We start from the raw sequence: 57,089 nt of genomic DNA on the forward strand, positions 1-57,089 counted from the left end.
CTGCCAATTTTACCGCTAAATTAGCTAATCAATAAAACTATGTAAACTTGAAAGGAGGTGAAAACATGATCAGTGTCTTAGGCAATTTGCAAGTTTTATTAACAAATCCGCAACAAAATCATGACCCGCTAGTTAGACAAGAGGGACAAGTCGGCAGTTTTGAACAGTTACTGGCTTTGTTTGCAAATCATTTACTTGAGGAAAATGCCAATCAAGGAAAGAATGTTAACCAAGGAAAGATGGTTTCATTTGAAGGACTTGGCCAGAGGGAAGCAAGTGAAGATACGTCGATGAACTTGGAAGAGCTACTGGAATTTACTGGTATTGATGCAGATGATTTATTGACTTCAATCCTGAATATCCTCGGTTTATTACTTAAAGAAACGAAGGATAATGGAACAGAAGACGAACAGATTCAAGAACAAATTCAACAACTTTTGGAAGAGGTAAAAAAAGATCAAGGAAATCCTCAAGGTTTTGTGAATCTCTTACAATTAATGAACCAATTTGAGTTTTCTCAAGTTATCAGCTCGGAACAAAGTCAAGATTTTACAAATGTTGTTAAGACTGCCGTTGTTTTATATCGATTGTTAAATGATAATAAAAAACCGGGTTTCCTTACACAAGAGCAGGAAAAAATTATAAAAACCTTTTATCAAAATTTACAAGCAAATATGAAAAAATCGGATGTTATGCAATCGGCTTTTGCCAAGTTGGATACGGATAAAGGGGTTGAAGATCTTTCTGTGTTTAGAAGTAAGCAGCCCTATCTAATGATTCGGACCGTTGATATGAAGAGTTTCGGCGAAGCACCATCATCGCATATGATCAATAACAATGAAGTGATTGATGTCAGTGAACTGCCAAAAATTGGATCAGATGAAACCGGTCAAAATCAACAATTATCAGGAAAGCCAATAGAAGCGGGGACTGTCCAAACTCCTAACACAGGTGGTTCGCTTCAATTATTGGAAGGGAACAAGCCGGTCACGATGGAACGTTTTATAAAAGATTTTGAAACGATTTTAGCCAAAAGTAAATTTTACCAAAACGGTCAAGTACAAAAGTTGACTATCCAGTTAAAGCCGGAACATTTAGGCACATTAAAAATTGAACTCATTCAACAGCATAATGAACTTGTTGCAAAAATTATTTCGTCAACGACAAGTGCTAGAGAGTTATTAGAGTCGCAATCTCAAGCATTAAAACAAGCACTCGTGCAGCAAAATATCCCAATTAATCGGATTGATTTTCTTGATGAAACCCAGCAGGAAGGATTCAATCATCAACAACCTAACCAAAACAACGATCATCCTGGATATGATCAGCATGAAGAAAAAGAAAATGAACATAATAATGAAAATTTCATGGAAACTTTTAAGGCGACACTATTAAACTATGAAATTTAGGTGATTTCATGACGAATACAATAGATTCAAGTTATTATTTATCAAATGCCAAACAGAGTTCTACTAATAATAATACATTGGGAAAAGATGCTTTTTTAAAGTTATTAGTAACCCAATTGCAAAACCAGGACCCGCTAAATCCAATGCAAGACCGTGAATTTATTGCCCAGATGGCAACCTTTTCCCAGCTCGAACAAATGATAACAATGAATCAGTCGATGGAAGAGTTAATTTCCGTTCAAAAGGAACAGCAAATGCTTTCTTACCAATCTTTACTGGGAATGGAAGTTAAGTGGGATAAAATCACTTACCCTAGCGATGAAAAGGCTGAGCCAATTATCGAAAACGGGACAGGAATCATTACTTCAATAAAGTTTACCGAGGATGGTGTGAAATTATACTTGGAAGACGGTACAGAATTAACACCTAGTAATATTTCAGGGGTGTCGGTTCAAGAAAAGGGGAATCAACTTGCCAATGCAAGCAATCTCATAGGAAAAAAGGTTTCTTGGGAAGAAAAAGGTGAACTGCAATATGCCATCGTTCAAGCAGTAAGTCAAAAAGACGGGCAAATTTTTTATCAAGTAAATGATCAAACAGGAACGAAATTGACGATCGACCAAATTCTTTCAATCATGGTTGCTTAGGCGATCTTGAAAAATGATTCTCTGGAAATTAATCTGGAGTCAGGGGTTGATGAAATGCAAATAAGAAATACATTTATTCCACCAATTGGTATCCAAAAATTGAATACAGAAAACAAAAGTAGAACGACAAATACGAATTTTGCCGACCATTTGCAAGAGGCGATAAAAAATGATACCAATTTAACCATTAGCAAACATGCGAAAACACGCATCGAACAAAGAAATATAGAAATTAGCTCGGAAGATTGGAAGAAAATTAGTGAAAAAGTAACCGAGGCGAAACAAATGGGTGTCAATGAATCATTAGTTCTTTTAGACCATGCGGCTTTAATTGTCAGTGCAAAAAATCAAACGGTTATTACTGCAATGGACCGTAGTGAGACCAACTCACAAATTTTCACTAATATTAATGGAACCATTATTATCTAGACCGGCTGGACCTTCAAAAGGAAAGCCGAGCCTTGCTGATTGACTGAAGCAGGCAATTTGAAAATTGAAGGGAGAATTTATTTATGCTTAGATCAATGTACTCAGGAATATCCGGTATGAAAAACATGCAAATCAAATTGGACGTAATCGGAAATAATATTGCGAATGTAAACACTTTTGGATTCAAAAAAGGTCGGATTACTTTCAAAGATGCAATGTATCAAACAATCGGTTCAGCTTCCGGGGGTACTGCTACCCGAGGGGGAATTAACGCGAAACAAGTTGGTTTAGGTTCAGAAATTGCTTCGATCGATACGATTCATACGGAAAGCAGTATGCAAAACACAAGTCGTCCACTAGATTTGGCGATTACCAAGGGAGATGGCTATTTTGTCGTCAATGATGGCGGACAAGATTACTTTACCCGTGCAGGAAACTTTTATATCGATGAAACCGGCTTATTAGTAAATTCGGACGGCTTCAGAGTACAAGGGTTTAATCCTGAGACAAATGCAAGAGGAGATATTACAATCCCAAAACAAATTGATGAAGGAGGTAACTCCGTTGGGCTGCAAAGTATCAGCATTTCCCAAACCGGTGAAATTATTGCCCAGTATGAAAATGGAACAGTAAATACAATTAGTAATATCGCATTAGCAAGATTCAGCAATGCGGAAGGTCTCGACAAAGCCGGAGGAAACTTATATCAAAGTTCACCGAATTCCGGTGATCCTCAATTTGGAATTGGCGGTGGCGCATACGGTACAGTTGTTTCAGGTAAACTGGAAATGTCTAACGTTGATCTTTCCGAGGAGTTTACAGAAATGATTGTTGCCCAACGTGGTTTTCAAGCCAATTCCCGGATCATTACGACTTCAGATGAAATTCTTCAAGAATTGGTTAACTTAAAACGTTAATCAGTAACGGAAAGATGTTAATAATTTAATCAGGGGGGATAAGCCGGAGAAAATTTGGTTTCCCGGCAACCTCCTTGATAACCATAAATAGATTTTAGAAAAGAAAAGTTTGGTGAGTAATTTTGATAAAGTTAACGAGATTAAACGGGAATACATTTTATTTAAATGCTTTCTTAATTGAAACGGTCGAGTCATTTCCTGATACTACCATCCTTTTGACAAATGGAAAAAGGTATGTTGTAAGTGAAGATGCTGAGACGCTCGTTTCTTTGACAAAACAATTTTATCGGGATATCCGGATGATTACAATAGATCAACGGAAGGAGGAAACCGGTCTTGAAAAAAACAGTTAGACTGCTCCTGATATTTATGTCGGTTGTAATCATTGCTCTTGCTGTTGGTCTTTACTATTTTTTTATGAAAGGAACTGAGGCTGCGGGTGGCAAGCCGACAGCAGATGAAATAGTAGAGAATTCAGTAGAAATCCCTGAAATTACCACAAATTTGTTAAACGGTGATTATATTCGTATCTCTTTTACGATTCAAACGGATGGTAAAAAAGCGAAAGAAGAATTAGAAAAGCGAAACTTTCAAGTGGAAAATGTAATTATAAAAAAATTATCCGGTTTAGAAGCGAAAGATTTGGAAGGGACGGAAGGGAAAGTAAAATTGGAAAACGACTTAAAAGAAAGTTTAAGTGAATCTATGGAGGAAGGTAAAATCATCCAAGTTTACATTACCTCGACAATCATCCAATGAATCTATTAATATCCTATAGCAAAATTTATAACTTCATTGAAAAATATCTGATGGCTGGAGGTGACAAACTTGCCATCCGGTGAGATACTTTCCCAAAGTGAAATCGATGCGTTACTTTCTGCTTTATCTACTGGTGAAGTAAATGCAGAAGAAATCAAAAAAGAAGAAGAAGAAAAAAAGATTCGTACTTACGATTTCAAACGGGCGCTCCGTTTTTCAAAAGAACAAATTCGCAGTTTAACGAGAATTCATGATAATTTAGCCCGACTTTTAACCACTCATTTCTCGGCAAAACTGCGGACGTATGTTCATGTTGAAGTCGCAAGTGCCGATCAAATTCCATACGAAGAGTTTGTTCGGTCCATTCCGAAAATGACCGTTTTATATTTATATGAAGTTCCTCCACTAGAGGGAAGATTATTGATAGAGATTAATCCAAATATTGCTTATGCCATGCTTGACCGGATTTTAGGCGGAATGGGAACAAGTATAAATAAAATTGATCAATTAACCGATATTGAAACGAAAATTATGACGAATTTATTTGAAGTTGCATTTGAACAATTACAGGAAGCATGGGAAACCGTTACACATATTAATCCTGTCTTACAAAGCTTTGAAGTAAATCCGCAATTTTTACAAATGGTTTCTCCTAATGAGACGGTTGTTGTCATTTCTTTAAATACAGTAATTGGAGAAACGAGCGGGATGATTAATATTTGTATTCCTCATATTGTGTTGGAACCAATTATCTCAAAATTATCGGTTTCTTATTGGATGCAAACAGAAAAAAAACAAGCAGAGCCGGAAAAACTTCTTGCCCTAAAAAGACATTTAAAACATACTCAATTACCGGTTATTGCTGAATTAGGTCAGTCGGAAATAACGATTGAGGAATTTTTAAATTTAACGGAAGGTGACTGTATTGAATTGAATAGAAAAATAGACCAACCGATAATCATAAAGGTGGAAGGAAAACCGAAATTTTTAGCACAGCCCGGAAAAATAAATAATAAATTGGCTGTCCAAATACTTGAAGAATTGAAGGAGGGAGATGAGAATGATGAATGATGGAATGCTCTCCCAGGAAGAAATCGATGCTTTATTAAATGGAACAAAAGATACAGAAGAAGATACCCAATCACATTCGTCAGATGAAGAGAAAATTTTATCTCCCGTGGAAAAAGATGCCTTAGGGGAGATCGGTAATATATCATTCGGGAGTTCTGCAACAGCCCTTTCAACCTTGTTAAATCAAAAGGTGGAAATCACAACTCCTCATGTTTCCGTAATAAGGAAAAATCAGTTGGTTGAAGAATTTCCAAAACCTTATGTTGCCATCGCCGTCGATTACACAACCGGATTTCTCGGTTCAAATGTGTTGGTGATTAATCAATATGATGCCAGTGTCATCGCAGACTTAATGTTAGGCGGAACCGGACGGGATGTTGATTCGGAAATTGGTGAATTGCAACTGAGTGCCGTTCAAGAAGCAATGAACCAAATGATGGGAAGTGCCGCAACGAGCATGTCGACCATTTTTCATAAACGGGTCGAAATTTCACCGCCAATTGTTGATTTATTAAATATCCCGGAAGGAAAAGGAACAGATAGTTTACCCACGGATGACTACTTGGTTAAAGTTTCTTTTCGCTTAATTGTGGGGGATTTAATCAATTCTTCTATTATGCAACTATTACCGCTCCCATTTGCAAAAAGCTTAGTTTCTGATTTAATGCATAGTTCAGCAGAAGAAGCATCAGCGACGGTAATGGTTGATGATGTCACGGACTTAGAACAAAAAGAAGAAATGTCTCAGCAGGTACCTAATCCGATGTACGGAAATACAGGGGGAGAAACTCCATTGCATTCTTACCAAGAGGAGTCACACTTGCAAAGGGACCCGGTAACATTTGGACATGCCGGACATTTGGAAACGGACGAGCGGAAAAAACATGTACAACCGGCAGTGTTTTCCGATTTTTCGCCAGTTCATACAACCGAAGAAGAAAGCAGAAATTTACAAATGTTGTTTGATATTCCTTTACAAGTGACTGTTGAATTGGGAAGAACAACAAAAGTAGTGAAAGAGATACTGGAAATGTCATCAGGTTCAATAATTGAATTGGATAAATTAGCCGGGGAGCCGGTAGATATACTTGTTAACGGTAAATTAATTGCCAAAGGTGAAGTAGTAGTCATTGAGGAAAATTTTGGTGTTCGGATCACTGATATTATTAGCCAATCCGACAGAATCAAAAACATGAAATAGTATCAGGGGAGGATTCTTATGTCAAAGAGAATACTGATTGTTGATGATGCAGCATTTATGAGAATGATGATTAAAGATATTTTGGTAAAAAACGGTTATGAAGTTGTAGGTGAAGCTAGCGATGGTGCACAAGCCGTTGAAAAATTTAAGGAACTTAATCCGGATCTTGTGACATTGGATATTACAATGCCTGAGGTGGATGGAATTGCTGCATTAAAACAAATTCGCGCAATTGATCCAAATGCAAAAGTCATTATGTGCTCAGCAATGGGGCAACAAGCTATGGTGATTGATGCCATTCAAGCCGGTGCAAAAGATTTCATCGTTAAACCTTTCCAAGCTGACCGTGTCTTGGAAGCTATTAAAAAGACATTATCTTAAATTGGAAAATAAAACCGTTATTCTCGATTCCAATAATGGTTATTTGAATATTTCATTGTTTCATTTTCTGAAAGTAGGTGGCAGCTCGAAAATTATGAATCGGATGAAAAGCGCCCTTTTAATCATTTTAATTATGACTTCATCCCTCTTCAATGTGGATGAAATGACTGTTCAAGCAGAAAGAAATGTCAATGACAGTGTTTATGAATATTTTCAGCAGCAGGATGAAGGAGCAGATCAAGAAAAGACCGAGAATAAATCGCTGCCCCCAAAAAATGAAACAGCTGAAGCTCCTTCGCAAAAAGTTGGTGTAACGGCATGGGATATCGTGAAGACCATTTTTATGTTGGTCATTGTTATTGGCATGTTATTTGGATTGTTGAAATGGCTGCAAAAGAAAAACAATGTATCCCCTTCTGTACAAACAATGAAAAATTTAGGCGGAACCAATTTAGGCGGGAATCGGTCTGTTCAAATGATTAAAGTGGGGAATTCAATTTTGGTGGTTGGTATCGGTGAAAATGTAGAGCTTTTAAAGGAGATCAATGATGAACAAGAAGTAAACATGATTATTGACCAATTTCATAACCGTATGGAGCAAATGGTCAAGCCCCAAGACATGATTTCAAAATTGACAGCTCATTTAAAGACAAAAAAAGAAAATGCCGAGGAAAATCAATCATTTAAAAAAGAATTGGAAAAGCAATTGCATGGTATCGCCGAAAAGAGAAGGAAAGCATATGAAGAGAATGTGGAGAAAGGGTTTAAAGATAAATGAATGAGTTTATGTCTTTATTTAATAATAGTGACCCGGAAACAGTATCAACATCAGTAAAGCTGTTACTTCTCTTAACGGTTTTAACAATTGCACCAAGCATTTTAATCATGGTGACTTCTTTTACGAGAATTGTTATTGTATTATCATTTGTCAGAACGGGTCTCGGTACGCAACAAACTCCGCCAAACCAAGTGATTATCGGGTTAAGTTTATTTATGACATTTTTTATTATGGCTCCGACATTCAGTCAAGTAAATGATGAAGCACTAAAGCCTTTATTTAATAATGAAATCAATTTAGAAGAAGCCTATAGTAAAGCGGTAGTACCATTTAAAGAATTTATGAGTAAATATACGAGACAGGAAGATCTTGCGTTATTTTTAGAATATACCGGAGCGGAACCTCCCGAGTCGGTTGAGGACATTCCGTTATCAGCATTAGTTCCGGCATTTACCATCAGTGAATTAAAAACCGCATTTCAGATTGGTTTCATGATCTTTATTCCATTTCTCGTCATTGATATGGTGGTTGCAAGTGTCCTGATGTCGATGGGGATGATGATGTTACCGCCGGTTATGATTTCACTGCCTTTTAAAATATTATTATTTGTTTTGGTAGATGGTTGGCATTTGGTTGTTAAATCATTGTTGCAAACTTTTTAAGAAGGTGAACATAGTTGACTAGTGAATCAGTAATTACATTGGCAGAACAAGGAATTTATTCAATTTTAATTGTTTCGGGGCCGCTTCTCCTTATTGCATTGGTTGTCGGTTTAATTATTAGTATTTTCCAAGCGACCACGCAAATACAAGAACAAACATTAGCATTTGTTCCTAAAATCTTGGCGGTATTATTGGGAATGATTGTATTTGGACCCTGGATGGTCAGTCACATGGTTCAATATGCGGAAAATATCTTTTCAAATTTAACTAGATTTGTAGGTTGATTCAATGGAAGTGTTGCTTACTTCTATCCCTGTTTTTTTATTAGTCTTTATCCGAGTATTATCATTTTTTCTCGTTATACCGATTTTTTCATATCGAACCATCCCTGCTCGAGTGAAAATTGGTCTGGCTCTTTATCTTGCTTATGTTATCGTCTTTACAATTGATACCGATCCGATTGAGTTCGATATGGTATATATTCTGTTAGTTATAAAGGAAGCAATTGCCGGTATTGCACTGGGACTTATTGGTTACATTATTTTATCAGCTGTCCAAATTGCAGGTGGGTTTATCGACTTTCAAATGGGTTTTGCCATTGCCAATGTGATTGATCCGCAAACCGGGGCTCAAAGTCCGATTTTAGGACAATATTTATATATTTTTGCATTCCTATTCTTATTATCGGTTAACGGTCATCATTTATTAATAGATGGAATATATCAAAGTTATCAATTTATCCCGATTGATCAACCATTTTTACATTTTGGCGATGAAAACACAGTCAAATTGATTGGAAAAGTTTTCTCAGCGATGTTTATCATCGGTTTTCAAATGTCGGTTCCTGTTGTAGCCAGTCTGTTCTTGATTGATGTCGCTTTAGGTATCGTAGCGAGAACTGTTCCGCAAATGAATATTTTTGTCGTTGGCTTTCCTGTAAAAATTTTAGCAGGCATTATCATTCTTTTCATTGTTATGGGGACAATGATTTTTTCAGTCAAAAGTCTATTTGAACTATTGCTTTATTCATTGCGAGACTTGATGTCACTGCTTGGCGGCTAGCAAATAACTAATAGGAAACGGGCACAGTTTTTCACTTGTGTTTGGTCTGCTTGTTTTCATCAAAGGAAGATATCGAATGTTAAAAGTGGATTTGCAATTTTTTGCGGAAGAAAAAACGGAAAAAGCGACCCCGAAAAAGCGTCAAGATGTACGAAAAAAGGGTCAGACCGCGAAAAGTCAAGATGTCAATACAGCTATTATTTTACTGGCAGTCTTTTTTGTTCTTTTATTTACAGGTTCAAATATGCTGGAAGGTTTGAATCGCATTTTTTATCAAACTTTTGAAGAATATGTGTTTCAAGAAGTGACAACGAATACGATTGAAACAATAACGCTGGATTTGTTTCAGGAAATTTTCATGCTGGTAGGTCCGGTTATGTTGGCCGGATTTATAGCCGCATTACTGGCCAATTATATTCAAGTTGGGTTTATTAGTACAACAGAACCTTTGAAAATGAAGTTGGAAAAAATCGATCCGATCAAAGGATTTAAAAGAATTATTTCATTACGGGCTTTGGTTGAATTATTGAAATCAATTTTAAAAGTAGTCGTCATCGGTGCAATTGCTTTTGCTTTTTTATGGACTCATTTGAAGGAAATTCTTGGCCTTATTTTTAAATCGGCAGGAGCAAGTTTATCGGTTGTCGGTTCCATTACGGTAAAAATGGGTTTGTTTGCAACAGGGGGCCTGTTATTTTTGGCATTGCTGGATTATATGTATCAAAAATATGATTTCGAAAAAAGTATCCGTATGTCAAAACAAGATATTAAAGAAGAGTTTAAGAATACAGAAGGGGATCCGTTAATTAAGTCAAAAAGAAGACAGCGGCAAAGAGAAATTGCCTTTCACCGAATGATGCAGGAAATTCCGACCGCCGATGTCGTCATCACGAATCCTACCCACTATGCTGTTGCACTGAAATATGATGAGAGTAAAATGGATGCACCTTTTGTAGTTGCCAAAGGTGTGGACTATTTGGCACAAAAAATAAAATATGTTGCAAAAGAAAACGGGGTCGTCATGATTGAAAACCGGCCATTAGCCAGAAGTCTTTATCACCAAACTGAAATTGGTCAGGCGATACCGGAAGAGTTTTTTAAAGCAGTTGCTGAAGTATTAGCATATGTATACCGGTTAAAAAAGAAAGTATAAAGAAATAGAACATGGTCGTTTTTTACTTATTTAGATAGGGGAGTAAGGAATGAAACTAAAAGATTTATCTGTTGTTTTTGGTGTCATACTTATTATTGTAATGCTTATTATTCCATTGCCGCCGGGAATGCTGAGCTTTTTAATTATCGTGAATATTTCCTTGGCTTTGCTTGTTCTTTTAGTGACGATGAACATGCGAGAGGCGCTGGATTTTTCAATTTTTCCTTCTCTCTTATTGATATTAACTTTGTTTCGACTTGGTTTAAATGTTTCCACAACACGTTCAATTCTTTCAAAAGGTGATGCCGGGGGTGTTGTTGAAACATTTGGAACCTTTGTCGTCGGTGGAAATGTCTTAGTTGGTCTTGTTGTTTTTTTCATTCTGGTTATTATAAATTTTCTCGTCATTACCAAGGGTGCTGAACGGGTGGCAGAAGTAGCTGCTCGGTTTACATTAGATGCGATGCCCGGGAAACAAATGGCCATTGATGCTGATTTAAATGCCGGGATGATTTCCGAACAGGAAGCCCGAAAACGAAGAGAAAAGGTTTCACGTGAGGCGGATTTTTACGGGGCAATGGATGGGGCAAGTAAGTTTGTCAAAGGTGATGCCATTGCCGGGATTATCATTGTCTTTATTAACCTTATTTTTGGGATTATTATTGGAATGGTTCAAAATGGAATGCCGTTTGGAGAGGCTTCATCCCATTATTCACTTTTGACTGTAGGTGACGGGATTGTCAGTCAGTTGCCGGCGTTATTAATTTCAACAGCAACGGCAATCATTGTAACAAGAGCTGCATCTGAAGAAAATTTAGGATCCGATGTCATCGCTCAATTATTTGCTTATCCGAAAATGTTGTATGTCGCCGGTGGAACCATTATTTTACTCGGTTTGTTTACCCCAATCCAGGATTTTGTAACATTACCAATTGGCGGTATGCTGATTATCGGCGGATACCGATTATCAAATGTAGGAAATCGTGAAAAAATGGAATTAGTTGAGTCAGAAGAACAAGTTGCAACAGATGATATGAAGAAACCGGAAAACATTGTCAATTTATTAACGATTGACCCGATAGAGTTCGAATTCGGTTATGGACTAATCCCGCTTGCTGACACGAATCAAGGCGGGGACCTATTGGACCGGGTCGTCATGATTCGAAGACAATTAGCATTGGAACTTGGTCTTGTTATTCCGGTTGTCCGCATTCGCGATAATATTCAACTTGCTCCGAATGAATACCGAATCAAAATTAAAGGTAATGAAGTCGGAAAAGGTGAAATCTATCTGGAACACTATTTAGCAATTAGTTCCGGAGTTGATGATCCGAAAATTACAGGAATTGATACCGTTGAACCGGCTTTCGGTATCCCGGCAAAATGGATTACAGAAGATATGAAAACAAATGCGGAAATGGCCGGTTATACGGTCGTTGATCCACCGTCTGTGATTAGTACGCATTTAACAGAAGTGCTAAGAAATTATGCTCATGAGCTTTTGGGAAGACAAGAAACAAAACAATTAATCGATCATCTACAAGAAAATTATCCGATTCTTGTTGAGGAAGTTACACCAAATCCTTTATCTGTTGGTGATATTCAAAAAGTATTAGCAAAATTGTTAAAAGAGCGTGTGTCCATTCGAAATTTACCGGTCATTTTTGAAACATTGGCTGATTTTTGTAAAGTGACAACAGATCCTGATATTTTAGCTGAATACGTGCGGCAAGCATTGGCCAAGCAAATAACAAACCAATATATTCAAGACAATAATCTGCTAAAGGTGATTACGTTAAGTGGTCAAGTTGAAAAATTGATTGCTGATCATGTCCAACAAACAGAACATGGTAATTATTTGGCTTTGGATCCGTCAACTTCGCAAGCTATTCTTGAAAATATTCGAAAGCAAATTGAACAAATGCAATTGTATAATCAAACTCCGATTATTCTTTGTTCACCGGCTATCCGGATGTACGTTCGAGAATTAACAGAAAGATATTTTCCGCAAGTACCGATTCTATCCTATAACGAATTAGATGCAAATATTGAAATCCAAAGTGTAGGCGTGGTGAATATCAGTTGAAAGTAAAAAAATACATAGCTCCGAACATGCCGGAAGCAATGAAAAAAATCCGTAAAGATCTTGGAAAAGAGGCTGTCATATTAAATTCAAAAATTATTTACACAGGTGGGTTTTTCGGGTTATTTCGCAAAAAAAATATCGAAGTGATTGCCGCACTGGATAATGATATGGTCCAACCATCTCAAATAGAGAAAATCGATTTTTCCAGGGTGGAAACGAACAGTGAAATGAAGCAAAAAGATATGCAATCACCGCAACCTGTCCAAAATAAAACGGGGGAAAACAAAGAAATGATTTTAAAAGAAATCCACGATGTAAAACAATTGATTAAGCAAATAACGAGTCAGGGGCATTCATCGAGTGTTCATATCCCGTCCCCGTATAGGGAAATTTATCAAAAATTGCTCAGTCAAAACATTAGTGAGACGATCTTGCAACAATTAACGGAAGATATATATGAGCATTATTACAGTAAAAAGGAACAGGTGGATAAAGATAACGCATATGATTTTATTGTTCAATCTCTGGTGGAGTATATAAAGCCGCTGGAATTTGGCGCTGCACTTCAAAAAAAATATATTGCCTTAATTGGTCCTACAGGTGTAGGGAAAACAACAACTTTAGCGAAAATAGCTTCAATAAAATCGATTGAGCAAAAGAAAAAAGTAGCCTTTATCACAACAGACACTTACCGAATTGCTGCAGTTGAACAATTAAAAACCTATGCAAAAATTTTGAATGTCCCAATTGAAGTTTGCTACAACTTGAATGATTTTAAACAAGCAGTTGAAAAATTTACCGCTTTTGATCATGTTTTCATAGATACAGCGGGGAGAAATTTCCGTAATAAAAAGCATATTGAAGATCTAAAAAAGACCATTGATTTTCATACAGAAATGGAGACATATTTAGTCTTTTCCTTAACTGCGAAAGAGGAAGATTTAGAAATGATTTATCAGCAATTTTCTAACATACCGATTGATAAACTTATTTTTACAAAGTTGGATGAAACAAGTTGCTGTGGTTCTTTGCTTAATCTTTCTTATAAATATCATAAACCAATTGCCTTTATTACAACAGGTCAGGATGTACCGGACGATATCATTGTTGCTACGCAACATACTATTATTAATCAAATTGTTGGAGAGACAAAGAATGACTGATCAAGCAGAAAAATTGCGTGCTCGGATAAAGCGACAGTTAGAAGGGAAAAGTGCAAAAACGATTGCCGTTATCAGTGGTAAAGGAGGGGTCGGAAAGTCGAATTTTGCATTAAACTTTTCTATTTCTCTATCAAAATATAGGAAAAAAGTGCTATTATTTGATTTAGATGTAGGTATGGGGAATATTGATCTTCTCCTGGGCAAAACGGCAGAAAAAACCATTGCTCATTTTCTAACAGAAGAATATTCATTAGATGATATTATTCAAAAAAACTATGATATCCATTATATTGCCGGTGGCACCGGTCTGAACTCTGCGTTCAAACTTGAAAGGGATCGAGTTGAACACCTGCTGCAGGAATTGAAACATGTTTTATATGATTATAATTATGTAATTTTTGATATTGGTGCCGGGATGAATGATGAACTTGTCCGGTTGCTCTCCGGCATCGAAACGATTATCGTTGTTGTTACACCGGAACCTACATCGATTTTGGATGCTTATTCCGCTATGAAAATCATTCATTTACAAGTACCGAAAGCAAAATTTTACCTACTGGGAAACCGAATGAAAAATGAGAAGGAAAACAGTATAGTTATGCAACGCTTGCAAACGGTCATGAATTCATTTCTTCAAAAGGATTGTGAAATTCTTGGATTCTTACCTGAAGATTCTACGATTATTTCGGCTGTAAAGAATCAGATTCCTTTTCTTTTGTTCAAACCGAAATCAAATGCAGCCAAGCAAATGAGGATAGTAACGAAAAACTATTTGATGAAAAATGATAGTTTGGAGCAAACGCAGAAAGAGGATCATTTTATTGAAAGGTTACAACATTTCTTATTAAGAAAGTAGGTTATTATATGATGAATCCGATCAAAGTATTGGTTGTTGATGATTCTGCATTTATGCGTGCGCTTATTAAAGATTTATTGTCAAATAATAAGAGAATCCAAGTTATTGGAACAGCCAGAAATGGATTAGATGCATTGGATAAAATTAAAAGATTGAATCCCGATGTTGTTACACTAGATGTTGAGATGCCTGTGATGGACGGGATTGATGCATTAAAAAAAATCATGAGTGAATCCCCCTTGCCGGTTATTATGGTTTCAAGTACAACGACAGAAGGAGCAAAAAATACGATTCTGGCCATGCAATATGGTGCCTTTGATTTTATTGCAAAACCTAGTGGATCCATCTCTCTTGATTTATATAAAGTGAAAGATGAATTGATTAATAGAATTTTAGAAACAAAGCGTGTGAATTTAAAACAGCTAATCCAGGCAGACCCAATTGAACCAAAACCACTAACGACCATTGATGATAATTGGAAACAATGTTCTGTACTTAAAACAAATTCGTATCGGCAGGGAAAAAAACTTGTTTTAATTGGTACATCAACCGGTGGACCAAGGGCACTTGAAAAAGTATTAACCCGTTTACCCGGAAATTTACAAGCTCCGATTCTTGTTGTTCAACACATGCCTAAAGGATTTACAAGATCTTTGGCAGAACGGTTGGATGCGATTAGTGAGATTCACGTCAAGGAAGCGGAAAACGGTGAAATTATACAAAATGGTGTTGCTTATATCGCTCCCGGGGGAATGCATCTAATCATCAGAAAAGTAGGGAAAACTCTTGTCACAGAACTTAGCACGGAACCACCGCTTAAGGGACACCGCCCAAGCGTTGATAAATTGTTTTCATCAGCCAGTCAACTTCAAGAATATCACAAATTAGCCGTTATCATGACGGGAATGGGTTCGGATGGAACAGAAGGCTTAAAACAGTTAAAGCAATCAAAGAACATTTACGCCATTGCCGAATCCGAAAAGACTGCAATCATATTTGGAATGCCAAAATCTGCGATAAATTCCGGGTACATTGATTGTGTTACTGATTTGGAAAAGATTGCCGACCAAATTACAAAAATTATTAATGAGGGATGAGTGTTATGGAAATGAGCCAATATTTAGAAGTCTTTATTGAAGAAAGCAGGGAACATATTCAAAGTTGTAATGAGAACCTTCTGAAGCTCGAAAATGATCCGGACAATTTGGAACTTATTAATGAAGTTTTCCGTTCAGCTCATACGTTGAAAGGAATGTCAGCAACAATGGGCTTTGAAGATATGGCAAATTTGACTCATCAAATGGAAAATGTTCTTGATGGGGTCAGAAACGGTAAATATAAATTTTCCTCAGAATTATTGGATATTATTTTTATGGCCATCGACCATTTAGAAAGCATGGTAAACTCAATTGCTGCCGGCGGTGAAGGCAAGGAAGATGTGTCGGATGCAATCAATAAATTAAAGATGATTGAATCCGGAAAGATAGTAAACCAATCGGACACAACACAAACTGCTGAAATCGATCAAGCAAATATTTCAAAAACCAATTTGAATTATGACCAATTTGAAATAACGGTATTGGAACAGGCGAATGAGCAAGGTTACAAGGTTTATGAAGTTTCCATATTTATCCGCCCTGACTGTTTATTAAAGGCTGCGAGAGTATACATGGTTTTTGATGTTTTGGAAAAAATTGGGGACATTATTAAATCCGTGCCGAACGTTGAACAGTTAGAAGAAGAGCAATTTGATAATGAGTTTGTTGTTACGATTGTTACGCATGATTCAATTGAAGATATAGAGAAAAAAGTCATGAAAGTATCTGAAATTGAAAAAGTAACTGTGGTACCACTGAAAATTTCTGATTTAAAGAAAGTTAACAATGAAGACAGTTCAGACGAACAAAAAAATGTTTCACAAAATGTCGAAGGACAAAAGAAAAAAGAAGCTTCCTCTGCTAAGAAAACAACCGATAAAAAAATTACATTATCAAATAAGACGATCCGTGTAAATATTGAGCGGTTGGATGCGCTTATGAATCTTTTTGAGGAATTAGTCATTGATCGTGGAAGGCTTGACCAGATTGCGAAAGAACTGAATCATCAACAATTAAGTGAAACTGTTGAAAAGATGTCGCGTGTGACAAATGATCTTCAATCAGTTGTATTAACAATGCGAATGGTGCCTGTAGAAGCTGTTTTTAATCGCTTTCCGAAAATGGTTCGCAGCCTGTCCCGGGAATTAGGGAAAAAGATTCATTTACAAATTATCGGACAAGAGACTGAATTAGACCGTACCGTTATTGATGAAATTGGTGATCCTTTAGTCCATTTACTAAGAAATTCAGTCGATCATGGGATTGAAATGCCTGAAGAACGGTTACGAAAAGGAAAACCGGAAGAGGGTACTATCCAATTGAAGGCATATCATAGCGGTAACCATGTCTTCATCGAAATTACCGATGACGGTGCAGGAATTAATCGCGAAAAAGTGGCACGAAAAGCGGTTGAAAAGGGAATTATTACGGAAGAACAAATGAATCAATTGACCGACAAAGAAATTTTTAATTTGATTTTAACATCCGGTTTTTCTACAGCCGATAAAATTTCTGATATTTCCGGTCGCGGAGTTGGTCTCGATGTCGTAAAAAACACAATTGAATCATTAGGCGGCACGATATCTGTCCATTCGGAGGAAAATGTCGGGACAACCTTTTTAATTCAATTACCGCTGACATTATCGATCATTTCCGTTATGTTGGTGGAAGTTCAAAGAGAAAAATATGCCATTCCGTTGACATCCATAATTGAAACAGCCATTTTTAAAAAATCGGAAATTTACTATGCCCATGAGCAACCGGTTATTGATTTCCGAGGGAAGGTAGTACCGATACTATCTTTACAAGAAATTTTTCAAGTTCCTAAAGTTATCGAAGGAAATGATTATATTTCAACTGTGATCATTCGCAAAGGGGACAAGTTGGCGGGTTTGGTTGTTGATTCCTTTATTGGACAAGAGGAAATAGTATTAAAATCGTTGGGAAACTACTTAACAAATGTCTTTGCCATCTCCGGTGCAACCATTTTAGGCGATGGACAAGTCGCATTGATTATTGACTGCAATGCTTTAATTAAATAATTCTTTATCATTGAATTCTTGACTGTCAAAATGTTTCTTATTCGTTAACTCCAGCAGTTGATCTAATTGGAAAGGAAGAGGATGTCATGCCTGTTCAAACAGAAGCGAAGGAACAAAAAGTTGTCGTTTTTTCCTTAAATCAAAAAGAGTATGCTTTAGATGTTCAACATGTTGTATCAATTGAAAAAATGCAACATTTTACCAGAGTCCCTCATGTACCAAATTATATTAAAGGGGTCATTAATTTGCGTGGGGTGATTATTCCCATTATTGATTTGCGAACCCGTTTTCAAGTAGAGGCGGCTGAATATAATCAAAATACGAGAATCATCATTGTTTCCATGGCAGATAAAGAGGTCGGTCTTATTGTCGATGAAGCAAATGATGTGATGAATATTGATATGGATACCATTGAATCTCAACCTGACGTAATCGGCACGGAAAGGCAAAATTATATCGCCGGTGTTGTAAAAATTCAGGATCGACTGCTCATCTTGTTAAAACTGGAAAAAATATTAAATTTTCAAGAGGATTGAGTGATGCGTGTTGAATAATAATTTCTTAAATTCCTTTCAATTAGATATTTTGAAAGAAATCGGTAATATTGGAGCCGGAAATGCTGCCACCGCTCTTTCCGGCTTACTAAATAAAAAAATCGAAATGAATGTACCCAGTGTTCAGGTTGTATCATTTGAAGAAATGATGGAACTGGTTGGCGGAGCGGATATGGTTGTGGCAGCCGTTTTTCTACAAATTGATGGGGACTTAACAGGAAATATGTTCTTTTTATTGCCGATTAAACAAGCGACGATATTTATTCAGCAGTTGACGGGAATGTCGGATTTTTCTTTTGATGAGCCGTCCGTTCCTGAACTCGCTTTATCCGCATTTCAGGAAATGGGGAACATCTTGGCCGGTTCTTATTTATCTGCTCTTTCCGATTTTTTGCAAATGCATATCGTTCCATCGGTTCCTGCAGTAGGAATTGATATGTTTGGCGCCATTATCAGCTATGGACTGATTGAAATATCCCAGGTAAGTGATTTTGCAATTGTCATCGATACTGAAATAAAAGACCCGGACACAATGAATGAATCTGACCTTTATAAAGGCCATTTTTTCTTACTACCTGATCCCGATTCATTTGTAAAACTTTTTACGAAACTTGGGGTTGACATGGAATGATACAAGAATCCATCGTTATAAAAGTCGGAATCGCCGATATGAAAATTGTTACTGCTCCAAATACAATTCGAACATCTGGTCTTGGTTCTTGTGTCGGTGTTGTTTTATATGACTTGCAGAAAAAAATTGCCGGATTGGCTCATATTATGCTTCCTGATTCTTCTTTGGCCAGAGGGGAAACCATTCATAAAGCCAAATATGCGGATACTGCCGTCGAATGTCTTATTCAGCTGTTGGAAAAAGAAGGGGTAAATAAAAAGCAATTGAAAGCAAAAATTGCCGGTGGTGCAGAAATGTTTAAATTTATGACAAAAACTGACATCATGCGGATCGGTCCAAGAAATGTCGATGCAGTAAAACAAGAGCTAAAGAAATTTTCTATTCCACTTGTTGCAGAAGATGTCGGTGGCTCTAGTGGAAGAACGATTGAATTTTCCCCCGAATCAGGGAAATTAATGGTCAGAACGGTAAATCAACCGAGTAAAGAAATATGATGATTCATTGTTTTGTTTCCTTTCAATTTATAAAGGCTAAAACAATTGATTTCACAGCGAATGTATTAAAGGAGGGGGTCATTTTGCCTTATACAGTTAAGTCTGATCAAAACGACCAAACAAAAGAGAGTATGGCAGAAGATTCTCTATTTTATCAATGGTTGAAGCATCGTGATGAGAAAATAGGAAATCAACTTATTGAAAAATATACACCACTGGTTCACCTAATCGTGGAAAAAATATATAAAAATGTTCCAAAATCAGTCATGAAGGACGAATTAATAAGTTTAGGATTTTCCGGTTTGTTTGAAGCAATGCAAAAGTATGACCCCAGCCGGGAATTAAAATTTGAGACGTATGCAACATTTCGGATTCGTGGCGCTATTTTGGATGGACTAAGAAAAGAAGATTGGTTACCGCGAAAAACACGAGAAAAAATGAAAAAGTTGGAAACAACCATTGCCAGATTGGAACAAAAATATTTACGCAATGTTACTCCTGAAGAAATTGCCAAAGAGACGGAATTGTCAGTAGAAGAAGTGCATTCGTTATTAGGTGACAATTTTTTTTCAAACATCCTCTCTATCGATGACCATACGAATCAAAAGGGCGACGAGAAAGAGTCCCAATCCTTTGTTATTCGTGATGAAAAAGTGAAGACACCTGAAGAAAGCTTATTATTTGCAGAAAAAATTAATGAGTTAAAGAAGGCTATCGAAAAATTATCACAGAATGAGCAACTTGTGTTAAACTTATTTTATAAAGAAGAATTAACATTTACTGAAATCGGTCAAATACTAGAGCTTTCTACATCAAGAATCTCACAAATTCATACGAAATCCATTCAAAAGTTAAAAGCATACTTAAATACGTAATATAAACGATGCAAATAAAGGCAGGCGGTTTCTATGAGTTTGAAAGCTGTTGAAATGCAAATTGCCTTACCGAGGACTCAAGATGCGGGAAAATTGCAAAGTGAATGGAATAATCGGGCACTACTCATGAATTTGCAGGCACATGTAGCGGTTCAAAAAGAAGCTGATAAAAAGCGAAAAACGGTTTCTGAAAACGAGGAAGCTTATTTGGCAGAGTGGAAAGACAATACGTCCGGTCGGGATCATGACCTTCCACCTACACAATTAAAAGAGATTGATCATCATTCTCAAGAACAAGTTCAACACCCTTTTAAAGGACATCATATCGATTATCTTGGGTAAGGAGTAAGAAATGGTCTACTTAATTGTTCTTACACTCATCATATCATTGTTAGCATTATTCGCTGTAATCATATTATATATCCGTCAAAACCGGCTTTTTCATATTGAAAAGAGATATAAACAATTAAATGATGAGTTGGAAGCAAGTGTTTCTGCATTTATAATTGAAATGAAGGAAGAGAATGAGGCATTTATTAACAAAATAAAACAGCTGCAATCCTCTGATAAAAAGAATGAAACGATTGAGCCTGTAAATTTAAATATCGAACGAAACGGTAAAGATACAGTTGAATATGGAACGGATTATCAAGTTCTTACTGTGTCACCGCCACTATTTGCAGGAATCAAAGAATATCAAAAAGCGGTAAAGCAAACAACGGATATACCCGAAAAGGAAACCAATGTTCGCAAGGAAGATCAGTCGGAGGCGCAATCAGCAGCTGATTCAGACCTGCACAAAATAAAACAATTATTGAATGCCGGATATTCGATTGATGAAATAGCCAAAACTTTACATAAAGGAAAAACAGAAATTGAACTGTTAATTAAGTTTTCTCCGGATTTTTTTAATTAAAAAGCAATAAAGAAAAAGAAATGAAAGGATTCCAAAGTCGAGTCCTTTTTTTTATAATAACTTGATTGTCATTAACGGTTATGTTATATTATTTACTGGTGTGAATACACACGTTCATGGATTTAAGCAGAGGTGCTGTTTGTCAAAGTCTAATGACATGACAGTCCTGTTTAAAGAAGAAGTGAACGGAGGAAAAGAAAACCATTTAGGAGGAAAATTTTTATGTCAGTACTTTCTATGAAGCAATTGCTTGAAGCCGGTGTACATTTTGGACACCAAACGCGCCGTTGGAACCCGAAAATGAAAAAATACATTTTCCAAGAGCGAAACGGTATTTATATCATTGACCTGCAAAAAACGGTGAAAAAAGTTGAAGAAGCATACAACTTTATTAAAGAAGTTGCGGCTGACGGCGGGAAAATTTTGTTTGTCGGGACAAAGAAACAAGCCCAAGAATCGGTAAAAGAAGAAGCCGAACGTGTTGGGATGTACTATGTCAACCATCGCTGGTTAGGTGGTACATTAACGAACTTTGAAACGATCCAAAAACGGATTCAACGTTTGAAAGATCTTGAAAGAATGGCTGAAGACGGTACTTTTGACGTGCTGCCGAAAAAAGAAGTAGGCCAATTGAAAAAAGAACAAGAAAAATTGGAAAAGTTCCTTGGTGGAATTAAAGATATGAAAGAATTGCCTGATGCATTATTTGTCATTGATCCACGCAAAGAACGCATTGCAGTTCAAGAAGCACGTAAATTAAACATTCCGATTGTCGGTATTGTTGATACAAACTGCGATCCGGATGAAATTGATTATGTGATTCCGGCAAACGATGATGCGATTCGTGCCGTGAAATTATTAACCGGTAAAATGGCTGATGCAATTATGGAAGCAAGACAAGGTGAAGAAGAAGCAGTTGTAGAAGTTGAACCTGCTGCTGAGTAAAGGGATGAAGGTGATAAGAGGGAAAGCCCTTATCACCTTTTTTTCGAAACAATCATAGAAAATAATAAATCTGATGAATACTATTATTGTACATAACAAATGAAGATATTTAGGAGGAAAGGTACATGGCTATTACAGCACAGATGGTAAAAGAGTTACGTGAAAAAACTGGTGCAGGAATGATGGATTGCAAAAAAGCTTTGACTGAAACGGATGGTGATATGGAAAAAGCCATTGATCTTCTTCGTGAAAAAGGAATTGCAAAAGCTGCGAAAAAAGCCGACCGCATTGCTGCTGAAGGGATTACTTACATTTTGACTGAGGGTAATAATGCCGTTATTTTAGAAGTAAATGCGGAAACGGATTTTGTTGCTAAAAACGAACAATTCTTAACGCTAGTAAAAGAAATTGCTGCACATTTATTAGCCAAAAAACCGCAAACCGTCGAAGAAGCACTTGAACAAAAGATGGAAAACGGTGCAACTTTAAATGAACATATCAATTCCGCCATTGCAAAAATCGGTGAAAAAATTACTTTACGTCGTTTTGCCGTTCTTACAAAAGGTGCAGAAGATGCATTTGGCGCTTACCAACATTTAGGCGGCCGCATTTCTGTGCTTACCGTACTAGAAGGAACGACAGATGAAGCAGTAGCGAAAGATGTGGCAATGCACGCAGCAGCGTTAAATCCAAAATATGTCAGCCGTGAACAAGTACCTACAGATGAAGTTGAACGCGAAAAAGAAGTACTGAAACAACAAGCATTAAATGAAGGGAAACCGGAAAACATCGTTGAAAAAATGGTCATTGGCCGTCTAAATAAATTTTATGAAGAAATTTGCCTGTTAGAACAACTGTTTGTAAAAAATCCGGATGAAAAAGTTAGTCAATATGTAAAATCCAAAAATGCCACAATAAGAGAATTTATTCGTTATGAAGTCGGTGAAGGATTAGAAAAACGCCAAGAAAACTTTGCAGAAGAAGTTATGAATCAAGTGAAAAAATAATCATGTCATAAGGTTGACCTGTGAGAGGCTTTCAATGCTTATTCTTCTACACAAGTCAACCTTTTTACAGACAAGAAATTATACATATCGGGGGTTTTTTATGGAAAATCCAAAATATAAGCGTATCGTCCTAAAGTTAAGTGGTGAGGCATTAGCCGGTGACACAGGTTTCGGAATCAACCCAAAAGTAATTAAATCAATTGCTACCCAAGTAAAAGAAGTTGCCCAAATGGGTGTAGAAGTAGCAGTTGTTGTCGGGGGCGGTAATATTTGGCGCGGAAAAATCGGCAGTGAAATGGGTATGGATCGTGCAACCGCAGATTATATGGGAATGCTTGCAACAGTCATGAATTCCTTGGCATTACAAGACAGTCTGGAACAACTCGGTATTGAAACGCGGGTACAAACATCAATCGAGATGCGGCAAGTAGCTGAACCATATATTCGTCGCAGAGCGATTCGTCATCTCGAAAAAAAACGGGTAGTTATTTTTGCTGGAGGTACCGGAAATCCATATTTTTCAACCGATACAACGGCCGCTTTACGGGCAGCTGAAATTGAAGCAGAAGTTATTTTAATGGCTAAAAATAATGTGGATGGTGTGTATTCTGCTGATCCTTTAAAGGATAAAAGTGCAAAAAAATATGCACAGCTTTCCTATTTAGATGTCATTAAGAACGGATTACAAGTTATGGATTCGACAGCCTCATCCCTATGTATGGACAATGATATTCCACTTATTGTATTCTCAATTATGGAAGAAGGTAATATTAGGAAAGTTGTCCTTGGTGAAAATATTGGAACGATAGTAAGGGGGAAATAAACGTGGCAAAACAAGTAATGGCCGATGCTAAAGAACGTATGACAAAAGCCGTACAAGCTTATACCCGGGAACTCGCTTCAATTCGTGCCGGGCGAGCAAGTGCCTCATTGTTGGATAAGATCGCCGTTGAATATTACGGAGTTCCAACGCCAATCAATCAATTGGCATCTATCTCCACACCGGAAGCGAGATTGCTTATGATTCAACCTTATGACAAATCGATTGTCAGTGATGTTGAAAAAGCAATTATGAAATCAGACTTAGGTTTGAATCCAACGAGTGACGGATCCGTTATTCGGATTGCAATCCCTCCTCTGACAGAAGAACGTCGGAAAGAACTGGTGAAACTGGTGAAAAAGGAGTCAGAGGAAGCGAAAGTTGCTATTCGTAATATTCGTCGTGATGCAAATGATGATTTGAAAAAGTTAGAAAAAAATGGTGAATTGACGGAAGATGACCTGAGAGGTTATACCGATGATGTGCAAAAATTAACGGATGAATTTATCGCCAAAATTGATCAGATTACGAAAGAGAAAGAAAAAGAAATTTTAGAAGTATAAGCTTCCTTTCGTTTAATATTTAATTTTCAAAAAACCCCTGCTTTCGGGGTTTTTTCTTTATCTCTTTTCCTTTATAATTAATTAAGCATAAAAACAAATCAACTTTTCCAAGATCGGACAAGTTTTGTTCCTTTCATTTTTTAAAGATGGAGTCAGGCACTATTGACCGCTAATAAAGTTTTAGAGGATTCTTGTATGGATTGGATAGACCGAGATTCAAACAACAAAATATTGCATTTTGAGCGTAAATTTTCGTTGTTAGAATGTTAACTTGAATGATTAATGATAAAATTTGTGAGCGATTTTTCTTTTGTTTTGGTATGATATAAGAAGTTATAAAATACATATGAGCATAATCAGGAATAATCAACGTAAATAGGACCTTTAGAAAATTTATATATACTAAAAACGTATAACCACAAAAGGAAAATCGCACGCAAGTTTGAATTCTTCTGCTGACGAAAATTGGAGGATGAAATATGTTTTATAAAAAACTTTTTAATAAACAAAGTTCCATACCGGAAAGTATAAAGGAACGGATGGAATTGGTGAAAAGTCAAGCTGTACCCGATCATGTAGCAATTATTATGGATGGAAATGGCAGATGGGCAAAAAGTCGTGCTTTACCTAGAATTGCCGGGCACCATGAAGGGATGAAGGTCGTACGAAAAATAGCCATTTTAGCAAATAATATTGGTATTCAAACATTGACCTTATTTGCTTTCTCTACGGAAAATTGGAAAAGGCCAAAGTCGGAAGTGGATTATCTGATGAAATTACCTGCCGAGTTTTTGGATATTTATTTACCTGAACTAATCGATAATAATGTGAAAGTTCAAGTAATCGGTGAGAAAGAAAAAATTCCGAGTCATACATTACTGGTGGTAGAAAAAGCGATAGAAAGAACAAAAAACAACAATGGATTATTGCTGAATTTTGCGCTAAATTATGGAAGTCGTTCCGAAATCATTATGGCAATCAAAAATATTGTCAAAGATATTAAATGTGGAAATATCAATGAAAGAGATATAAATGAAGATATTTTTTCGCAATATTTAATGACAAAAGACTTAGCTGACCCCGACTTATTGATTCGGACAAGCGGAGAAATTCGGTTAAGTAATTTTATGTTATGGCAATCAGCTTATACGGAATTATGGTTCACAGATTGTTTATGGCCGGATTTTGATGAGGGACATTTTTTAGATGCTATTGAACAATATCAAAAACGTTCACGTCGTTTTGGCGGAATATAAAGGTGAGGTTTATAAATGACTCAAAGAATTATTACAGCTATCATCGCAGCACTAATCTTTTTACCAATTGTATTTATTGGCGGTATTCCGTTTGTTATATTAATATATATTATGGCTTCAATATGTTTATTTGAAATTCTTCGCATGAAAAAAATCAACTTGATGACAGTTCCTGGTATTTTGTCGCTGTTCCTTTTATGGATATTTCTTTTACCAATTAATTATTTGAATTTTGTTCAGCGAATAGGTTTGGAAGGAAAAACCGCTCTTTTCTTTTTGGGTGTTCTTATCTTTTTATGTTATTCATTCATTAGTAAAAATACGTTTTCTTTTGAACATATTGGTTATTGTCTGTTATCCGTTTTATATATAGGAATCGGCTTCTATTATATAATAGAAACGAGAGCTGTTGGGGTTTTGTTTATTTTCTTTGCATTGTTTTTAATATGGGCCACCGACTCGGGAGCCTATTTTGTCGGTCGGGCATTAGGAAAAAGAAAATTAGCCCCACATATTAGCCCGAACAAAACGGTAGAAGGATCAATTGGCGGGATCATTACTGCGATCATCGTTGCGCTTCTTTTTTACTTCTTTACGGATATTAACCTAGAATTCCAATTGTTTGAACTGATGATTGTTACAGTAATATTATCTATTTTCGGTCAATGTGGTGATTTGGTGGAATCCGCTTTAAAACGGTACTACCATGTTAAGGACTCCGGAACAATATTACCGGGTCACGGCGGTATGCTCGACAGGGTTGATAGCTGGTTGTTTGTTATGCCACTGCTCATTTTATTGCGAATGTTATAATGTAGGGTCATTTTTCTTATAATCCCGACCATACGGGTATGTCTTGTAAGCCCGACACGATATGCACAAGTGAGGAAGATAGGTGAGAGTAGGGGCGACCGCTTACGTATTTTTTTATAAAAGGTATGATTTCGAGGTGAATTTGTTTGAAAGGAATTAGTTTATTAGGTGCAACAGGATCAATCGGAACACAAACAATAGATATTATTCGGTCCAATCGAGATCAGTTTGAACTTGTTGCCATTGCAGTTGGTAAAAATTTGGAATTAACCAGGGAAATTATCAATGAATTCCACCCCAAACTTGTTTCCGTTCAAAATCAAGCGGATGCAGCGATATTACAACGGGAATTTGCGGGTATCAGTAAAATTTTATCTGGTGATGAAGGCTTAATTGACGTGGCTGTTCATCCTGATGCAAATCTATTCGTCAATGCCATTTTAGGCAGTGTTGGATTAGTTCCGACTTTGAATGCGATAGAGGCAGGGAAAACCATTGCCCTTGCGAATAAGGAAACATTAGTAACTGCCGGGCATATTGTGATGGCGCGGGCACGTGATCGGAAAGTTCCCGTTTTACCTGTAGATAGTGAGCACTCGGCTATTTTCCAGTGTTTACAAGGAGAACGACAGAAAAATATTGAAAGATTAATTATTACTGCATCAGGCGGAAGTTTTCGGGACAACACAAGAGAACAATTATTGGATGTGACCATTGAAGAAGCCTTACATCATCCAAACTGGTCGATGGGCGCAAAAATTACGATCGATTCAGCCACGATGATGAATAAAGGATTGGAAGTGATTGAAGCCCATTGGTTATTCGATCAACCCTATGATAAAATTGATGTACTTCTCCATCGAGAAAGTACAGTACATTCGATGGTGGAGTTTCATGATGGTAGTATCATTGCCCAACTGGGTTCACCTGATATGCGAATCCCGATACAATACGCGTTAACTTATCCGGAACGAACACCGACTAATGCAGCTCGTTTGGATTTGACCGAATTGGGGACACTACATTTTCAAAAAATGGATTTTAATCGATATCGTTGTCTTCGTTTCGCATATGAAGCAGGCAGGAGGGGCGGTACCTTACCGGTTGTATTAAACGCAGCGAACGAGGTTTGTGTTCAGGCTTTTCTGAACGGAAAAATAAAGTTTCTTGAAATAGAAGATGTAATTGAATGGGCGCTGGAAAATCATGTTCCAACAGCAAATCCCGATTTAGATACAATTCTTTCCGTTGATCAGGAAACAAGGGAGATCGTTACGAAACATCTGGTCAGTCGTTTTCATTAAAGGCGTTGTTCAAAAAGTCACGGAAAAAGTTTTTGTTTTTCAACCGCTTTAAGGATAGTGTTTTCTCACTGATTGCAATTCTTTCTTTTTGAACACGTACATAAAAAATTTTTCTATAACAAAGGTGGTATGATAAGTGAGTACACTTTCGACCGTACTAGCTTTTATTTTATTGTTTGGCGCTTTAGTGTTTTTTCATGAGCTAGGTCATTTTATATTTGCAAAGCGTTCGGGAATTTTGTGTCGTGAGTTTGCGATCGGTTTTGGACCAAAAATATTGGCTTTCAATAAGAATGAAACAACCTATACGATCCGGTTACTGCCCTTAGGCGGATATGTCAGAATGGCAGGGGAAGATCCGGAACTTATTGAATTGAAACCGGGTTTGCGGGTCGGTTTAATTTTAGATAAAAATGAGGTTGTAAAAAAAATTATTATCAATCGGAAAGAAAAATACCCGGATGCTCGAATTATTGAAATTGAACAAGCTGATATCGAAAAAGATTTATTTATCACCGGTTTTGAAGAAGAGGAAGAAGAAAGGATTAAATCCTATAAAATTGATGAAAAAGCGGTCTTAGTTGAAAACGGCATCGAATCACAAATAGCTCCAATAGACCGTCAATTTTCTTCTAAATCGTTATTGGCCAGGACATTAACCATTTTTGCCGGTCCGTTGTTTAATTTTATTTTAGCAATCGTTGTGTTTATTTTACTTGGTTTCATTCAAGGTGTGCCATCAAATGAGCCAATGTTGGGGGGAATTACTAAGGATGGTTCTGCAATGAAAGCCGGCCTGAAACAAGGAGATATTGTCCATTCTATTGATGATGCGGAAGTTTCAACTTGGCTAGATATTGTTGAAATTATTCAGGAGAATCCAGGGGATCCGCTCACTTTCCACATCGAGAGAGATGACAAACTGATGGACATCCAAGTAACCCCGCAAAATATAGAGGGGGAAGGGAAAATTGGTGTTTATCAGCCGATGAATAAATCTTTTGGTCAAGCCTTTGTCTACGGTTTTACGGAAACTTGGTTTTGGACGAAACAGATTTTTATCATTCTTGGCGATTTAGTAACGGGCGGTTTTACCATTGATGCTTTCTCGGGACCGGTCGGGATTTATGCCTCGACTGAAGCTGTCGCCCAATCCGGTATATTTAATTTATTCCGCTGGGGTGCGCTATTAAGCATTAACCTCGGTATCATGAACTTATTACCAATACCGGCACTTGACGGAGGAAGATTATTGTTTTTTGGAATCGAAGCATTACGAGGGAAACCGATCGATAAAAACAAAGAAGGTTTCGTCCACTTTATCGGTTTTGCTTTATTAATGTTATTGATGATTGTTGTTACATGGAATGATATTCGAAGATTTTTTCTTTAATATAAAATAGAAATTTGATTATTGGGGTGCAAGAGATGAAGCAAAGTAACACATTTATACCAACTTTAAGAGAACTGCCGGCCGATGCTGAAATAAAAAGTCATCAATTATTGTTACGGGCGGGATTTATTCGTCAAGTAGCCAGTGGTATATACTCGTATTTACCGTTAGGAAAAAAAGTCTTACAAAAAATAGAAAACATTGTACGTGAAGAAATGGAACAAATTGGTGCTGTGGAATTGTTAATGCCTGCTCTTCAACCGGCTGAGTTATGGCAAGAATCCGGCAGATGGTTTTCCTATGGACCGGATTTAATGAGGATGAATGATCGTCATGATCGTCCGTTTGCACTTGGACCGACCCATGAAGAGGTGATAACAAGTCTGATTCGTGATGAAATAAAATCCTATAAACGTTTACCATTAACTTTATTTCAAATTCAGACTAAATTTCGGGATGAAAAACGTCCCCGCTACGGTTTATTACGGGGTCGTGAATTTGTCATGAAAGATGCCTATTCCTTTCATACAAGCAAAGAAAGTCTTGATGAAACGTATGAAAAAATGGTTCAAGCATATACGAATATTTTTACACGATTAGGGCTCAATTTCCGAGCGGTTATTGCTGACTCCGGCTCAATCGGCGGTAAGGATACCCATGAATTTATGGTTCTATCGGAAATTGGCGAGGATACGATTGCCTATTCCGATGCATCAGATTATGCAGCGAATATTGAAATGGCAGAAGTTGTTACGCAATACGAAAAAAGGGATGAGACACTGAAGGATCTCCAAAAAGTAAATACCGGTGAACACAAAACCATTGAAGAGGTGGTGAACTTTCTGCAAATTTCACCTGAAGATACGATTAAATCACTCTTATTTAATGTTGATGGAGAAAATGTTCTCGTTCTCGTTCGCGGCGATCATGAAGTCAATGATGTAAAAGTGAAAAACTTGCTCAACGCCTCGATTGTTGAACTTGCCAGCCCGGAACAAACAGAAGAAGTGTTCGGCTGTAAAATTGGCAATATTGGTCCGGTTGGTGTAAATCATGTAAAAATAATTGCCGATCATGCTGTGAAATATGTGGTCAATGGTGTTTGCGGGGCAAATGAGGCAGAGCAACATTACGTGAATGTCAATCCTGACCGTGATTTTACCGTGGAACAATATGCGGATCTACGTTTTATCAAAGAGGGAGACCCTTCACCGGATGGGAAAGGAAAAATTGTTTTTGCAAAAGGGATTGAAGTCGGTCATGTCTTTAAGCTTGGTACCCGTTATAGTGAAGCAATGAATGCTGTATTTTTAGATGAAAACGGCCGCTCACAAACAATGATCATGGGCTGTTACGGTATTGGAATTTCCCGATTAATTACGGCTGTCGCGGAACAAATGGCTGATGAGAAAGGGCTTGTTTGGCCAATGTCCATTGCACCTTATCATGTGCATGTAATCATTGTCAATACGAAAGATGAAACTCAGTGGAAACAAGGAAATATGATTTACGAAACATTGAAAAAACAAAGATACGAAGTCTTATTAGATGATCGTCATGAACGCGCTGGTGTAAAATTTGCCGATAGTGATTTATTTGGTATTCCGGTCCGAATTGTTGTCGGTAAAAAAATTAATGAAGGAATCGTGGAATTGAAAATAAGGAAGACCGGGGAAACATTGGAAATCCCAGTGGATCAATTGCAGGAAGAGCTGGACAAACTTTTGTCCCAACTTAAGGGGAGTAAGGGGCAGTAAGATCCCCACTTCAAAATTCTGAGGTTTCAAAGTAGATAGGTGGGGGAAGAACTGCCCTTAAAGCTCCGATTGATTCACTAATCATCAGTGGTAACACTGATGGAAGTTTCACCTTATAAAATTACATTTTAATCAGTGGGGTTATATTCTCCACTGATTCTTTATTTTACAAATTGAATGTTTTGCTGGAAGCGGACAAAAAACCGGTCCTTTGTTCTGGTTATGATGAAATGATCCTTTGTGGTAAAATAGAACATGTTTCCTTTCAAATAATATATGATAGAATAAATGAAAGAGAACGGTTATACTCCTATCAGTAACGGGGGGGGATTTTTATGAGTGATTTGATGGCAGGGAAAAAAGAACGATTCCAGCTACTTTTGCAACAAATGGATATGGTAGATGATCGCTTTTTTCCTTACTTGAAAAATGGAGAAATTAAAAGACTAATTATTGAACGAAAAACACGTAAATGGGAGTTTCATTTTTTACTAGATTCGATCTTGCCTTATCAAGTTTTTGATATTTTCTCGGCAAAAATCAGAACCGCCTTTCGTCATATTGCCGATGTTTCTTTTCTTCTTGAGACAAAGAATAATGATTTTACCGAACAATTGGTAGTGGATTATTGGAAATATAGTATCGGACAATTGCAAGGGATGTCGCCTGCCCTTCTTTCTCTATTGAATGAGCAAATCCCGAAAGTCAAAGGAAATAAAATAATTATCACAGCCCGAAATAATACGGAATGTTTAACATTAAAGAAAAAATATTGTGGAACCATTGCGGATGTATACAGTCAAGTTGGTTTTCCACCTTTACAACTGGACGTGGAAGAGCATACCGAAGCGATGGAAGAGACGTACCAACAATTTTTGCTTGAACGGCAAAAGGAAGACGAGGAACGGGCAAAACAAGCAGTCATTGAAATTCAAAAACGGGCAGAACACCACCGGTCAGATGAAGCGGATGACAATGGCCCGCTGATCATCGGCTACCCCATTCAAGGAGAGCAAGATTTTCGTACATTAAATGAAATTACTGAAGAAGAACGTCGCATCGTCATTGAAGGCTATGTCTTTGCCTGTGAAACAAAGCAGCTTCGAAGTGGAAGGACACTATTAGAGTTTAAAATCACCGATTACACGAATTCGATTCTTGTAAAAATGTTCTCAAAGGATAATAAAGAAGACGGGGAAAAATTGAATCGATTAAAAAAAGGCATGTGGGTTCGGGTTCGGGGCAATGTCCAAAATGATACATTCGTCCGCGATTTAGTCATGATTGCGAATGATATAAATGAAATTAAAGGGAAAGAACGCTTTGATACTGCTCCGGCTGATGAGAAACGGGTTGAACTTCATTTGCATACACCGATGAGCCAAATGGATGCAGTATCTTCCGTCAGTTCGCTTGTATCCCAGGCAAAAAAATGGGGGCATAAAGCCATTGCCATTACCGATCATGCCGTAGCACAGTCATTTCCGGAAGCATTCAGTGCCGCTAAAAAGAACGGGATTAAGGTGATTTACGGAGTGGAAGCGAATATCGTTGATGATGGTGTTCCGATTGCATATAATCCGAGCCATCGTTTGCTTACCGACGATACATATGTTGTTTTTGATATTGAAACAACCGGTCTATCAGCCGTTTACAATACAATCATTGAATTAGCTGCGGTAAAAATTAAAGATGGAGAAATTATCGACCGCTTTGAATCATTTGCTAATCCGAAACATAAACTTTCTGCGTTTACAATCGAGTTGACCGGCATCACCGATAATATGGTCGAAAATGCGCCTGATCCGGAAGAAGTTTTAAAACAATTTTATGAATGGTGCGGTGATGCCGTCCTTGTTGCTCACAACGCTTCTTTTGATACAGGGTTTATTAATGTCGGTTATCAAAAAATCGGTTACGGGAAATTTACAAACCCGGTAATCGATACGTTGGAATTGGCCAGATTTCTATATCCGGATATGAAAAACCACCGCTTAAACACATTGGCGAAGAAACTAAATGTGGAATTGACGCAACATCACAGGGCAATTTATGATGCCGAGGCGACCGGACATATTTTATTAAAATTGCTGAAAAGCGCTGAAGAAAAAGGAATTAAGTATCATGATGAATTAAATGAGTACGGAAAAAATGAAACGAGTTATAAACGAAGCCGGCCGTTCCATGCTGTATTATTGGCACAAAATCATGTCGGTTTGAAAAATTTATTTAAACTAATTTCTTTATCACATGTTAAATATTTTTATAAAGTGCCAAGAATCCCAAGGTCTGTATTACAAATATATCGAGAAGGCATTTTGGTTGGCTCTGGCTGTGATAAAGGGGAATTATTTGAAGCGGCACAACAAAAAGCAACTGAAGAAGTGGAAGAAATCGCGAAATTTTATGATTATCTGGAAGTTCATCCGAAAGAAATTTATCAACCATTACTCGAGACCGATGTCATTCAAAGTGAAAAACAATTAGAAGATGTAATCAAAAAAATCATATTGGTCGGCGAGAAATTAAATATTCCAGTCGTTGCAACCGGTAATGTTCATTATTTACATCCGGAAGATAAAATTTACCGAAAAATATTAGTTGCTTCTCAAGGTGGTGCCAACCCGCTCAATCGTCACCAACTGCCGGATGTCCATTTCCGAACGACAGATGAAATGTTGAGAGCTTTTCAATTTTTAGGTGAAGAAAAGGCAAAAGAGATCGTTGTTGTTAATCCAAATAAGATTGCCGATATGGTTGAAGAAGTTAAACCAATAAAAGATGAATTATATACACCTAAAATTGAAGGAGCGGAAGAGGAAATCCGGACAAAAAGTTATGAGATGGCTAAAAAAATTTATGGCGATCCCCTTCCTGAAATCATTGAAGCCCGCTTGGAAAAAGAATTGAAAAGTATTATCGGTCACGGATTTGCCGTTATCTATTTAATTGCTCATAAATTGGTTAAAAAATCACTGAATGATGGGTATCTTGTCGGTTCCCGGGGTTCGGTCGGATCTTCGTTTGTTGCGACAATGACGGAAATTACCGAGGTGAATCCATTGCCGCCTCATTATGTATGCCCGAACTGCAAACATTCCGAGTTTTTTGATGACGGTTCTGTTGGCAGCGGCTTTGATTTACCGGATAAAGACTGTCCAAATTGCGGATCGAAATATAAAAAAGACGGGCATGATATCCCGTTTGAAACTTTTCTTGGATTTAAAGGGGACAAGGTGCCAGATATTGATTTAAACTTTTCCGGCGATTATCAACCAAAAGCACATAATTATACAAAGGTGCTATTCGGAGAGGACCATGTTTACCGTGCAGGTACGATTGGTACTGTTGCAGATAAAACGGCCTATGGCTTTGTCAAAGGTTATGAGGAAGACAACAATATCCAATTGCGTCAGGCGGAACGGGAGCGACTTGCCCTCGGATTGACCGGTGTAAAACGAACAACCGGGCAGCATCCGGGTGGAATTATCGTTATTCCGGACTATATGGATGTATATGACTTTACACCGATTCAATATCCGGCTGATGCCCAGGATGCAGAATGGCGGACAACCCATTTTGACTTCCATTCCATCCATGATAATGTATTAAAACTCGATATACTCGGACACGATGATCCGACTGTGATCCGCATGCTGCAAGATTTAAGCGGAATCGATCCGAAAACAATCCCAACAGATGATCCGGAAGTAATGAAAATTTTCAGCAGTCCAGAATCACTTGGTGTTACTGAAGAACAGATTATGTGTAAAACCGGAACGCTGGGAATTCCTGAATTTGGCACCCGTTTTGTCCGGCAGATGCTGGAAGAAACAAAACCAACGACATTTTCCGAGCTGTTGCAAATTTCCGGTCTCTCCCACGGGACGGACGTTTGGTTAGGTAATGCTCAGGAATTAATTCATAACGGTACTTGTTCATTAAGTGAATGTATCGGTTGTCGGGACGATATTATGGTTTATTTGATCTATCGCGGACTTGAACCTTCCACTGCCTTTAAAATTATGGAGTCGGTACGGAAAGGAAAAGGTTTGACAGATGAAATGGAGAAAGATATGCGGGAACATGATGTTCCTGAATGGTATATTGATTCATGCAAAAAAATCAAGTATATGTTTCCAAAGGCCCATGCGGCTGCGTATGTACTAATGGCGGTTCGAATTGCCTATTTTAAAGTTCATCATCCGCTCTTATATTATGCAACCTATTTTACCGTTAGAGCAGAAGATTATGATTTAGATGCCATGACAAGTGGTTCCAATGCCATTCGGAAAAGGATCACGGAAATTAACGAAAAAGGTCTTGATGCATCAACCAAGGAGAAAAGTTTATTAACGGTTCTCGAACTTGCCTTGGAAATGTGTGAGCGAGGATTCTCATTCAAAAAAATTGATCTTTATAAATCAAAAGCAGCTGAATTTGTAATTGACGGCAATTCGTTAATTCCGCCGTTTAATGCAATCCCCGGCCTGGGAACAAACGCAGCGATGAACATCGTAAAGGCACGTGAGGAAGCTGAGTTTTTATCAAAAGAAGACCTTCAGCAAAGAGGGAAAGTATCGAAAACCATCATGGAATTTTTAGATAATCATGGTTGTCTGGAAAATCTGCCCGAACAAAACCAGTTATCATTATTTTAAACTTTGAATAATGGCGTATTTCTGGTTGACTCTTGTTTGCCGGTATTGATGAAATGGGACAATTGCAAAATGGTTTGGATTATGATATATTTTTATTGGCAATACTAACTTTAATCTCTTGAATCTAAAGAGTGGGGAGTTCCTCACTCTTTCCTGTTTGTAAAAAGGTTTATCAAAAAACAAAATTATAAAAAACATGGAAACGATAATTTAAAACGGTTAGTCAACTTTTTCATTTTCTACGCATAATAAAAATAACCTTTACATTTGTTACATTTGAATTTCCTAAAGAGGAGGGAAAATATGAGCAAAGTAACGGAAACAGTCGAAAAAATTGCATGGCCAATTGTTCAAGAATTAGGCTTGGAAATTGTCGATGTTGAATATGTTAAAGAAGGCAAAAACTGGTATCTGCGACTGTATATTGATAAAGAGAATGGCGTCGATATTGAAGAATGCGGAATGGTTAGTGAAAAATTAAGTGAAAAACTGGATGAAATTGATCCGATTCCTCATAATTACTATTTAGAAGTTTCTTCACCAGGAGCTGAGCGTCCATTGAAGAAACAAGAGGATTTTGAAAAGGCGATCGGGAAAAATGTCCATATCAAAACATATGAACCGATTGACGGTGAAAAAATCTTTGAAGGGATTTTACAAGAATTTGACGGTACGAATGTTACCATTGAAGTGCGGGTCAAAACAAAAAGTAAAGTAATACAAATCCCATATAATAAAATTGCCCAAGCAAGACTGGCTGTTGTATTTTAGAAAGAAAAGTGCGAGTAGCACTGGTGCAGGCAAAAAACAATCCACAGTTTTTCAGGCGATATTGATTTGAAAAAGAAAAATACATAAAAGGGGGATATTGTAATGAGTAGTGAACTTTTAGACGCCTTGGACCGGCTGGAAAAAGAAAAAGGAATTTCCCAAGATGTCATTGTCGAGGCAATAGAAGCTGCACTTGTTTCTGCTTATAAAAGAAATTTCAATCAAGCACAAAATGTACGGACAGATTTTAATTTAACCACCGGAACGATGCATGTGTATGCTCGCAAAGAAGTCGTGGATGAAGTATTTGATTCAAGATTAGAAATTGCCATAGAAGAAGCTAGAAAAATCAACCCGAATTACGAAATTGGGGATATAGTTGAAATCGAAGTAACGCCAAAAGAATTTGGCCGGATTGCAGCTCAAACAGCCAAACAAGTCGTCACACAAAGGGTCCGTGAAGCTGAACGGGGAATCATTTACGAAGAATTTGTCGACCGTGAAGATGATATCATGACGGGGATTGTGCAAAGAAAAGATAATCGGTATGTCTATGTAAGTCTAGGAAAAACAGAAGCATTATTACCGGTGCATGAGCAAATGCAAAATGAACAATACAATCATAATGACCGAATGAAAGTTTATATTACGAAAGTGGAAAAAACAACGAAAGGACCACAAATTTTTATTTCCAGATCACATCCGAATTTATTAAAAAGATTGTTTGAACTTGAAGTTCCGGAAATATACGAAGGTATTGTCGAAATAAAATCGGTAGCAAGAGAAGCAGGTGACCGCTCAAAAGTATCCGTCTGGTCAGATAATCCGGATGTCGACCCGGTCGGTTCATGTGTCGGGCCAAAAGGTTCCCGTGTACAGGCGGTGGTAGATGAGTTAAACGGGGAAAAAATAGATATTGTGAAATTTTCAAAGGATCCGGTTGAATTTGTCGCCAATGCACTTAGTCCTTCGAAAGTTTTAGATGTCATTGTAAATGAAGAGGAAAAGTCAACCGTTGTCATTGTCCCAGATTACCAGCTTTCATTAGCAATTGGTAAACGCGGTCAAAATGCAAGGCTTGCTGCAAAATTAACCAATTGGAAAATTGATATTAAAAGTGAATCAGATGCGAGAGAACTAGGTATATATCCTCGAGAAGAACCGCTATTTTCTCCAAACTTAACATTCAATGATGAAGATACAATCATAAGTGAAAAGGACCAAAGAGTGGAGGAGGAACATCCGGTTGCACAAGGGGATGCTCATGACTTTGCCGAACTTGGAGAAAACGGAGAGGTGATGGAACATGAACAAACCGAGAAAGATACCGATGCGTAAATGCGTGGCCACCGGGGAAATGTATCCGAAAAAGGAGTTGCTCCGGATCGTCCGTTCCAAAGAGGGAGAAGTCTCGATTGATCCAACCGGAAAGAAAAACGGGCGTGGTGCATATTTGTCCAAAAATAAAGAAGCTGTCCTTCTGGCTAAGAAAAAAAATATTTTAAAACATCATTTAGAAACAGAAATTGATGAAAATTTATATGATGAAATCTTGGCGTTTATTGAAAAGGAGAACACTTCGAAATCATGAAGCAAGAAAAATGGCAATCACTGCTCGGGTTGGCAAATCGAGCCGGGAAATTGGTTACGGGTGAAGAACTGGTGGTAAAAGAAATTCAAAAAAATCGTGCCAAATTGGTTTTATTGGCACAAGACGCCGGAAAAAATACAAAGAAGTCAATTATCGACAAGTCTGCATTCTATCACGTACCAGTTAAATTGGTTTCTGACCGTTATACATTAGGAAAGTCGATCGGTAAAGAGGCACGGGTTGTCGTCGCCGTGACGGATACCGGATTTTCCGAAAAGTTACAAAGTGAGCTTGATCAAATTCAGTGGGGGTGAAACAATGACGAAAATGCGTGTATATGAATATGCAAAGAAAAACAATGTTACAAGTAAAGTCGTTATTGAAAAATTGAAAGAACTAAATATAGAAGTGTCCAACCATATGACAACAATTGAACCGAGTGCCATAAAACAATTAGATGAAACTTTTGGGAAAGGAAAGTCAAAATCAACGAAAGAGCCTATGACAAATAAACAATCAGAAAATAAACAGACTAATAGAAACAAACCACAAACAAGGGAAAATAAACAAAAATCAAAGGGTGGCACCCAATCGAATAAAAATCGTTCACAAAATTCAAATAAAAAAACAACCCAAGCAAAAATAAAACCAACTGCAAAAAAGGTGCCAACTCCAGTAATTGCAGATGAAGAAGTATTAGATGATGTTGCTATTCCTAACAGGGTCAAAGTAAAAACACCTCCTAAAAATAAGGAAGGGAAAAAATACGATCAAGAGTTTCGATCAAAAGAAAACAAAGCTTTTAATCGAAATAAAAACAAGGCGAAATCGGGACAAAAGAAAAAGAGTAGTTCACCAGTCCAAACTCCACCTGTGAGAAAAGAAAAGGAACTTCCTAAGAAAATTTCATACACAGATACTCTCACAGTTGCGGAATTGGCGAAAAAATTGCATCGGGAACCATCTGAAATCATAAAAAAACTATTTATGCTTGGAGTCATTGCCACAATTAACCAAGAATTAGATAAAGATGCTATTGAGTTGATTACAAGTGAATATGGTGTGGAAGTCGAGGAAAAAGCCAGCGTCGATATATCCGATTTAGAATCTTTTATTACAGAGGATAGTCCGGAAAATTTGAGCGAACGTCCTCCTGTTGTAACGATTATGGGTCATGTTGACCACGGCAAAACGACTTTACTTGACTCAATCCGCCATACAAAGGTTACCCAAGGTGAAGCCGGTGGCATTACGCAACATATCGGTGCCTATCAAGTAGAAATTAACCAGAAAAAAATTACTTTCCTTGATACGCCCGGGCATGCTGCATTTACAACGATGCGGGCACGTGGGGCTCAAGTGACCGATATCACTATTTTAGTTGTTGCAGCGGATGATGGTGTCATGCCGCAAACGGTCGAAGCCATTAACCATGCCAAAGCTGCGGATGTTCCGATCATTGTTGCAGTCAACAAAATTGATAAGCCGGATGCCAATCCAGAACGGGTCATGCAAGAATTATCGGAATATGGATTGATTGCCGAAGATTGGGGCGGGGATACGATTTTTGTTCCGATCTCAGCTTTAACCGGTAAGGGAATTGATCAATTGTTGGAAATGATTCTGCTTGTCAGTGAAATGGAAGAATTGAAGGCAAACCCGAATCGGAATGCATACGGAACCGTCATTGAAGCAAAACTTGATAAAGGAAGAGGTTCAGTCGCAACACTGCTTGTTCAAAACGGAACATTGAAAATCGGCGATCCGATTGTTGTCGGCAATACTTATGGACGTGTTCGGGCTATGGTTAATGACCGCGGTCGACGGGTAAAAGAAGCAGGTCCATCTGCAGCTGTCGAGATTACCGGCTTAAATGAAGTTCCTCAAGCGGGCGATCGATTTGTCGTATTAGAGGATGAAAAAACCGCTCGTCAAGTTGGCGAAGCACGCAGCCAAAAAGCACTGCAGGAAACGAGAAACGAGACAGCTCGGGTAAGCCTTGATAAATTATTTGAACAAATGAAACAAGGTGAATTGAAAGAACTGAACATTATCGTTAAAGCTGATGTTCAAGGATCAGCCGAAGCATTAGTTGCTTCTTTACAAAAAATCGATGTGGAAGGCGCAAAAGTAAACATTATTCATACCGGCGTCGGGGCAATCACCGAATCAGATATTATCTTGGCCACAGCATCGAATGCCATTATTGTCGGCTTCAATGTCAGACCAAATCCAAATGCAAAACGAATGGCAGAAGAAGAAAAGGTCGACATTCGCTTACACCGGATCATCTATAAGGTTATTGATGAAATTGAACAAGCAATGAAAGGTTTATTGGATCCGGAATATCAAGAGAAAGTAATCGGCCAAGCTGAAGTGCGGACAACATTTAAAGTTTCAAAAGTTGGTACAATTGCCGGTTCTTATGTAACAGACGGCAAAGTGACAAGAGATAGCTCTGTTCGGCTAATTCGCAACGGAATTGTCATTTTTGAAGGTGAAATAGACTCGCTGAAACGATTCAAAGATGATGTGAAGGAAGTCAGTCAGGGATATGAATGCGGGATTACTATAAAAAACTTCAATGATATTAAAGAAGGCGATATAATTGAAGCGTATATCATGGAGGAAATTAATGCGAAATGATACTTTCGGCTTCAGTTGAGTGCATAATCTATGATGCCCAATCTTTAAAAGAAAAACGTTCAGTACTAAAGAAAATCATTGCACGAATTCAAAACCGTTATAATATTGCCATTGCAGAAGTGGATCAACAAAATGTATGGCAAAGGACGAAATTGGTTTTAGTAACTGTTGGCTCATCAAGAACCGTTGCTGAACAGGAATTGCAAAAAGGATTAGCACTCATAGATTCATTTCCGGAAATTGAAAGAACCGAAACAGTTTTTGAATGGTTTTAAACTAGAGGTGATAAACTTGAACATACGTGCAAAACAAGTTGGCGAACAGATGAAAAAAGAACTGAGTGAAATAATTAGCCGGAAAATTAAAGATCCGCGAGTCGGATTTGTTACTGTAACGGATGTAGAAGTGACAGGCGACCTTCAACAGGCAAAAGTATTTATTTCTGTTTTGGGCGATGATAAACAGAAAGAAGAGTCCCTCATTGGATTAACAAAGGCAAAAGGTTTTATCCGTTCTGAGATTGGTCGACGCATCCGTTTAAGAAAAACACCGGAAATCCTATTCGAATTTGATGAATCAATTGATTATGGAAATCATATCGAAACATTGATCCATCAACTTCATAAAGATGAAGTTCAAGGTGAAGAATAATTTGTTTTAGAGGGCTATCCAAAGTTTCATTTCCGTTATTTTGTATAAAGAGATAATTAGCGAAACGATATCTTTTCATACGAAAACAGAAACTTTTTGGATTGCCCTTCGTTTTCCTTAGGAGAAAGTCAGGTGAAAAAATGAATGGCGTTATTCCGTTATGGAAACCAAAAGGCATGACCTCACATGATTGTGTAATAAAAATCAGGAAATTAGTAAGTACAAAAAAAGTTGGACATAGTGGTACGCTCGATCCAAATGTGACCGGTGTACTGCCAATATGTGTAGGAGAAGCAACTAAAATTGTTCAATATGTAACAAATTTTGGAAAATGTTATCAAGCAGAAATAACGATTGGCATCTCAACAACGACAGAAGACAGTGACGGAGACATCGTACAAACGAAGCCCGTCAAACAGCCAATTACAAGAGATGAAATTTTGAAAGCTTTAAAACAACTTACCGGGGAGATTACCCAAATACCACCGATGTATTCAGCAGTAAAAGTCAATGGGAAAAGATTATATGAATATGCTCGGGAAGGAATAGAGATAGAAAGACCTGAACGGACTGTTACCATCTATGCATTGGAGCTGCTGGATGATAACGAAATATTTAACGGGGAATTCATCCGCTTTTCCGTCCATGTAAAATGCAGTAAAGGAACGTATATACGCACTTTGGCTGTGATGATCGGGGAATTGTTAGGTTATCCTGCCCATATGTCAAAGCTTGTTCGAACATCAGCCGGTGGAATAGAACAGGAGCAATGTTTAACATTTGAACAAATTGAAGAGAAAATTACCAAAGGATTAACGAACGAAATCTTTTTACCGATTGAATCTGTTTTGTTTCAATTGCCGAAATATGAAATTCATGATACATTAGCTAATAGAGTAAAAAATGGTGCACTTATTCCTATACCTGATCATTTACTTTATACCCTTGGTCCTATTGCTGTTTATTACAAGGGGAAAATATTAGCCATTTATAAACACCATCCAACTAAGCAAGGGATCTTGAAGCCTGATCGTGTTTTCGTAGGGAATTGAAACGAAAGGTGAGTTCATCAGTGGAAATCATACGACTACAAATACCCAATAATTTAAAAAAAGAATCATTACCACCACTGTCATTGGCAATCGGTTATTTTGACGGTGTACATATTGGCCACCGAACGGTCATGTTAACGGCAAAATCGACGGCAGAAGAAAAAGGTTTAAAAAGCGGTGTGATGACATTTGACCCTTCACCAAAAGCCGTCCTTGGGGATAATCCTGAAGAAGTCAAATATATTACTTTGCTCAATGATAAAATTCAATTAATTGAACAACTCGGATTTGATTATTTATTTATTGTCCCTTTTACAAGAACATTAGCTAATTTCTCTCCGGAAGAATTTATTAATAATTATATTATTCAATTGAATGTCCAGCATTTAGTCGCCGGATTTGATTATACATATGGTAAATTCGGAAAAGGGACAATGGATAATATAGAAACATATAGTAAGGGCCGCTTTTCACATCAAACGATTGGTAAGGTAGCAAAAAATGATTTAAAAATCAGTTCCACGCTTATCCGGGATTTAATCCAAAAAGGTCATGTCGATGAAGTGCCTGACTATTTAGGGAGATTTTATTCAGTTTGCGGGTTTGTTATTCACGGGAAAAAACGGGGAAAACAATTAGGTTTTCCAACGGCCAATCTCATGATTCATGAACGATATATACTTCCGGTGAACGGTGTTTATATTGTCCGGTTATTAGTAGATGGAAAATGGGAAGAAGGCGTCGCAAGTATCGGCTACAATCCGACTTTTAATGAACAACAAACGGAGCGTTTTATTGAAGTTCATTTAATCGACTTTGACAGAGATATATATGGAAAGCCGATTATTCTTGAATGGCGTAAACGGTTGAGAGATGAATTAAAGTTTGATGTGATAGATAAACTTGTTGAACAAATCGGTAAAGATAAACAAGATGCGATTAAATACTTTAATAGGTAATTTTTAAACAATATGCTTTGCTTTCCTTCTTTTTTACAAAAATAGTCATTTCGGAATGGAAGAATGGATAGTGTTGCTTGCATTTTTGAATAAAAAGTAGTATTCTATATACCGTATGATACGAACCTTTGCTTGGCATGCCGATAACTCCGACGCTCGCTCAGCAAAGGGGATTAGAAAAATATGGAGGTGAATATAATGGCATTGACACAAGAACGTAAAAATGAAATTATTGCGGAGTTCAAAACGCATGAAAATGATACCGGATCACCGGAAGTTCAAATTGCCATTCTTACTGAAAAAATTAACTTGTTGAATGAGCATTTAAAAACGCATAAGAAAGACCATCATTCTCGTCGCGGTTTGATGAAAATGGTAGGAAAACGTCGTAACCTGTTAGCTTACTTGCGAAATAATGATGTACAACGTTACCGTGAGTTGATCAACAAATTAGGTTTGCGCCGATAGAAAAAAGCGGGATAATCCCGCTTTTTTATTAGGATACAAATATCGTAACTGTTGTTCCAGAAACTGACGATTATGTCAATTGGAGTTTTGTTAACAATACATAACAAGACGTTTCAAAATAAAAATAATGAAAGGAGTTCATTTATGGAAAGTGAGAAACATACATTCTCCTATAATTGGGGTGGCAGACCGCTTACAATTGAAATTGGTCAATTAGCGAAACAAGCGAACGGTGCCTGTCTAGTCCGATATGGAGAAAGTGCAGTTCTTTGCACAGCGACTGCATCGAAAGATCCGAAAACTGTTGACTTTTTCCCTTTAACTGTAAATTATGAAGAGCGACTGTATGCAGTAGGGAAAATACCGGGGGGATTTATAAAAAGGGAAGGGCGACCGAGTGAACATGCGATTCTCTCCAGCCGTCTGATTGACAGACCGATTCGACCGCTATTCCCCGATGGTTTTCGAAATGAAGTTCAAGTGGTCAGTGTTGTCATGAGTGTTGATCAAGATTGTTCGACTGAAATGGCTGCCATGGTCGGGTCGTCAATTGCACTTTCAATATCCGATATTCCGTTTCAAGGCCCGATAGCAGGTGTTGTAGTCGGCAGAGTCGATGGTGAGTTTATCATTAACCCGACCGTTGAACAAGCTGAAAAAAGCGATATTCATTTAACTGTTGCAGGTACAAAGGATGCCATTAATATGGTTGAAGCAGGCGCTAATGAGGTACCTGAAGAAATTATGTTGGAAGCAATCATGTTTGGTCACGAAGAAATTAAGCGACTAATTGCATTCCAAGAGCAAATCATGGCTGAAGTCGGAAAAGAAAAAATGGATGTTGTTTTATTTGAAATTGATCAGGAAATTGAAACTGCCGTAAAGAGTCTTTGTGAAAAAGAAATGATTCAGGCGATCCAAGTTCCCGAAAAACATGCACGGGAAGATGCTATCGAAGCTGTGAAAAATGAAGTTTTGGCGAAATACGAAAGTGAAGAAGCGGACGAAGAAACATTAAAACAAGTAAAATCCGTTCTTGATAAGATTGTTAAGGAAGAAGTAAGACGGTTGATTACCGTTGAAAAAATTCGTCCGGATGGCCGAAAAATTGATGAAATCCGTCCATTATCATCAGCGGTCGGTTTATTACCAAGAGCCCACGGATCCGGTTTATTTACACGCGGTCAGACACAAGCATTAAGTGTTTGTACGCTTGGTGCATTAGGTGATGTCCAAGTTTTAGACGGATTAGGGTTAGAAGAATCAAAACGTTTTATGCATCATTATAATTTTCCGCCGTTTTCAGTCGGGGAAACCGGACGAATGGGTGGACCCGGACGCCGAGAAATTGGACATGGTGCTTTAGGCGAACGTGCTTTAGAACCGGTTATTCCATCCGAGAAGGAATTTCCTTACACCATTCGGCTTGTTTCTGAAGTATTAGAATCCAATGGTTCTACGTCCCAAGCAAGTATTTGCGGTTCTACTTTAGCATTGATGGATGCAGGGGTTCCAATTAAGGCACCGGTTGCCGGTATTGCGATGGGACTGGTTAAATCGGGCGAACATTATACAATTTTAACTGACATCCAAGGAATGGAAGATCATCTCGGCGATATGGACTTTAAAGTTGCAGGAACTTCCAAAGGTGTAACTGCCTTACAAATGGATATTAAAATTGAAGGTCTTTCCCGTGAAATTTTAGAAGAGGCGCTGCAACAAGCGAAAAAAGGCCGGATGCAAATTTTGGAACATATGTTATCAACAATAAGCGAGCCTCGTAAACAATTATCAAAATTTGCACCGAAAATTCTATCCATAAAGATTAATCCTGAAAAAATTGGTGATGTGATCGGACCAAGCGGGAAACAAGTGAAAAAAATTATCGAAGAAACAGGCGTTAAAATTGATATTGAACAAGACGGTACCGTTTATATTGCCTCCAGTGATCAGGAAATGAATGAAAAAGCCCAAAAAATCATTGAAAATATTGTCCAAGAAGTAGAAGTAGGGAAAATTTATTTGGGTAAAGTTAAAAGGATTGAAAAATTTGGGGCATTTGTTGAAATTTTAAATGGAAAAGATGGACTTGTTCATATTTCTGAACTTGCCGAAGAACGAGTCGGTAAAGTAGAGGATGTTGTCAAAATTGATGATGAAATCCTTGTGAAGGTTACCGAAATTGATAAACATGGAAGAATTAATCTGTCACGAAAAGCTGCCTTACGTGAACAAAAGCAAAAATAATCTTTAATTGATGGAAATGAACCTTAAGTTGATTTAACTTCATTTCCTCTGTTATATTTAAGACTGGACTTTCTCAAGCGAGTAGGTCCATTTTTCATTTATCAAAGATTTTATCCCTCCAAACGTTCTATCTTGTCCTATCCATTCATACGATTGGATAGGGGGGATGAAGTATGGGAAAAAACATATACCAGAAGCTTTCGGCGATCATTATTATCGGCTTTTTATCATTTTTAATCGTGAAAAATCCTTTATCCGATACATATGTGGAAAAATTACGTTCTGACGCTATGACTGTGTCTTCAGTAAAAGATGCTTTATTGATTGAAATTGAAGAAAAATCAGCGCAATATGAAGTTCCACCTCAAGATGCCAAAATTGATCGTGTATGGAAAAAAATGCCAGGTTATAATGGCTTGAAAGTTGATATAGATGCTTCCTATGATAAAATGAAAGAAGATGGTGTCTTTGATGAAAATAAACTTATATTTAAACAAGTCTCGCCTAAAGTTCATTTAGAAGATTTGCCACCTGCACCAATCTACCGCGGACATCCTGACAAACCAATGATCGCTTTGACGATTAATGTTGCGTGGGGTAATGAATATTTATCTTCCATATTGGCTACGTTGAAAAAGCACAATGTTCAAGCCACATTTTTTCTTGAAGGACGTTGGGCCAAGGAAAATCCCGACCTAGTCAAAATGATTGATGAAGGCGGCCATGAGATCGGGAATCATTCTTACAGCCATCCGGATATGAAAACAATAAGCAATGACCGAACCAAAAAGGAATTGGCAGATACGAATGAAATCATTCGTGCGACAATTGGTAAGGCACCTGCACTTTTTGCACCGCCGAGTGGAAGTTATCATGATAAAACGGTCGAAATCGCAAATGATATGGATATGAAAACAATTATGTGGACGGTGGACACGATCGACTGGCGAGATCCCCCGGTTTCTACTTTGTTAAACCGTGTTCTAAAACAATTGCATAACGGCGCAATCATTTTGGCTCACCCGACCCGTTCAACGGATGCGGCTCTTGAGAAGTTGTTAACTGAAATAAACGAAAAAGGGTACAAGATCGGAACGGTTTCTAACCTGCTTGATGAAAAACGGTTGAATTACAGAACAAGTGAATCGGGCAGTTGATATATGTAGCAATCAAATACATATATTCATCGTTGATAAAAAGTTCATTTATAATTTTTACTCACGGGTTTGATTAATAAAAATTATTGAAGACGTAATAATAAATATAGAATAGCTCTGAATTAGGAGGAACTTACTTGATAAAAAAATATACTTGTCAAAATGGCGTTCGGATTGTACTTGAAGAAATACCGACAGTCCGGTCTGTGGCCATTGGGATTTGGGTAAAAACCGGTTCACGGTACGAAACAAGAGAGCAAAACGGTATTTCACATTTCCTTGAACATATGTTTTTTAAAGGAACAGAAAATCGTTCGGCACAAGAGATTGCTGAGTCCTTTGATCGGATCGGCGGACAAGTTAATGCGTTCACTTCAAAAGAATATACTTGTTATTATGCCAAAGTATTAGACACCCATACGAAAGTAGCATTAGACTTATTGGCAGACATGTTCTTTCATTCGGTATTTGATGAAAATGAAATTGCGAAAGAAAAAGGCGTTGTCTTGGAAGAAATTAAAATGTACGAAGATACGCCGGATGATATTGTCCATGATTTATTAAGCAAAGCTATTTACGGTAATCATCCCTTAGGTTATCCGATATTAGGTATAGAAGAAACATTGCAAACATTTTCCGGAGACACATTAAGGCAGTATATGCATCATGCATACAGACCGGAAAATGTTGTCGTCTCTATTGCCGGGAATATTAATGAAATATTTATTAATGATGTTGAAGCACGCTTTGGACATTATGAAGGTGGGAAAGAACAATTCCGGATTGAAAAACCGTCTTTTTATCAAGAAAAACTTGCGCGAAAAAAAGAAACGGAACAGGCTCATCTATGTATAGGTTTTCAAGGCCTTCCGTTTGGTCATGAAGATATCTATTCGGTAATTATTGCCAACAATGTTCTTGGTGGAAGCATGAGCAGCAGACTTTTTCAAGAAGTACGTGAAAAAAGAGGCTTGGCCTACTCTGTGTATTCTTATCACACAGCGTTCGAGGACAGTGGATATTTAGCCATATATGGAGGAACCGGAGCAAATCAATTGGATAGTTTATATGAAACTATTCAAGAAACGCTACACTTGTTCGTAAAAGAAGGAATTTCTGAAAAAGAATTAACCAACAGCAAAGAACAGCTGAAAGGGAACTTAATGCTCGGCTTAGAAGGTACCAACAGTCGCATGAGTCGAAATGGGAAAAATGAATTGTTATTAAGAAAACATCAGACTTTGGATGAAATTATTGATATGATCGATGCAGTACAAAAAGAGGATGTCGATCGAATGATAAAGGAAATTTTTACTGAAAAAGCCTCAGTTGCCTTGATTAGCCCGGATGGAAAAATACCACAATTGCTGTAAATGATTCAATATTCATCTTGTCAGCTTCCAACGACAAAATCACATTCCTGCTTGTCCTGCCCTTCTAAAATGATCGAACTGCTAATACATTATAAAAAGAAGGACAGGAAAGGGTGAGTGAATTGCGCTTGAGTGAATTGGGAGGTAAGGAAATCGTTGACGTAAAAAAAGCCGAGAGATTAGGTGTCCTCGGTCAAACCGACTTGGAAATCAATGAACAAACCGGGCAGATAGTCGCTTTAATCATTCCAACAGGAAAATGGTTTCAATTTCGTAAGGCACAAGGAGAAATTCGTGTACCCTGGAAATATATAAAAAAAATCGGGACAGATATGATTATCATTGATTTCCCGGATGAAGAATATGAAGATTAAAAATTAGCAATAAGCAATCGAGTAAAATCGGTTGCTTTTTTTTATAAAATTAGAAAGGAAAAATTTCCAACACACACATAGATAAAAGACATCATATGATAATAAAGAATTTGGTGTCATGGTTCTTGGAAATTGTAACGAAGAAGGTGAAAATACTTCATGTTAACAGGTTTGCACATAGTGATTATGGGTGGTGACGCTAGACAAATTGAGGTCATCCGAAAATTAAGCGAACTGGGTGCGAAGATATCTTTGATTGGTTATGAACAACTGGATCATTCTTTTACAGGAGCTGTTAAAGAAAAAATTGATGAGATAAATTGGCAGGAGATAGATGCAATTATATTACCTGTCGCAGGTACAAGTTTAGATGGGGAAATCGATACCATCTTTTCTAATGAACATATTCGCATAGACGAAAATAAAATAAGCAAAACACCACCGCATTGTACCATTTATTCCGGGATTACGAATACTTATTTGACGAAAATTACACAAAAGGCAGGAAGAAAATTAGAATTAATATTTGACCGTAATGATGTAGCCATCTATAACTCGATTCCGACGGTAGAAGGTATCATTATGCTCGTCATTCAAAATACTGACTTTACCATTCACGGTTCCAAGACGGTTGTTCTCGGTTTCGGGCGCAATGGAATGACGATCTCCAGAGTTTTTCATGGACTTGGAGCAAAATTAAAAGTAGGTGTCAGGAACGCAGAACATATTGCTCGAATCGAAGAAATGGGTTTGGATTCTTTCCATCTTAACGATCTTGAAGAATTTGTAAAAGATGCAGATATTGTCATCAATACAATCCCTCACTTAGTCGTAACTGCAAATGTCATTTCAAAAATGCCTCATCACACACTGATTATCGATATAGCTTCCAAACCGGGAGGAACGGATTTTCGCTATGCAGAAAAACGGGGGATTAAGGCTATTTTAACCCCGAGTTTGCCGGGTATTGTTGCTCCGAAGACAGCCGGACAAATTTTGGCCAATGTTCTCGTCGAGTTATTACATGATGATTTATTAAAAAGAAAGGGGAACGTAAAATGAAAGTAGAAGGAAAAAGAATCGGTTTTGGATTAACCGCATCCCACTGTACGTATGATCAAGTTTTACCGGAAATTGTTAAATTAGTAGAAAATGGCGCAGAAGTCGTACCGATCGTTACTTGGACGGTAAAAAATACAACGACCAGATTTGGATCCGGAGAAGAGTGGATTGAAAAAATTGAAAGAGCAACCGGTAATAAAGTCATTGATAATATTGTCGACGCAGAGCCGCTTGGGCCAACATATCCCCTCGATTGCATGGTCATAGCACCCATGACGGGAAACTCGATAAGTAAAATGGCAAACGCATTAACAGATTCTCCGGTGTTAATGGCTGCAAAGGCAACCATGAGAAATCACCGACCGGTCGTACTTGGAATCTCAACGAATGATGCGCTTGGTCTGAATGGTGTAAACCTGATGCGACTCATCGCGGCAAAGGATATATACTTTATTCCATTTGGCCAAGATGATCCTTATAATAAACCGAAATCAATGGTTGCTGACATGACTCTACTGCTTGAAACGGTAGAAGCTGCTTTAGAACATAAACAAATTCAACCGGTATTGATTGAACGGTATAAAAAATAGACGTATTTCAATTGAAGCAACAATATGTTAAGATAAATTATCAATTGTCCACTTCCAATATATTTTTAAAACAAAAAAATTATCCATAATTTCCTGGAGTATGATAAAATATAGGATAAATCAGGTTAACACGTTGTGACGTGTGATGGGAAATCGAATTAGGCTATATTCGATTCCCTTTTTTTAAAACGATAAAATGAAATGGTCAAGAGTGGAAGGGGAAAAACAAATGGCAAATAATCGTTATCATGTTGCAGTTGTTGGAGCCACCGGTGCAGTAGGCGAACAAATGATTAAAACATTGATAGAAAGGGATTTTCCAATATCAAAATTAACTTTACTATCCTCAGCTCGTTCTGCCGGAAAAACAGTTCAATTTAAAGGTGAAACAATAACTGTTCACGAAGCAAAACCGGAAAGTTTTGAAGGTGTAGATATTGCTTTATTTTCTGCGGGTGGAAGTGTTTCGAAACAATTGGCTCCGGAAGCTGTGAAAAGAGGAGCAATTGTCGTTGATAATACAAGTGCATTTCGAATGGATCCGGATGTACCATTGGTTGTACCTGAAGTAAATGAAGAAGACTTGCAAAAACACCAAGGAATTATTGCAAATCCAAACTGTTCGACGATCCAAATGGTAGTCGCTTTGGAACCGATTCGCCAAAAATTCGGTTTAAATAGAGTCATTGTCTCAACTTACCAAGCAGTAAGCGGTGCAGGTAACCAAGCTGTTCAAGAATTGTACAGTCAAACAAAAGATGTTTTAGATAATAAAGAAGCTCAAGCAAAGATTCTGCCTGTAAAAAATGATAAAAAACATTATCAAATTGCTTTTAATGCGATTCCGCAAATTGATGTTTTCCAAGATAACGGTTTTACTTTTGAAGAAATGAAAATGATTAATGAAACGAAAAAAATTATGCATATGCCCGAACTCAAAGTAGCGGCTACTTGTGTCCGTATTCCGGTAGCGTCCGGACATTCCGAATCGGTTTATTTTGAAGTTGAAACAGATCACGTAAGTACTTTAGAAATTAGAAATCTTTTATCTACTGCCCCGGGGATTGTTCTGGAGGATAATCCGAGTGAGCAAATTTATCCGTTGGCAACGAACGCTGTCGGTCAACGTGATGTGTTTGTTGGTCGGATTCGTAAAGACTTAGATGAAAAAAATGGCTTTCACATGTGGGTTGTTTCCGACAATTTACTAAAAGGAGCGGCATGGAATTCTGTGCAAATTGCCGAAAGTTTAATAAGACTCGGTCTGCTTAATAAATAATAAAGTGAAACTTCCATCAGTGGGATTCTTCCCGCTGATGGTTAGTTGAACCAATCGGGCACTTACGGGAACTTATCTTCCTCTTTACATCTTTGATTTTATTTAAGACTTAAGAGGAAGATTTAGTGACCGTTTGTGCGGGATAAAGTGAAACTTCCATCAGTGGAGTTTGCCTCATCCCCACCCATCTTTATTGTAATCTCAAAATCTTGAGGTGGGGGTCTTAACTCGCCGTTAAGGTGGGATAATGAAATACGACTATTGGCATAACTTTTTTTTGGTTGAGGTGTTATATGAGAAAAATTATCGTACAAAAATTTGGCGGTACCTCTGTACGAACAGAAGAAAACCGTTTGCATGCATTAAAACATATAAAAAAAGTAATTGAAGAAGGATATAAATCGGTTGTCGTTGTTTCCGCCATGGGAAGAATGGGCGACCCTTATGCAACAGATACTTTGCTCTCCCTTGTCGGCGGTTCAAATACAAAAGTATCAAAGCGCGAACAAGATATCCTTATGTCATGCGGAGAAGTAATCTCGTCGGTTGTTTTTACAGAAATGTTGCTGGAAAACGGGATCAAAGCTGCCTCATTAACCGGGGCTCAAGCGGGATTCCGCACAAACGATGATTTTACAAATGCAAAAATTGTCGAAATGGATACGACCCGGTTATTAAAGGAACTTGAATCTCATGATGTCGTTGTGGTTGCCGGATTTCAAGGAATCACCGCTAATGGCGATATGACAACGATTGGACGCGGCGGCAGTGATACATCTGCAGCAGCCTTGGGGGCAGCGTTACAAGCCGATTGGATCGATATTTTTACAGATGTAGCCGGAGTCATGACAGCTGATCCAAAATTGACTGAAAAGGCTCGCCCACTAGATATTGTTACGTATAATGAAGTGAGCAATTTAGCCTATCAGGGGGCAAAAGTCATTCACCCGCGAGCAGTAGAAATCGCTATGCAAGCAGATGTTCCGATTCGTGTGCGCTCTACTTATTCAGATGCAAAAGGGACATTGGTTACAAAGTTATCAAAAATAAAACGGGGAACGGATATCAAGGAAAGATTAGTCACTGGAATCGCCCATGTCTCCAACGTAACGCAAATAAAAGTATTGGCAAAAAAAGGTCAATTTAATTTACAGGTGGAAGTATTTAAGGCGATGGCTTCGGAGCAAATTTCGGTAGATTTCATAAATATATCACCGAATGATGTCGTCTATACAGTGAGTGACGATATGGCCGATAAAGCGAAAGCAACTCTGGAATTATTAGGATATGAACCATATTTAGAAAAACATTGTGCAAAGGTGTCGGTCGTTGGCGCAGGAATTACCGGCGTACCTGGTGTTGCATCGAAAATCGTAACGGCATTATCAAATCAAGGGATTCGAATTTTACAATCAGCTGACAGTTATACAACAATCTGGGTATTAGTAAAACAGGATGATCTAAAAAAAGCGGTCAATGCACTTCATGATGCTTTTCAACTGGAAAAAGCCGAAATCGATGTTGAGGCGATTGATGAAAAAAGCTCATTTATAAACAAAATGAAGGAGTGAAGAAAATGAGCATTTTTGGACGAATATCTACCGCGATGGTTACTCCCTTTGATGCAAAAGGGAATATTGATTTTCAAAAAACATCACATTTGGTTGAATATTTGCTGAAAAATGGCAGTGATTCGCTTGTCATCTCAGGTACAACCGGTGAATCACCGACTTTGACTTTTGAGGAAAAAGCGGCATTATTTAAACATGTTGTAAACGTAGTTGATAAACGAGTTCCTGTTATCGCCGGGACCGGTAACTATAACACAAGGGACTCGATTGAATTAACGAAAAAAGCCGAGGACATTGGTGTCGATGCCATTTTACTCGTTGCTCCTTATTATAATAAGCCGAATCAAGAAGGTTTGTATCAGCATTTTAAGGCAATTGCCGAAAGTACGAGTTTACCAGTTATGATTTATAATATTCCGGGTCGTTCGTCAGTTAATATTGAGCCGGAAACAATCATCCGTTTGAGCGAAGTCCCAAACATAAAAGCGGTGAAAGAAGCGAGCGGAAATCTTGTGCAAATGACTCAAATCATAGCAAATACGCCGGATGATTGCGTTTTATATTGTGGGGACGACAGTTTAGCGCTGCCGACTCTTTCCATCGGTGGTGTCGGTGTTGTTTCTGTTGCTGCGCATATCATTGGGAATGAAATGCAACAAATGATTCAAGCGTTTTTCTCGGGAAATGTTACAGAGGCAGCAAAATGGCATCAAAAGCTTTTGCCAATTATGAAAGGATTGTTTGCCGCCCCTAGTCCGGCTCCGGTAAAAACCGCATTACAATTAAAAGGTTTAAATGTCGGTTCCGTCCGTTTGCCTCTTGTTCCACTAACAGAAAAGGAACGGAATGAATTGGCAGAATTGTTAAAGACGCTTGATCATTAATACCTAAAAAGGATTTTCTAAATCATTTTCACAAAGTATCATGTGCAACCTGTATAGTTTGAAGAAATATTGATTCTAAGCATAAATTTTTTAGAAAATATACTTTTTGGTACAATCAATTTTATTCGATCCAAAAAATGTTAAAATTACGGGACATCCATACATGTGAAAGTTCTTAGTTGGATAAATGAACAAAAACCAACTTAGGACCTCTTCACAATCGGGTGTCCCGATTATTATATTCATATTATAATCAGTAAACTATGATAAAATGAAATAAGTCCAAAAAATTTTGCAGTGGAATGAAGACAGGATATCTTTTTCATCGGGTTATTTGTAAACAATCGATGAAAAAGTTATGATAAAAATACATAATTGATATATTCCCCCCATTTTAAAAACCTAACGAGCAAAGTACAATTTTTTGCGTTTGAATACATAAGATTCAATGATATTTAGTTGAAATTTCTCGTGGTAATCATCCAAAAAGGTAGTTTGGTTGGTTTAATTGCTGAAAATTATTTATTTTATTATATACTAACAGGAGGCTGTTTTATTTGAACAAAACAACACAAAAAATCAGAATCATTCCTTTAGGTGGAGTGGGAGAACTTGGTAAAAATATGTACGTGATCGAGGTGGAAGATGATTTATTTGTTATCGATGCCGGTTTAATGTATCCCGAAGATGAAATGTTTGGAATTGATATTGTGATTCCGGATATTACTTACTTGTTGGAAAACCGAACCCGATTACGCGGCATCTTTTTATCCCATGGACATGAAGATCATACCGGTGCACTTCTTTACTTTTTAGACAAATTATCTGTTCCAATATTTGGGACAAAGTTGACACTTGCTTTAACGAAAGAGAAATTACAAGAAAAAAATAGTCGATTACCATATGAATTCCGTGAAATTGATGAGAACACTCGTCTTTCATTTACACATGCCAATATTTCCTTTTTTCGGGTGAATCACAGTATACCTGATTCAGTAGGTATTCAAATTGAAACGGAAAACGGATCGATTGTTTATACCGGTGATTTTAAATTTGACCAAAGTGCTACTGAACAATACCGTGCAAGTATTAACAAAATGGCGAAGATCGGTGAAAAAGGGGTTCTTTGTTTACTTTCCGACAGTACGGAAGCTGAGAAAGTCGGCTATACCCCGTCAGAAGTACAAGTAGAAAATTCAGTTGAAGAAGTTTTTGAAAAAGCAGAGGGGCGGGTTATTTTCGCGTGCTATGCATCATCCGTCAATGCCATCCAACGACTGTTAAATGCCAGTTTCCAATCCGGCAGAAAAGTGGTTATTGTTGGTAAGACATTGCAGCATGTGTTTCAAATAACACAACAGTTAGGGTATTTGGAGGTTCATGAAGATTTAATCATTCGCTATGAAGATATGGGAAAATATAAGCCCTATGAAATTGCGATTCTGATGAGCGGGCATCAAGGTGAACCGTTGGAAGCACTCCAAAAAATGGTTAAACGATCTCATAAACTACTCCAAATCGAAAAGAATGATACGGTTTTAATTGCAGCTTCTCCCCATCGTGGTGGCGAAATATTTTTAATCCGGACGGTTGATATGCTGTTTCGAGCCGGTGCCAATGTCATTATCGGTCCAAAAGTGCATGTAAGTGGACACGGTCGGGAAGAAGAATTGAAATTAATGATTAATTTAATGAGACCGAAATTTTTTATCCCCATTCACGGTGAATATAGAATGTTAAAAGCACATGCGAATATTGCCGAGAAGATGGGCGTTGATCGTGATTGTATTTTTATACCGGAAAAAGGGGATGTAATTGAAATAAAAAATGGCCAAATTAGGCAAAACGGTCGTGTCACTGCCGGTAATATATTAATTGACGGCAGCGGTGTAGGTGATGTCGGCAATATCGTTTTACGTGATCGAAAAGTGCTCTCCCAAGATGGGATTTTAATTGTTGTTGTCTCAATTAATAGGAACGAAAAGAAAGTTGTCTCCGGTCCTGAAATTATTTCAAGAGGTTTTGTTTATGTTAGGGAATCAGAAGAATTAATGGGACAGGTAACCAAAATGGTAAAAGATATTGTTACAAAGAACATAAAACTCCATAACTTTGAATGGTCCAATATAAAACAAGAAATGCGAGAATCATTAAATAGTTACCTTTTTAGTAAAACAAAACGAAAACCAATGATCATTCCAATCATTATGGAAGTATAACAGTCATTTTCGCTTTATTATTGAAACGGAAAGTCTTTCAATTCGCATGAAATTGTAATTGTCGTTCATACTATACGTATCACGATTGGAAGGAGTTTCGTTTATGAATATGAAGTACAATCAAGAACAAGAGAACCCGCAAAAGGAGATTCCAAAAACAGAAGCACCGATGTCTCCATTGATGGAAAAAATTCAACAACTTGGACAAACGAATGTCCCTAGTTTGTCCAATGATTCCAATATTCATTGTTTATCAATCGTCGGTCAAATAGAAGGGCACTTACAGCTGCCGCCGCAAAATAAAACAACGAAATACGAACATGTCATTCCACAAATTGTTGCGATTGAACAAAATCCAAAAATTGAGGGGTTACTGATTATTTTAAATACAGTTGGAGGAGATGTAGAGGCCGGTTTAGCCATTGCAGAAATGCTCGCATCCTTATCTAAACCGACCGTTTCCCTTGTATTGGGAGGTGGTCATTCAATAGGC

The 57,089-nt window shown here is 37.6% G+C and carries 57 protein-coding genes (1 of these 57 cut by a window edge); all 57 read left to right on the forward strand.

Going from position 1 to position 57,089, the window contains the following annotated elements:
- Positions 1 to 35: the end of a MotE family protein gene (locus BT1A1_RS07650; protein WP_034769776.1), read on the forward strand. It extends 565 nt beyond the left edge of the window; 35 of the gene's 600 nt are visible here — the last part of the coding sequence; its start codon lies off the left edge, out of view; it ends in the stop codon at positions 33 to 35.
- A gap of 30 nt (positions 36 to 65) precedes the next feature.
- Positions 66 to 1,409, forward strand: coding sequence for a flagellar hook-length control protein FliK (locus BT1A1_RS17400; protein WP_051989061.1), 1,344 nt, complete (start codon positions 66 to 68; stop codon positions 1,407 to 1,409).
- An 8-nt stretch (positions 1,410 to 1,417) separates the two neighbouring features.
- Positions 1,418 to 2,056 carry a flagellar hook assembly protein FlgD gene (gene flgD, locus BT1A1_RS07660; protein ID WP_034769777.1) on the forward strand — a complete coding sequence of 213 codons (639 nt, stop codon included), beginning with the start codon at positions 1,418 to 1,420 and terminating at the stop codon, positions 2,054 to 2,056.
- A 54-nt stretch (positions 2,057 to 2,110) separates the two neighbouring features.
- The gene (locus BT1A1_RS07665; protein WP_034769779.1) at positions 2,111 to 2,485 is read left to right on the forward strand and encodes a TIGR02530 family flagellar biosynthesis protein; all 375 of its coding nucleotides are present in this window, start codon (positions 2,111 to 2,113) and stop codon (positions 2,483 to 2,485) included.
- A gap of 83 nt (positions 2,486 to 2,568) precedes the next feature.
- Positions 2,569 to 3,402, forward strand: a complete 834-nt coding sequence (gene flgG / locus BT1A1_RS07670; protein WP_034769782.1) for a flagellar basal body rod protein FlgG — start codon at positions 2,569 to 2,571, stop codon at positions 3,400 to 3,402.
- Between the two features lie 122 nt (positions 3,403 to 3,524).
- Positions 3,525 to 3,755 (forward strand): flagellar FlbD family protein, encoded by a 231-nt coding sequence (locus BT1A1_RS07675; protein WP_034769783.1) that lies wholly within the window; start codon positions 3,525 to 3,527, stop codon positions 3,753 to 3,755.
- Positions 3,739 to 4,161, forward strand: coding sequence for a flagellar basal body-associated protein FliL (fliL, locus tag BT1A1_RS07680; RefSeq protein ID WP_034769785.1), 423 nt, complete (start codon positions 3,739 to 3,741; stop codon positions 4,159 to 4,161). The genes BT1A1_RS07675 and fliL overlap by 17 nt, the downstream gene beginning before the upstream one ends.
- A gap of 69 nt (positions 4,162 to 4,230) precedes the next feature.
- Complete coding sequence (gene fliM / locus BT1A1_RS07685; protein WP_034769786.1) at positions 4,231 to 5,232, forward strand: flagellar motor switch protein FliM; 1,002 nt, start codon at positions 4,231 to 4,233, stop codon at positions 5,230 to 5,232.
- Entirely contained in the window at positions 5,222 to 6,433 is a 1,212-nt protein-coding gene (gene fliY / locus BT1A1_RS07690; RefSeq protein ID WP_034769788.1) for a flagellar motor switch phosphatase FliY, read from the forward strand. The genes fliM and fliY overlap by 11 nt, the downstream gene beginning before the upstream one ends.
- Positions 6,434 to 6,451: 18 nt before the next feature.
- The gene (locus BT1A1_RS07695) at positions 6,452 to 6,814 is read left to right on the forward strand and encodes a response regulator (protein WP_034769790.1); all 363 of its coding nucleotides are present in this window, start codon (positions 6,452 to 6,454) and stop codon (positions 6,812 to 6,814) included.
- 94 nt (positions 6,815 to 6,908) lie between these two features.
- Entirely contained in the window at positions 6,909 to 7,592 is a 684-nt protein-coding gene (locus tag BT1A1_RS07700; protein WP_161792870.1) for a flagellar biosynthetic protein FliO, read from the forward strand.
- Positions 7,589 to 8,254, forward strand: coding sequence for a flagellar type III secretion system pore protein FliP (gene fliP, locus BT1A1_RS07705; protein ID WP_034769793.1), 666 nt, complete (start codon positions 7,589 to 7,591; stop codon positions 8,252 to 8,254). The genes BT1A1_RS07700 and fliP overlap by 4 nt, the downstream gene beginning before the upstream one ends.
- Positions 8,255 to 8,268: 14 nt before the next feature.
- On the forward strand, positions 8,269 to 8,538 hold the full coding sequence (gene fliQ / locus BT1A1_RS07710; RefSeq protein ID WP_034769794.1) for a flagellar biosynthesis protein FliQ: 270 nt from the start codon (positions 8,269 to 8,271) through the stop codon (positions 8,536 to 8,538).
- Positions 8,539 to 8,542: 4 nt separating this feature from the next.
- On the forward strand, positions 8,543 to 9,316 hold the full coding sequence (fliR, locus tag BT1A1_RS07715; protein ID WP_034769795.1) for a flagellar biosynthetic protein FliR: 774 nt from the start codon (positions 8,543 to 8,545) through the stop codon (positions 9,314 to 9,316).
- A 76-nt stretch (positions 9,317 to 9,392) separates the two neighbouring features.
- A complete protein-coding gene (flhB, locus tag BT1A1_RS07720; protein WP_034769796.1) occupies positions 9,393 to 10,469 on the forward strand; it encodes a flagellar biosynthesis protein FlhB in 1,077 nt (358 codons plus the stop codon).
- 49 nt (positions 10,470 to 10,518) lie between these two features.
- Positions 10,519 to 12,555, forward strand: coding sequence for a flagellar biosynthesis protein FlhA (flhA, locus tag BT1A1_RS07725; RefSeq protein WP_034769797.1), 2,037 nt, complete (start codon positions 10,519 to 10,521; stop codon positions 12,553 to 12,555).
- On the forward strand, positions 12,552 to 13,718 hold the full coding sequence (flhF, locus tag BT1A1_RS07730; protein ID WP_034769799.1) for a flagellar biosynthesis GTPase FlhF: 1,167 nt from the start codon (positions 12,552 to 12,554) through the stop codon (positions 13,716 to 13,718). The genes flhA and flhF overlap by 4 nt, the downstream gene beginning before the upstream one ends.
- Positions 13,711 to 14,574: a MinD/ParA family protein gene (locus BT1A1_RS07735; protein ID WP_034769800.1), complete on the forward strand. Its 864-nt coding sequence runs from the start codon at positions 13,711 to 13,713 to the stop codon at positions 14,572 to 14,574. Before flhF ends, BT1A1_RS07735 begins: the two co-directional genes overlap by 8 nt.
- 11 nt (positions 14,575 to 14,585) lie before the next feature.
- The gene (locus BT1A1_RS07740) at positions 14,586 to 15,671 is read left to right on the forward strand and encodes a protein-glutamate methylesterase/protein-glutamine glutaminase (RefSeq protein WP_034769801.1); all 1,086 of its coding nucleotides are present in this window, start codon (positions 14,586 to 14,588) and stop codon (positions 15,669 to 15,671) included.
- Between the two features lie 5 nt (positions 15,672 to 15,676).
- Entirely contained in the window at positions 15,677 to 17,713 is a 2,037-nt protein-coding gene (locus BT1A1_RS07745; RefSeq protein WP_034769802.1) for a chemotaxis protein CheA, read from the forward strand.
- A gap of 86 nt (positions 17,714 to 17,799) precedes the next feature.
- A complete protein-coding gene (locus BT1A1_RS07750; RefSeq protein ID WP_034769803.1) occupies positions 17,800 to 18,249 on the forward strand; it encodes a chemotaxis protein CheW in 450 nt (149 codons plus the stop codon).
- Between the two features lie 10 nt (positions 18,250 to 18,259).
- The gene (locus tag BT1A1_RS07755; protein ID WP_244996519.1) at positions 18,260 to 18,898 is read left to right on the forward strand and encodes a chemotaxis protein CheC; all 639 of its coding nucleotides are present in this window, start codon (positions 18,260 to 18,262) and stop codon (positions 18,896 to 18,898) included.
- On the forward strand, positions 18,895 to 19,392 hold the full coding sequence (locus tag BT1A1_RS07760) for a chemotaxis protein CheD (protein WP_034769806.1): 498 nt from the start codon (positions 18,895 to 18,897) through the stop codon (positions 19,390 to 19,392). Before BT1A1_RS07755 ends, BT1A1_RS07760 begins: the two co-directional genes overlap by 4 nt.
- An 83-nt stretch (positions 19,393 to 19,475) precedes the next feature.
- Positions 19,476 to 20,267 (forward strand): FliA/WhiG family RNA polymerase sigma factor, encoded by a 792-nt coding sequence (locus tag BT1A1_RS07765; protein WP_311315764.1) that lies wholly within the window; start codon positions 19,476 to 19,478, stop codon positions 20,265 to 20,267.
- A 33-nt stretch (positions 20,268 to 20,300) separates the two neighbouring features.
- Entirely contained in the window at positions 20,301 to 20,609 is a 309-nt protein-coding gene (locus BT1A1_RS07770; protein ID WP_034769808.1) for a hypothetical protein, read from the forward strand.
- Between the two features lie 10 nt (positions 20,610 to 20,619).
- Positions 20,620 to 21,183, forward strand: a complete 564-nt coding sequence (locus BT1A1_RS07775) for a DUF6115 domain-containing protein (RefSeq protein ID WP_034769809.1) — start codon at positions 20,620 to 20,622, stop codon at positions 21,181 to 21,183.
- A 222-nt stretch (positions 21,184 to 21,405) separates the two neighbouring features.
- Positions 21,406 to 22,128 (forward strand): 30S ribosomal protein S2, encoded by a 723-nt coding sequence (rpsB, locus tag BT1A1_RS07780; protein ID WP_034769810.1) that lies wholly within the window; start codon positions 21,406 to 21,408, stop codon positions 22,126 to 22,128.
- A 125-nt stretch (positions 22,129 to 22,253) separates the two neighbouring features.
- Positions 22,254 to 23,135: a translation elongation factor Ts gene (tsf, locus tag BT1A1_RS07785; RefSeq protein WP_034769811.1), complete on the forward strand. Its 882-nt coding sequence runs from the start codon at positions 22,254 to 22,256 to the stop codon at positions 23,133 to 23,135.
- Between the two features lie 100 nt (positions 23,136 to 23,235).
- Positions 23,236 to 23,958 carry a UMP kinase gene (gene pyrH, locus BT1A1_RS07790; RefSeq protein ID WP_034769812.1) on the forward strand — a complete coding sequence of 241 codons (723 nt, stop codon included), beginning with the start codon at positions 23,236 to 23,238 and terminating at the stop codon, positions 23,956 to 23,958.
- A gap of 2 nt (positions 23,959 to 23,960) precedes the next feature.
- The gene (gene frr, locus BT1A1_RS07795) at positions 23,961 to 24,518 is read left to right on the forward strand and encodes a ribosome recycling factor (protein WP_034769814.1); all 558 of its coding nucleotides are present in this window, start codon (positions 23,961 to 23,963) and stop codon (positions 24,516 to 24,518) included.
- A 479-nt stretch (positions 24,519 to 24,997) separates the two neighbouring features.
- Positions 24,998 to 25,774 (forward strand): isoprenyl transferase, encoded by a 777-nt coding sequence (locus tag BT1A1_RS07800; RefSeq protein ID WP_034769815.1) that lies wholly within the window; start codon positions 24,998 to 25,000, stop codon positions 25,772 to 25,774.
- Between the two features lie 15 nt (positions 25,775 to 25,789).
- On the forward strand, positions 25,790 to 26,587 hold the full coding sequence (locus BT1A1_RS07805) for a phosphatidate cytidylyltransferase (protein WP_034769817.1): 798 nt from the start codon (positions 25,790 to 25,792) through the stop codon (positions 26,585 to 26,587).
- Between the two features lie 146 nt (positions 26,588 to 26,733).
- The gene (gene dxr, locus BT1A1_RS07810; RefSeq protein ID WP_034769818.1) at positions 26,734 to 27,891 is read left to right on the forward strand and encodes a 1-deoxy-D-xylulose-5-phosphate reductoisomerase; all 1,158 of its coding nucleotides are present in this window, start codon (positions 26,734 to 26,736) and stop codon (positions 27,889 to 27,891) included.
- Positions 27,892 to 28,027: 136 nt separating this feature from the next.
- Positions 28,028 to 29,284, forward strand: coding sequence for an RIP metalloprotease RseP (rseP, locus tag BT1A1_RS07815; RefSeq protein ID WP_034769820.1), 1,257 nt, complete (start codon positions 28,028 to 28,030; stop codon positions 29,282 to 29,284).
- 35 nt (positions 29,285 to 29,319) lie between these two features.
- Entirely contained in the window at positions 29,320 to 31,041 is a 1,722-nt protein-coding gene (locus BT1A1_RS07820) for a proline--tRNA ligase (RefSeq protein WP_034769821.1), read from the forward strand.
- Positions 31,042 to 31,376: 335 nt separating this feature from the next.
- Positions 31,377 to 35,702, forward strand: coding sequence for a PolC-type DNA polymerase III (locus BT1A1_RS07825; RefSeq protein WP_034769822.1), 4,326 nt, complete (start codon positions 31,377 to 31,379; stop codon positions 35,700 to 35,702).
- A gap of 303 nt (positions 35,703 to 36,005) precedes the next feature.
- Positions 36,006 to 36,473 (forward strand): ribosome maturation factor RimP, encoded by a 468-nt coding sequence (rimP, locus tag BT1A1_RS07830; RefSeq protein WP_034769824.1) that lies wholly within the window; start codon positions 36,006 to 36,008, stop codon positions 36,471 to 36,473.
- A 102-nt stretch (positions 36,474 to 36,575) separates the two neighbouring features.
- A complete protein-coding gene (gene nusA, locus BT1A1_RS07835; RefSeq protein ID WP_081912305.1) occupies positions 36,576 to 37,811 on the forward strand; it encodes a transcription termination factor NusA in 1,236 nt (411 codons plus the stop codon).
- The gene (gene rnpM, locus BT1A1_RS07840) at positions 37,780 to 38,064 is read left to right on the forward strand and encodes an RNase P modulator RnpM (RefSeq protein WP_034769826.1); all 285 of its coding nucleotides are present in this window, start codon (positions 37,780 to 37,782) and stop codon (positions 38,062 to 38,064) included. Before nusA ends, rnpM begins: the two co-directional genes overlap by 32 nt.
- Complete coding sequence (locus tag BT1A1_RS07845; protein WP_034769827.1) at positions 38,061 to 38,378, forward strand: YlxQ family RNA-binding protein; 318 nt, start codon at positions 38,061 to 38,063, stop codon at positions 38,376 to 38,378. Before rnpM ends, BT1A1_RS07845 begins: the two co-directional genes overlap by 4 nt.
- A gap of 4 nt (positions 38,379 to 38,382) precedes the next feature.
- Entirely contained in the window at positions 38,383 to 40,710 is a 2,328-nt protein-coding gene (gene infB, locus BT1A1_RS07850; RefSeq protein WP_034769829.1) for a translation initiation factor IF-2, read from the forward strand.
- Positions 40,707 to 40,985 (forward strand): DUF503 domain-containing protein, encoded by a 279-nt coding sequence (locus tag BT1A1_RS07855; protein ID WP_034769830.1) that lies wholly within the window; start codon positions 40,707 to 40,709, stop codon positions 40,983 to 40,985. The genes infB and BT1A1_RS07855 overlap by 4 nt, the downstream gene beginning before the upstream one ends.
- Positions 40,986 to 41,001: 16 nt before the next feature.
- Complete coding sequence (gene rbfA / locus BT1A1_RS07860; protein WP_034769831.1) at positions 41,002 to 41,361, forward strand: 30S ribosome-binding factor RbfA; 360 nt, start codon at positions 41,002 to 41,004, stop codon at positions 41,359 to 41,361.
- A 140-nt stretch (positions 41,362 to 41,501) separates the two neighbouring features.
- Positions 41,502 to 42,413, forward strand: a complete 912-nt coding sequence (gene truB, locus BT1A1_RS07865) for a tRNA pseudouridine(55) synthase TruB (RefSeq protein ID WP_034769833.1) — start codon at positions 41,502 to 41,504, stop codon at positions 42,411 to 42,413.
- A 20-nt stretch (positions 42,414 to 42,433) separates the two neighbouring features.
- The gene (ribF, locus tag BT1A1_RS07870; RefSeq protein WP_034769834.1) at positions 42,434 to 43,372 is read left to right on the forward strand and encodes a riboflavin biosynthesis protein RibF; all 939 of its coding nucleotides are present in this window, start codon (positions 42,434 to 42,436) and stop codon (positions 43,370 to 43,372) included.
- Positions 43,373 to 43,570: 198 nt separating this feature from the next.
- Positions 43,571 to 43,840, forward strand: a complete 270-nt coding sequence (rpsO, locus tag BT1A1_RS07875) for a 30S ribosomal protein S15 (protein ID WP_034769835.1) — start codon at positions 43,571 to 43,573, stop codon at positions 43,838 to 43,840.
- Between the two features lie 144 nt (positions 43,841 to 43,984).
- Positions 43,985 to 46,087, forward strand: coding sequence for a polyribonucleotide nucleotidyltransferase (gene pnp / locus BT1A1_RS07880; protein WP_034769836.1), 2,103 nt, complete (start codon positions 43,985 to 43,987; stop codon positions 46,085 to 46,087).
- Between the two features lie 173 nt (positions 46,088 to 46,260).
- Positions 46,261 to 47,244 carry a polysaccharide deacetylase family protein gene (locus tag BT1A1_RS07885; protein ID WP_034769837.1) on the forward strand — a complete coding sequence of 328 codons (984 nt, stop codon included), beginning with the start codon at positions 46,261 to 46,263 and terminating at the stop codon, positions 47,242 to 47,244.
- A gap of 137 nt (positions 47,245 to 47,381) precedes the next feature.
- Positions 47,382 to 48,617, forward strand: a complete 1,236-nt coding sequence (locus BT1A1_RS07890) for a M16 family metallopeptidase (protein WP_034769839.1) — start codon at positions 47,382 to 47,384, stop codon at positions 48,615 to 48,617.
- Between the two features lie 122 nt (positions 48,618 to 48,739).
- Positions 48,740 to 48,991: a YlmC/YmxH family sporulation protein gene (locus tag BT1A1_RS07895; protein ID WP_034769870.1), complete on the forward strand. Its 252-nt coding sequence runs from the start codon at positions 48,740 to 48,742 to the stop codon at positions 48,989 to 48,991.
- Positions 48,992 to 49,150: 159 nt separating this feature from the next.
- A complete protein-coding gene (gene dpaA, locus BT1A1_RS07900) occupies positions 49,151 to 50,053 on the forward strand; it encodes a dipicolinic acid synthetase subunit A (RefSeq protein ID WP_034769841.1) in 903 nt (300 codons plus the stop codon).
- Positions 50,050 to 50,643 (forward strand): dipicolinate synthase subunit B, encoded by a 594-nt coding sequence (locus BT1A1_RS07905; RefSeq protein ID WP_034769843.1) that lies wholly within the window; start codon positions 50,050 to 50,052, stop codon positions 50,641 to 50,643. Before dpaA ends, BT1A1_RS07905 begins: the two co-directional genes overlap by 4 nt.
- Positions 50,644 to 50,872: 229 nt before the next feature.
- Positions 50,873 to 51,922 carry an aspartate-semialdehyde dehydrogenase gene (locus BT1A1_RS07910; protein ID WP_034769844.1) on the forward strand — a complete coding sequence of 350 codons (1,050 nt, stop codon included), beginning with the start codon at positions 50,873 to 50,875 and terminating at the stop codon, positions 51,920 to 51,922.
- A 293-nt stretch (positions 51,923 to 52,215) separates the two neighbouring features.
- The gene (gene dapG, locus BT1A1_RS07915) at positions 52,216 to 53,493 is read left to right on the forward strand and encodes an aspartate kinase (protein WP_034769846.1); all 1,278 of its coding nucleotides are present in this window, start codon (positions 52,216 to 52,218) and stop codon (positions 53,491 to 53,493) included.
- Between the two features lie 5 nt (positions 53,494 to 53,498).
- Positions 53,499 to 54,377, forward strand: a complete 879-nt coding sequence (gene dapA, locus BT1A1_RS07920; RefSeq protein ID WP_034769847.1) for a 4-hydroxy-tetrahydrodipicolinate synthase — start codon at positions 53,499 to 53,501, stop codon at positions 54,375 to 54,377.
- Positions 54,378 to 54,934: 557 nt separating this feature from the next.
- The gene (locus BT1A1_RS07925; RefSeq protein WP_034769849.1) at positions 54,935 to 56,596 is read left to right on the forward strand and encodes a ribonuclease J; all 1,662 of its coding nucleotides are present in this window, start codon (positions 54,935 to 54,937) and stop codon (positions 56,594 to 56,596) included.
- A 169-nt stretch (positions 56,597 to 56,765) separates the two neighbouring features.
- Positions 56,766 to 57,089: ClpP family protease (locus tag BT1A1_RS07930; RefSeq protein ID WP_197057085.1), on the forward strand; the 324-nt coding region annotated here is incomplete at its 3' end.

This window comes from Caldibacillus thermoamylovorans, assembly GCF_000751775.1.
Lineage (GTDB): Bacteria > Bacillota > Bacilli > Bacillales > Caldibacillaceae > Caldifermentibacillus > Caldifermentibacillus hisashii.

Bases quoted from the DNA above. Each gene is read 5' to 3' on its own strand.
- truB (WP_034769833.1), top strand. From the start codon at position 41,502: ATGAATGGCGTTATTCCGTTATGGAAACCAAAAGGCATGACCTCACAT.
- rnpM (WP_034769826.1), top strand. From the start codon at position 37,780: ATGAACAAACCGAGAAAGATACCGATGCGTAAATGCGTGGCCACCGGG.
- rpsB (WP_034769810.1), top strand. From the start codon at position 21,406: ATGTCAGTACTTTCTATGAAGCAATTGCTTGAAGCCGGTGTACATTTT.
- BT1A1_RS17400 (WP_051989061.1), top strand. From the start codon at position 66: ATGATCAGTGTCTTAGGCAATTTGCAAGTTTTATTAACAAATCCGCAA.
- BT1A1_RS07855 (WP_034769830.1), top strand. From the start codon at position 40,707: ATGATACTTTCGGCTTCAGTTGAGTGCATAATCTATGATGCCCAATCT.
- flhA (WP_034769797.1), top strand. From the start codon at position 10,519: ATGAAACTAAAAGATTTATCTGTTGTTTTTGGTGTCATACTTATTATT.
- tsf (WP_034769811.1), top strand. From the start codon at position 22,254: ATGGCTATTACAGCACAGATGGTAAAAGAGTTACGTGAAAAAACTGGT.
- BT1A1_RS07820 (WP_034769821.1), top strand. From the start codon at position 29,320: ATGAAGCAAAGTAACACATTTATACCAACTTTAAGAGAACTGCCGGCC.
- fliR (WP_034769795.1), top strand. From the start codon at position 8,543: ATGGAAGTGTTGCTTACTTCTATCCCTGTTTTTTTATTAGTCTTTATC.
- BT1A1_RS07910 (WP_034769844.1), top strand. From the start codon at position 50,873: ATGGCAAATAATCGTTATCATGTTGCAGTTGTTGGAGCCACCGGTGCA.
- BT1A1_RS07805 (WP_034769817.1), top strand. From the start codon at position 25,790: ATGACTCAAAGAATTATTACAGCTATCATCGCAGCACTAATCTTTTTA.
- infB (WP_034769829.1), top strand. From the start codon at position 38,383: ATGACGAAAATGCGTGTATATGAATATGCAAAGAAAAACAATGTTACA.
- fliY (WP_034769788.1), top strand. From the start codon at position 5,222: ATGATGAATGATGGAATGCTCTCCCAGGAAGAAATCGATGCTTTATTA.
- BT1A1_RS07825 (WP_034769822.1), top strand. From the start codon at position 31,377: ATGAGTGATTTGATGGCAGGGAAAAAAGAACGATTCCAGCTACTTTTG.
- BT1A1_RS07735 (WP_034769800.1), top strand. From the start codon at position 13,711: ATGACTGATCAAGCAGAAAAATTGCGTGCTCGGATAAAGCGACAGTTA.
- BT1A1_RS07905 (WP_034769843.1), top strand. From the start codon at position 50,050: ATGAAAGTAGAAGGAAAAAGAATCGGTTTTGGATTAACCGCATCCCAC.
- BT1A1_RS07800 (WP_034769815.1), top strand. From the start codon at position 24,998: ATGTTTTATAAAAAACTTTTTAATAAACAAAGTTCCATACCGGAAAGT.
- BT1A1_RS07760 (WP_034769806.1), top strand. From the start codon at position 18,895: ATGATACAAGAATCCATCGTTATAAAAGTCGGAATCGCCGATATGAAA.
- nusA (WP_081912305.1), top strand. From the start codon at position 36,576: ATGAGTAGTGAACTTTTAGACGCCTTGGACCGGCTGGAAAAAGAAAAA.
- fliP (WP_034769793.1), top strand. From the start codon at position 7,589: ATGAATGAGTTTATGTCTTTATTTAATAATAGTGACCCGGAAACAGTA.
- rimP (WP_034769824.1), top strand. From the start codon at position 36,006: ATGAGCAAAGTAACGGAAACAGTCGAAAAAATTGCATGGCCAATTGTT.
- BT1A1_RS07770 (WP_034769808.1), top strand. From the start codon at position 20,301: ATGAGTTTGAAAGCTGTTGAAATGCAAATTGCCTTACCGAGGACTCAA.
- flhB (WP_034769796.1), top strand. From the start codon at position 9,393: ATGTTAAAAGTGGATTTGCAATTTTTTGCGGAAGAAAAAACGGAAAAA.
- BT1A1_RS07885 (WP_034769837.1), top strand. From the start codon at position 46,261: ATGGGAAAAAACATATACCAGAAGCTTTCGGCGATCATTATTATCGGC.
- flgD (WP_034769777.1), top strand. From the start codon at position 1,418: ATGACGAATACAATAGATTCAAGTTATTATTTATCAAATGCCAAACAG.
- rpsO (WP_034769835.1), top strand. From the start codon at position 43,571: ATGGCATTGACACAAGAACGTAAAAATGAAATTATTGCGGAGTTCAAA.
- BT1A1_RS07750 (WP_034769803.1), top strand. From the start codon at position 17,800: ATGCCTGTTCAAACAGAAGCGAAGGAACAAAAAGTTGTCGTTTTTTCC.
- pnp (WP_034769836.1), top strand. From the start codon at position 43,985: ATGGAAAGTGAGAAACATACATTCTCCTATAATTGGGGTGGCAGACCG.
- BT1A1_RS07740 (WP_034769801.1), top strand. From the start codon at position 14,586: ATGAATCCGATCAAAGTATTGGTTGTTGATGATTCTGCATTTATGCGT.
- pyrH (WP_034769812.1), top strand. From the start codon at position 23,236: ATGGAAAATCCAAAATATAAGCGTATCGTCCTAAAGTTAAGTGGTGAG.
- dpaA (WP_034769841.1), top strand. From the start codon at position 49,151: ATGTTAACAGGTTTGCACATAGTGATTATGGGTGGTGACGCTAGACAA.
- BT1A1_RS07695 (WP_034769790.1), top strand. From the start codon at position 6,452: ATGTCAAAGAGAATACTGATTGTTGATGATGCAGCATTTATGAGAATG.
- flgG (WP_034769782.1), top strand. From the start codon at position 2,569: ATGCTTAGATCAATGTACTCAGGAATATCCGGTATGAAAAACATGCAA.
- dapG (WP_034769846.1), top strand. From the start codon at position 52,216: ATGAGAAAAATTATCGTACAAAAATTTGGCGGTACCTCTGTACGAACA.
- BT1A1_RS07775 (WP_034769809.1), top strand. From the start codon at position 20,620: ATGGTCTACTTAATTGTTCTTACACTCATCATATCATTGTTAGCATTA.
- BT1A1_RS07845 (WP_034769827.1), top strand. From the start codon at position 38,061: ATGAAGCAAGAAAAATGGCAATCACTGCTCGGGTTGGCAAATCGAGCC.
- dapA (WP_034769847.1), top strand. From the start codon at position 53,499: ATGAGCATTTTTGGACGAATATCTACCGCGATGGTTACTCCCTTTGAT.
- BT1A1_RS07665 (WP_034769779.1), top strand. From the start codon at position 2,111: ATGCAAATAAGAAATACATTTATTCCACCAATTGGTATCCAAAAATTG.
- BT1A1_RS07700 (WP_161792870.1), top strand. From the start codon at position 6,909: ATGAATCGGATGAAAAGCGCCCTTTTAATCATTTTAATTATGACTTCA.
- BT1A1_RS07745 (WP_034769802.1), top strand. From the start codon at position 15,677: ATGGAAATGAGCCAATATTTAGAAGTCTTTATTGAAGAAAGCAGGGAA.